Annotated in this window: 33 protein-coding genes and 2 pseudogenes; 17 read left to right on the top strand and 18 right to left on the bottom strand. The window is 45.5% G+C overall.

Features of this window, described 5'->3' with window-relative positions; all coding sequences use genetic code 11:
• Positions 1-101: 101 nt before the first annotated feature.
• A complete protein-coding gene (locus RIG66_RS03495) occupies positions 102-269 on the bottom strand; it encodes a hypothetical protein (protein ID WP_446375249.1) in 168 nt (55 codons plus the stop codon).
• Positions 270-412: 143 nt separating this feature from the next.
• Between RIG66_RS03495 and RIG66_RS03490 the strand changes: the two genes are divergently transcribed.
• From RIG66_RS03490 to RIG66_RS03475, 4 genes are all read left to right on the top strand, one after another.
• On the top strand, positions 413-1,534 hold the full coding sequence (locus tag RIG66_RS03490) for a T3SS effector HopA1 family protein (RefSeq protein WP_446375247.1): 1,122 nt from the start codon (positions 413-415) through the stop codon (positions 1,532-1,534).
• 385 nt (positions 1,535-1,919) lie between these two features.
• A complete protein-coding gene (locus RIG66_RS03485) occupies positions 1,920-2,120 on the top strand; it encodes a hypothetical protein (protein WP_446375246.1) in 201 nt (66 codons plus the stop codon).
• A gap of 123 nt (positions 2,121-2,243) precedes the next feature.
• Complete coding sequence (locus tag RIG66_RS03480; protein ID WP_446375244.1) at positions 2,244-3,404, top strand: aminoglycoside phosphotransferase family protein; 1,161 nt, start codon at positions 2,244-2,246, stop codon at positions 3,402-3,404.
• Positions 3,405-3,423: 19 nt separating this feature from the next.
• Entirely contained in the window at positions 3,424-4,479 is a 1,056-nt protein-coding gene (locus RIG66_RS03475; RefSeq protein ID WP_446375242.1) for a T3SS effector HopA1 family protein, read from the top strand.
• A gap of 53 nt (positions 4,480-4,532) precedes the next feature.
• Here RIG66_RS03475 and RIG66_RS03470 read toward each other — a convergent pair whose 3' ends face one another.
• The 4 genes from RIG66_RS03470 to RIG66_RS03455 all read right to left on the bottom strand — a co-directional run bounded on the left by RIG66_RS03470 (position 4,533) and on the right by RIG66_RS03455 (position 10,730).
• Positions 4,533-5,300 (bottom strand): foldase protein PrsA, encoded by a 768-nt coding sequence (locus tag RIG66_RS03470; protein WP_446375240.1) that lies wholly within the window; start codon positions 5,298-5,300, stop codon positions 4,533-4,535.
• Between the two features lie 258 nt (positions 5,301-5,558).
• Positions 5,559-7,160: an HlyD family efflux transporter periplasmic adaptor subunit gene (locus RIG66_RS03465; protein WP_446375238.1), complete on the bottom strand. Its 1,602-nt coding sequence runs from the start codon at positions 7,158-7,160 to the stop codon at positions 5,559-5,561.
• 240 nt (positions 7,161-7,400) lie between these two features.
• Positions 7,401-10,154, bottom strand: coding sequence for a peptidase domain-containing ABC transporter (locus tag RIG66_RS03460; RefSeq protein ID WP_446375236.1), 2,754 nt, complete (start codon positions 10,152-10,154; stop codon positions 7,401-7,403).
• A gap of 3 nt (positions 10,155-10,157) precedes the next feature.
• Complete coding sequence (locus RIG66_RS03455) at positions 10,158-10,730, bottom strand: helix-turn-helix domain-containing protein (RefSeq protein WP_446375234.1); 573 nt, start codon at positions 10,728-10,730, stop codon at positions 10,158-10,160.
• A 299-nt stretch (positions 10,731-11,029) separates the two neighbouring features.
• On the opposite strand from RIG66_RS03455, the gene RIG66_RS03450 reads away from it, so the two are divergent.
• The 5 genes and pseudogenes from RIG66_RS03450 to RIG66_RS03430 form a co-directional block, all read left to right on the top strand.
• Entirely contained in the window at positions 11,030-12,130 is a 1,101-nt protein-coding gene (locus RIG66_RS03450; protein ID WP_446375232.1) for a tetratricopeptide repeat protein, read from the top strand.
• 406 nt (positions 12,131-12,536) lie between these two features.
• On the top strand, positions 12,537-13,622 hold the full coding sequence (locus tag RIG66_RS03445) for a tetratricopeptide repeat protein (RefSeq protein ID WP_446375230.1): 1,086 nt from the start codon (positions 12,537-12,539) through the stop codon (positions 13,620-13,622).
• 47 nt (positions 13,623-13,669) lie between these two features.
• Positions 13,670-14,710 carry a tetratricopeptide repeat protein gene (locus RIG66_RS03440; RefSeq protein WP_446375228.1) on the top strand — a complete coding sequence of 347 codons (1,041 nt, stop codon included), beginning with the start codon at positions 13,670-13,672 and terminating at the stop codon, positions 14,708-14,710.
• A 19-nt stretch (positions 14,711-14,729) separates the two neighbouring features.
• Positions 14,730-17,759 carry a CHAT domain-containing protein gene (locus RIG66_RS03435; RefSeq protein ID WP_446375226.1) on the top strand — a complete coding sequence of 1,010 codons (3,030 nt, stop codon included), beginning with the start codon at positions 14,730-14,732 and terminating at the stop codon, positions 17,757-17,759.
• Positions 17,760-17,816: 57 nt separating this feature from the next.
• A pseudogene (locus RIG66_RS03430) lies at positions 17,817-17,981 on the top strand (HlyD family secretion protein); the annotation flags it as partial.
• 118 nt (positions 17,982-18,099) lie between these two features.
• Here the strand turns inward: RIG66_RS03430 and RIG66_RS03425 are convergent.
• The 5 genes from RIG66_RS03425 to RIG66_RS03405 form a co-directional block, all read right to left on the bottom strand.
• Positions 18,100-19,377, bottom strand: a complete 1,278-nt coding sequence (locus tag RIG66_RS03425; RefSeq protein ID WP_446375224.1) for a serine/threonine protein kinase — start codon at positions 19,375-19,377, stop codon at positions 18,100-18,102.
• Positions 19,364-20,830, bottom strand: a complete 1,467-nt coding sequence (locus RIG66_RS03420) for a serine/threonine protein kinase (RefSeq protein ID WP_446375222.1) — start codon at positions 20,828-20,830, stop codon at positions 19,364-19,366. Before RIG66_RS03420 ends, RIG66_RS03425 begins: the two co-directional genes overlap by 14 nt.
• A gap of 311 nt (positions 20,831-21,141) precedes the next feature.
• Positions 21,142-22,104 carry an ADP-ribosylglycohydrolase family protein gene (locus tag RIG66_RS03415; protein WP_446375220.1) on the bottom strand — a complete coding sequence of 321 codons (963 nt, stop codon included), beginning with the start codon at positions 22,102-22,104 and terminating at the stop codon, positions 21,142-21,144.
• Between the two features lie 90 nt (positions 22,105-22,194).
• Positions 22,195-23,190, bottom strand: coding sequence for an SPFH domain-containing protein (locus tag RIG66_RS03410; RefSeq protein ID WP_446375218.1), 996 nt, complete (start codon positions 23,188-23,190; stop codon positions 22,195-22,197).
• A gap of 71 nt (positions 23,191-23,261) precedes the next feature.
• A complete protein-coding gene (locus RIG66_RS03405; protein ID WP_446375216.1) occupies positions 23,262-23,690 on the bottom strand; it encodes an NfeD family protein in 429 nt (142 codons plus the stop codon).
• A gap of 313 nt (positions 23,691-24,003) precedes the next feature.
• On the opposite strand from RIG66_RS03405, the gene RIG66_RS03400 reads away from it, so the two are divergent.
• Positions 24,004-25,983 (top strand): PP2C family protein-serine/threonine phosphatase, encoded by a 1,980-nt coding sequence (locus RIG66_RS03400; RefSeq protein WP_446375214.1) that lies wholly within the window; start codon positions 24,004-24,006, stop codon positions 25,981-25,983.
• Positions 25,984-26,309: 326 nt separating this feature from the next.
• Here RIG66_RS03400 and RIG66_RS03395 read toward each other — a convergent pair whose 3' ends face one another.
• The 3 genes from RIG66_RS03395 to RIG66_RS03385 all read right to left on the bottom strand — a co-directional run bounded on the left by RIG66_RS03395 (position 26,310) and on the right by RIG66_RS03385 (position 30,493).
• Entirely contained in the window at positions 26,310-27,434 is a 1,125-nt protein-coding gene (locus RIG66_RS03395) for a substrate-binding domain-containing protein (protein WP_446365965.1), read from the bottom strand.
• 291 nt (positions 27,435-27,725) lie between these two features.
• The gene (locus RIG66_RS03390; RefSeq protein ID WP_446375212.1) at positions 27,726-28,448 is read right to left on the bottom strand and encodes a hypothetical protein; all 723 of its coding nucleotides are present in this window, start codon (positions 28,446-28,448) and stop codon (positions 27,726-27,728) included.
• A gap of 332 nt (positions 28,449-28,780) precedes the next feature.
• Positions 28,781-30,493, bottom strand: coding sequence for an extracellular solute-binding protein (locus tag RIG66_RS03385; RefSeq protein WP_446375210.1), 1,713 nt, complete (start codon positions 30,491-30,493; stop codon positions 28,781-28,783).
• A 444-nt stretch (positions 30,494-30,937) separates the two neighbouring features.
• Here RIG66_RS03385 and RIG66_RS03380 point away from each other — a divergent pair, with 444 nt between their 5' ends.
• The 4 genes from RIG66_RS03380 (at position 30,938) to RIG66_RS03365 (ending at position 34,950) form a co-directional block, all read left to right on the top strand.
• Positions 30,938-32,563, top strand: a complete 1,626-nt coding sequence (locus RIG66_RS03380; protein WP_446375208.1) for an NB-ARC domain-containing protein — start codon at positions 30,938-30,940, stop codon at positions 32,561-32,563.
• 90 nt (positions 32,564-32,653) lie between these two features.
• Positions 32,654-34,504: a protein kinase domain-containing protein gene (locus RIG66_RS03375; RefSeq protein ID WP_446375206.1), complete on the top strand. Its 1,851-nt coding sequence runs from the start codon at positions 32,654-32,656 to the stop codon at positions 34,502-34,504.
• Between the two features lie 103 nt (positions 34,505-34,607).
• On the top strand, positions 34,608-34,793 hold the full coding sequence (locus tag RIG66_RS03370; RefSeq protein ID WP_446375253.1) for a DUF6888 family protein: 186 nt from the start codon (positions 34,608-34,610) through the stop codon (positions 34,791-34,793).
• A complete protein-coding gene (locus tag RIG66_RS03365) occupies positions 34,777-34,950 on the top strand; it encodes a DUF6887 family protein (protein ID WP_446375204.1) in 174 nt (57 codons plus the stop codon). Before RIG66_RS03370 ends, RIG66_RS03365 begins: the two co-directional genes overlap by 17 nt.
• A gap of 99 nt (positions 34,951-35,049) precedes the next feature.
• On the opposite strand, the gene RIG66_RS03360 is transcribed toward RIG66_RS03365, so the two are convergent.
• Positions 35,050-35,592 (bottom strand): hypothetical protein, encoded by a 543-nt coding sequence (locus RIG66_RS03360; protein ID WP_446375202.1) that lies wholly within the window; start codon positions 35,590-35,592, stop codon positions 35,050-35,052.
• A 472-nt stretch (positions 35,593-36,064) separates the two neighbouring features.
• Between RIG66_RS03360 and RIG66_RS03355 the strand changes: the two genes are divergently transcribed.
• Together RIG66_RS03355 and RIG66_RS03350 are read left to right on the top strand one after the other, a co-directional pair.
• Positions 36,065-36,238, top strand: a complete 174-nt coding sequence (locus tag RIG66_RS03355; RefSeq protein WP_446375200.1) for a hypothetical protein — start codon at positions 36,065-36,067, stop codon at positions 36,236-36,238.
• A 627-nt stretch (positions 36,239-36,865) separates the two neighbouring features.
• Positions 36,866-37,465: a hypothetical protein gene (locus tag RIG66_RS03350; protein WP_446375198.1), complete on the top strand. Its 600-nt coding sequence runs from the start codon at positions 36,866-36,868 to the stop codon at positions 37,463-37,465.
• A gap of 164 nt (positions 37,466-37,629) precedes the next feature.
• On the opposite strand, the gene RIG66_RS03345 is transcribed toward RIG66_RS03350, so the two are convergent.
• The 4 genes from RIG66_RS03345 to RIG66_RS03330 all read right to left on the bottom strand — a co-directional run bounded on the left by RIG66_RS03345 (position 37,630) and on the right by RIG66_RS03330 (position 40,622).
• Entirely contained in the window at positions 37,630-38,823 is a 1,194-nt protein-coding gene (locus RIG66_RS03345; RefSeq protein ID WP_446375196.1) for a beta-ketoacyl-ACP synthase, read from the bottom strand.
• 79 nt (positions 38,824-38,902) lie between these two features.
• Positions 38,903-39,685 (bottom strand): peptidylprolyl isomerase, encoded by a 783-nt coding sequence (locus RIG66_RS03340; protein ID WP_446375194.1) that lies wholly within the window; start codon positions 39,683-39,685, stop codon positions 38,903-38,905.
• A gap of 111 nt (positions 39,686-39,796) precedes the next feature.
• On the bottom strand, positions 39,797-40,363 hold the full coding sequence (locus tag RIG66_RS03335) for a photosystem I assembly protein Ycf4 (protein ID WP_006100429.1): 567 nt from the start codon (positions 40,361-40,363) through the stop codon (positions 39,797-39,799).
• A gap of 61 nt (positions 40,364-40,424) precedes the next feature.
• Entirely contained in the window at positions 40,425-40,622 is a 198-nt protein-coding gene (locus RIG66_RS03330) for a zinc ribbon domain-containing protein (RefSeq protein WP_446375251.1), read from the bottom strand.
• Positions 40,623-41,536: 914 nt separating this feature from the next.
• On the opposite strand from RIG66_RS03330, the pseudogene RIG66_RS03325 reads away from it, so the two are divergent.
• Positions 41,537-41,869 (top strand): annotated as a pseudogene (locus tag RIG66_RS03325) (photosystem II D2 protein (photosystem q(a) protein)); the annotation flags it as partial.

Genomic DNA, 41,869 nt, shown 5'->3' with positions numbered 1-41,869 from the left:
CATTGGTGTCAACTTAAGCCACATTACCCACGATAGGATACTGGGTGTGGGGTATGGGGTGTGGGGTGTGGGGGGAGCGAGCAATTTTGGCTCACTATGTATTAAAGTTTCCTGTTTGGAAAAAACGTTGTGGATGAATAGGTGAGGTGAATGATGGTATGTGTTAGGTTTTTTAACCGACACCCGACACTCGACACCCGACACTCGACACCCGACACCCGACACCCGACACCCGACACCCGACACCCTTGCTCAACCGAGCTTTTCACCTTAAGTTGACACGGATGGGCACGGCAGTGCCCATCCGTGTCAACTTAAGCCACAACCCCCTCACCCCCAACCCCTCTCCCACCCTGGGGAGAGGGGAGTAAGAAGGAAGCGTAAGTTCCAATATATTTAGTGACAAACGATTATGCAATTACTCGATTCTCCTCAAACTCAGCGAACGACTGAGGCAACTGGGCGATTACTGGATGTTCTAGAGGATATTGTTAACAAGGTGGAGATTCAGTCGAATTTCTGCATTCGTCATCCTGATTACAAACCCTTTGAATTGCCTGCTGAGGTGGTTGCCCGTTTTCAGAAAATGCCTGGGGATATTCAGCAGAAATATCTGAGTCTGCAACTGCGGAGTTTTCTCTACGGGATTTATTACAATGGCTCAATGCGAACCGCCCTGGCACCAGAGGCAGATTCAAATCCTCTGCCACTAGACCTGGAGAATAACACCATGTTGGGGGTAGATTTGGGGTTTTATCAGCGATTGCATGACAGCAATAGCGGTACTGGCTATTTTGATAGAGGTTGGTATGTTCTCAGGCAGGAAAGTGATGGCAGTTTAGCGGTGACGAAGGGGAGTTTGAGGCTGCATATTCAGCGCGATAAGCATCTTCAACCATCGGAACAGGCTGCTGTTGTGGGTGATTCGGTAGCTATCCGGATGCCTAAGAATTTTGTGCAAAACGGCTTTTATATGGCGGTTGGCAATGTGGGGTCAAATCGTCTTGAGGATGCAAAGGGTGAGTCGGTGACGGTGCGTGTCTACTTCAATTTGACTCCTGAAGGTGCAGTTGCGGTGATGGGTAGCCTGACGCAACGGCTAAATGAGAAGGCGATTCCTTTTAATTTCAAGGTTTTGTACAATCCAAAGGATTATGGGCGGCATGATTCCGGGGTGCTGTACTTCGATAAGAGTGACTATGAGGTAGTTAGGGACGTTTTGCAGGCTGTGTATGGGGAGAATCAAGCGTATTTTCAGGATGAGGTTCCCTTATTTACGATGCAGTTAGCACCGGGGTTGGGGTTGGCAGAGGAACCTGACCAAAAGTTCGCTCAAAAGGAAAGCTTTGGCATGAATCGGTGTCAGATTGTGGCGAATGGGTTACTGGAGGCTTGGTATCAGGGGGATGAGTCGCCAGAGGGGCGGATGAAAGCTATTTTGCAACAATTCTCCCTCCTAGGGATTGACTGGCGGCGTTCGTACCTCAATGCCAATTCTGAGGATATATATCTACGCGCTGGTATACTTATGTAGCTGCTCTTCCCAAACCTCCAAAAAGGATTCTACATTCGTCGGTAATTTTTATAGTTCAGTCCAAGAGTGTTCTTGGGCTGATTTTTTGCGGATTTTGCTCTTCAAGATTTTTGGAGAAATAACTGCTTGACTTTTTCAACAATATATACTTCTGTAATAGTTTATTTTTGCTAATTATTACACAAAATTTATAAAAATATAACAGGTTATGTTTATTAAAAATTTATCATAAATAAAAAGATAGATAAAAATATAATTTTTATTTCTTTTGTATTAAAATAAAATTATAGACATATTCATTTTATCTAGATAAGATGTAATTAGGAATTAAAGATGACCAAGTAATTCCTATTCAAGAACACACATTCATTGGAGAAAAACTCAAATGGCTAATATAAGTGTTAATGACATCCAACCTACAGGTGCTGAATTGTTTAGCGATCTTGAAGGTTTCATGGATGAACTGAATGATGGTGAGTTCAATTCCCTAGTTGGCGGTGGTGACTGTACTGTTGCAGCTGGCTGCGTCTGTACAGATGCATATACCTGTAATGGCGACCTTCCAAAACCGGTTGCTGTTAAGTAGCATCCCAATGATCCTGGGTTAAATTTGAATTTGGGATGGGAGTTTAATACCTTAATGGTGCTATTCATCCCACCCCTTCAACTCAATAGACTGCGTAAAGACTAAATGTAAAACGAGTGATCTATGAAGATAAAGCTAAGCTCTAACAATGTAGTACACTACTTAATTGCTGCTGGTATTTTACAAGAAACAAATGTGGAATCGATAAAATTTTATCCAAAACCTAGTAATAATTTCATTTTTTTGACTCTCGATTTGCCAAATGGTAACAGACTGATAGTCAAACAGGATTGTTTTTACCAAGATGATGATATCAAAAATAGAATTAGACGGGAGTTGCAGTTTCATGACACTTTACAGTCTTGTCCAGATTTATGTTTCACTCCATCGTTAAACTTAGAAATACTTTATGTTGATAATAGCAATGCAATTTTAATATACCAATATCCGAAAGGTTATCTAAATTTAGTAAATTTTTACAAAAGTCAGAAAAATTTTCCAATGGCAATATCAAGGTGGGTAGGTGTTACTTTAGGAACCCTACATCGTGAGACTTTAAATTCTCGTAACTGCTACGATTTCATGAATGAGACTATTGAAGGTAAATATTTCTATCAATTTCCTTATCCTGGTCATCTGTTAGACAAACCTTCGCTTGAGAGCTTAGTTGAAGAGTTTCCCTTAGAAGGCTTTCCCTTTATGGCTGTTTATCAACGCTCTGAAAGCCTGAGAACAGCAGTTACAGAGCTTGTAGCTAAGCATAATCACTATTGCCTAACACACAATAAGATTCGGTTAGATAACATTTTAGTTCCCATCAATCTGGAGATACTTTTATCTAAAGTCGAGCCATCTGATGAGAGCATCATTAAGATAGTTAACTGGGAAACTTGTAGCTGGGGCGATCCAGCTTTTGATTTAGGAACAGTGATAGCTGGTTATTTGCTATTGTGGTTAAACAGCATAATTGTACATCCTGCTATTAATTTGGAGCAATCTTTACGGCTAGCCACAGTACCTTTAGAACTTATTCAACCTTCAGTTGTTACCTTGACCAGATCATATATTAGTAGCTTCCCAAAAATTTTAGAGGAATATCCCGACTTTATTAATCAAATCATCCGGTTTACTGGTCTGGCTTTAATATATGAGATTATAGAAAGACTCCAGTCTTTCAAGACTTTTAATAATCAATGTATATACATACTTCACTTGGCAAAAACCCTGCTTTGTAGACCAGAAGAATCATTTAAATCTGTTTTTGGAATAAAAAATCTTGAATAATACACTAGGAGCAGTATTTATGCAAGTCATTCAGCTCGTTCAAGAAATTGCTAGTCACGTACAAGTTAAATATTTGGATTTATCAGTAAGTCATCCTAACTATCAAATGCCAAAACAAGCTGATGATGTCGATGTCATAGCCGTGCTTAAAAAACTACCTCAAAAAATTCAAGATCAGCACCTTAGTTCACTCCTGCGTAACTTAATATTTTATATTTACTACAGCGGAGAAATTGCACTAACAAGAAACCAAGTAGTTAAGGCAGATTATGAAATTGAGTTAGATAATATTGCCGCCGAAGTAGATTGGGAATTCTGTGAACGACTAGACAAGAACAATCAAGGGAAAGGCTGGTGGAACCCAGGCTTTCGCATCCTGAAACAGGAAGTCAATGGCAGTCTATCAGTGCAAAAGAAAGGTGTTACCGTACATATCCAACGAGACCGTCATCTTCGGTTAGAAGAGCAATCGGCTGTGATAGGTGACTTTGTGTCAGTCTATTCACCATCTAGCCGAATTATAAATCAATATTATATGGCGTTTGGTGATTTAGTTAGTTTTTTTGACAATTTTCCTGTATTTATCTACTTTAACTTCAGCGCTGAAGGTGCAGTTGCAATTATGAAATATTTAACAACAAGATTAAATGAAATAAAGATTCCTTTCTGTTTAGAGGTGTTGTATAATCCTTCTAATTACGGGCGCTATGACTCAGGAAATCTACGAATTGATAAGGATAGCTACGAAGTAGTTAGGCAAGTTTTACAGACTGTTTACGCAGAAAATAAACCATGTTTTCAAACTCAAATTCCCATATTTACTAAGATGCTTGCTCCAGGGCTTGCTTTAGCAGAACATCCTGAACCTGAATACCGATCTCACTTCATGGAAACTTTTGGAATGAACCGCTGCCAAATTGTTGCCAATGCCTTACTAAAAGCTCATAAAAATGGTGATGAATCTCCAGGATCTCGAATGAAGTATATACTCCAACACTTTGAGTGCCTAGGAATTGACTTAGAGCGTCCCTACCTCAATCCTAACTCTGAAGATATCTACACACCATTAGATTGAACCCAATGGTGTGAGAGTAAATTTACTTCTTGTCAAGTGAATAAAACGCAAGGTTAGGATTTGGGATGAGAACTTAGGCTATTGGAGTCCAAGTACTTAACAACCTCAACTTGCTGAATTTGTTGCTTCAGCCATTCATACCACAAATCTGAACCAATTTCCTGGCGAAGCCTATCATCCAATTCCGGTTGAATAATCTCCTCTACCAAAATCAGGTGTACTCCCTTAGAAGTCACAATAGGTTTAAGAACCTGGGGAGGGTTCGCAGTAAAAATAGCAGCAGAAATCTCTGGTTTCAAATACTTACGGCTAACTATTCCCCGATATCCTCCTTTTCGGCGTAACTCTATATCTTGGATGTGTTGGTGAGCAACATCACAGAAGCTCATCTCACCTTCCTGAATTGTATAAAAGAGTTCCAGCGCTAAATCTTCATCATCTAAGACAACCTCATACATGACCACACCTGCATAATTTAACTGGTGTTCAAAAAAATAGGCATCAATTTTATCTGCAAATAAATTTTTTAAAACCTTATCAATGCTCAAGTTGTTGTAAATCAATTCTTCAAAATTGTCTAGAGACAAACCATGTTTTTTCAGCCATGCCCAAGTTTCGTCAGCACTCCGGAGTTTATTAACTAACCGGAATTGGTCTGCTGCTTTCTGAAGTTCCTCCGTCTCCACTTTAATCCCTGCCTCCGCTGCGGCATCCGCAATAACCTTGCGAGTAACAATTTGCTCCACTATCTCAGGAATCTGACAGGATAGCTTAACTTGATGCAGAATATCTTCATGGGAAATCGTAATTGCTTGGGACATGATATGCTCCTCAATTTTAATTTTTAACGGGAAGTCTATAAACTATTGTAGAGACGCGCCATGGCGCGTCTGGGCGGGTTTAGTCACATTTTGGTGAAACCGAAAAGTTGTAGAGACGTTGCATGCAACGTCTCTACTAACGTTGCGCCACATACTGCGAAAACTAAGCTTCTCAATTAGATTATTGACTGCCTATTTCAACCAGCCAATGTCACGGGGCTAATTTTCCGGCAAACCCGAATCCATTGCCTAAAACATTTAAAGTTCAAACCCCCCTTTTTGCAACTTCTTAAACGGATCAAGAATAAAATCAATAATCCGACGCTGCCGAACAATCACCTCAGCCGTTGCTGTCTGTCCCGCTGCCAACTCTGTACAACCTTGCGAACTTTTAATACAAGTCTGTTTCAACTCAATTTCCAGGTCAAAGGTAGCTATCTGACCCTGCTCAGTTTCCGTCACCTTAGACGTAGGTGAAATCTGACTCACCGTTCCTTCGACTACTCCGTAATCTTGAAACGGATAAGCATCAAACTTCATCTTGACCGACATCCCTTCACCCAGCGTTCCACTTTCAGATGTCGCCATCTGCGCCCGCAGGATAAGGGAAGCATTCTTGGGTGCAATTTCAGCAATTAACGTACTCGGTTGTACTACCGCCCCAGTTCGTTGAATCGGTAACTGAAAAACTGTCCCATTCACGGGGGCGCGTAACACTCGTTGTCCTAACTGAAATTCCCAAGCTTGAATCTGACTTTTACTCTGAGCAATTTCGGCTTTAAGCGTCGTAACTTGGGTTTGCAGTTCTTTGATCTGCTCTTCACTTTTAAGCATAGCAATATCCCCCGAATGACTCAAACTCTGATAGCTCTTTTGCTGCTCTTGTAAGCGAAGTTTGGCTTGCTCAATATCAGACTGAGCTTGATGAATAATCCTCTGATAGCTACTTTGTTGCTCTTCTTTCCTCAACTTAGATTGCTGAACATCCGACTTCGCTTGTTCCTGCAATCGTTGCCGTTCTTGAGCCAAATCTTCCTGTTCAACTACCTTAATTTCCGGAACCACACCTTGCTCCTGAATTTTGCGGTAACGTTGGACTTCTCGTTGTGCCTTAGCTAAACGAATTTCTGCTAAATTCAAGGCAGTTTTGCTATATTCAAGGTTTTTCTCTGCTTGATTGACTTGAGCCAGTTTCTCCTCCTTTTGTAAGTTGTAAGAATTCCTGAGAGACTCCAAATTCTGCCGTGCTTGCTCCACTTGAGCCTGTTTTTCCAATGCTTGAGCTTGGTTCTGTTGTTGTTGAGCGCGAACTCCTAAGAGTAATTGGTTTTTCATCAATTCCAACTGCGCCAGCCGATTTTGTTGCCCTTCTAATCTCGTCTGAGCTTGCTGGAGTTCGCTCTTAATCTCCTCGGATTCCAGTTCTAGTAACGGCTGTTTGTTGGTGACAAATTGACCTTCCTTAACTAAAACCTTAGCTACTGTCCCCGCCACGGGTGCATCGACTTTAAACACATTTCCCTGGGGCTCTAGTCGTCCTCTAGCACTCCCGGTTTCATCCACCTTAGCTAACATTGCCCAGGGTAAGGCAATCCCCGCAAACACGACTAAAAAATACAACAACCCCCGCGTCCAAACTCGCGGTACAGTATCAATCAGTTCCTTAGTCAACGATGACCAATCTTCACTAATCAGTTCAGATGAATTTACCTGATTGGGTAGTGCTGTTTGAGCCGGATTATTAGTCATAATCGCTTCAGACAGTTCTTTCTCACCACGATAGTAACCATTCCGACTCCCTGGTTCCTGTGTCGATAGGTTTGGCATATTAGTGTTGATTGTTAATTGTTCATTGTTCATTGGAATTTATAAGGAAAAGCCATCAGCTAACTGTGGGATAGATTTGTTTTGTAGTGAGGGCTTTAGCCCTCTCCAGTTATGCGTTAAAGCACTAAAGTGCTTACTACAAACAAAGCACTATTTTAGCTGTGCCACGCCACTACAAAGGTGATATGCTTCCTTTCTAATTAAAATGTCAGCGTTCAAAATGACAAAGTACACTAGACAGTCTCTAATTCCCATTAGCGATTAACCGTTAATTCAACCCGTCATCGTAAATTGCTGCTGATTCAGGTAGAAATACTGACCCCGTTTTGCCATTAATTCATCGTGAGTTCCACTTTCCACCAAAACCCCTCTATCCAACACCAAAATTCGGTCAGCATTGCGGACAGTTGACAGACGATGAGCAATCACTAATGTTGTCCGATTCGTCAGAATCGTATTCAGATTCGTCTGAATAATCCGTTCCGATTCAGCATCAAGATTACTCGTCGCTTCATCTAAAATCAACAATCGCGGATTTCCTAATAAAGCACGAGCAATCGCAAGGCGCTGTCGTTGTCCCCCCGATAACATTCCTCCCCCTTCACCAATTTGGGTTTCATAACCCATGGGCAATTCTTTAATAAACTGATGCGCTCCCGCCTGTTTAGCCGCTTCAATCACATCATCCAACGTAGCTTCGGGATGACCCACCGTAATATTGTCCCGTATTGTACCCCCAAATAGAAACGTATCCTGGTCAACCACACCAATTTGCTGACGGAGCGATCGCAGGGATAAACTGGTAACATCGTAGCCATCAATTAGAATCTTTCCTTCAGTAGCAGGATAAAGTCCCAAAACCAGCTTAGAAATCGTCGTCTTCCCCGAACCACTACGCCCAACCAGCGCCACCATTTGCCCTGGCTGCACCTCAAAACTGAGATTTTCTAAGGTATTCAGATCACTTTCGGGATGGTAACGAAACGTGACTTGCTCAAACCGAATATGTCCGCGAATCGGGGGTAAAAATTGACGAGATGACGAGTGTAAATCTTCCTCCGGTTCAGTATCAATCACATCATTAATCCGCTCCACCGCAATCACCACTTCCTGCAAATCATTCCACAACACAATCAGCCGCTGGAAGGGACGAATCACATTCCCCAGCAACATATTAAACGCGACTAATTGCCCAATCGTGAGTTCATTTTGAATCACCAGCCACGCCCCAAACCAGAGTAATGCCGTCGTGACTACGGCTTCAATGGTTAAGCTAAACGTCTGGAGTGTATTACCAATCACCTGCCCAGAAAACGACGTTTTAATCGACTTACCAAACAAATCCTCCCAATGCCAGCGCACCGTCTGCTCAACTGCCATAGATTTAACAGTACGAATACCCGTCAGGGATTGGATTAAGTACCCCGTTTCCTCCGTATAAGCCCCAAAAATCTCACGGGAAACTCGCTGTAAAAAGGGTGTCGCAATTAACGCCAGTAACACAAATGGTGGTACAATAACTAACGTTAACAGCGCCATCTTCCAACTGTACCAAAGCATCAATCCCACATAGATAAACACCGTCAGTAAATCCAGCAGAATAGATAGGGCTTCACCTGTAAGAAAACGCTGAATTTTGCGATTTTCCTGGACGCGGGAAATGATGTCTCCCACATAACGAGACTCAAAGAAACTCAAAGGAAGCCGGAAGGTATGGCTAATAAAACCGACAATCAGCGCTAAATCGACTCGGTTGGCAGTATGATCCAGAAGGTACTGCCGCAAGCCCGTCATGGCGACTCTAAACAAGCCAAAGATGAGTAACCCTAACCCGACGGCGGTTAACGTCAATGTGCTGCGCTGTACAACCACCCGATCCAACAGCAACTGAGTAAATAGGGGTGTGATCAGTCCAAAAATCTGAATCAAAACCGAAGCAATCAACACCTCCAGCAACACGAGTTGGTGGGGTTTCACCAGTTCAAAGAATTGCCAGAAGGGGGTGCTGGCTTCTTGAGCCTGCTTGAGCAGGGCTGTAGGTTGCAGTAATAAGGTATAGCCCGTCCAATCCGCTTTAAATTGGGCATAAGTTAGGCTACGCTGACCAATAGCTGGATCAGCCACAATCACGCGATCGCGTGTTACTTCATAAACGACAATATAGTGCTTCCCTTGCCAATGGACAATCGCCGGTAACCGTTGTTCAGCCAGTTTATTCAGACTGGCTTTTACCGGACGAGTCGTAAACCCAATGCTCTCAGCGGCGGCGGCTAACCCCCGCAGTGACGCCCCATTGCGGTCAACATTGGCAATATCCCGCAGGCGATTCACACTAAACCGCTTCCCCCAGTAGCGCCCCACCATCACCAAGCAAGCCGCACCGCAATCCGAGGCACTTTGCTGGGCAAAGAAGGGATAGCGTCGGGTGATTCGCCCCCACCACTGACCTACTTTTACGGTAGGGTTGGGGAAGTACGCTCGACTAATCTGGGACTGGGGTTTTTGTTCAACAGACAGTTGAGACAAGACAACCGCCTCAGAGTGACGGGGAAATGCTGTAACCGATGGGTTGTCCGTCGATTGGCTAGTGTTTGCCCCCCTCACCTGTGAATCTCGGCGTACTGCACTGGCGTACATATGCTCTTTTATCGAGGGATACTGGCGAATGAGCGATCGCAAAACATCACCGGGAATATAGCAAAGCCTCAATTTGACGGAAGCTCTAGCCGCATAGGGGTGGAATTCCTCCTCTGGAAACAGAGTGAGTTCACCAAATGATGCCCCTGTCTCTAGTGACGTGATTAAATCATCTGTACTATTGAGCAGTCTGACTTTACCCGCCAAAATGATATAGAGTCCCACCGTCGCCTCTGCTGTTTGCCAGAACCGTTTGCCTGCTTTTGGCTGGAGAATTTCAATCTGCTGAAAACAGTTTGAGAGTTCCGCATCGGAAAGAGCCTGTCCCAAGGTTTGGGCAAGCTGTTGACCGAACTGTTGCTGGGAAAAAGCTGATGACTTCTGAACCATGAGTTAGTTACTGGTCTTGATAAAATTGAGTGACCACGGGAGTTCGGACTCGCAAGCAGATTGCAAGTCCCCAATTCTGATGCGAGAGCCTTGAGGGGTTTCCAACTCCGTTACCTCTGGCGCTGAATCGGATTTGGGTCGAGTGGAGAGTCCCATTTTCTTGAGCAAAAGGTTAACATTGCGATCGCTCACCTCAATCCCCAACTCTTTCGCCAGATGCTTACTTAACCATTGCCCGGTCCAACGCCCAAATGAATAGCCATAATCACGAGGACTATGGCTCACCAGTTCTTTCAACCGCTCTAAATACTGATCATTCACTGTCTTCGGGCGACCAATCCGACTCTCTTGCCATTGGTGTGCCATTCCCGCACGGGCGATGTGTATCCAATGCCGTGCGGTTGCTGGACAACACCCCAAGGTTTGACAAATTTTGGCTTGCGATATCCCTTCATCTGCCAGCAACATGATTTCAATCCGCTGGCGGTACTTTTCCGGTAAATCCTCTTGCAGACTTTTTTGCAGTAGTTTGCGCTGAAACGGTGTTAGATACTGACCCGATGTTTTCACCGTCATCTCTCCTTCTGGAATTTCAGTTATGGCGAATCACTGAGCGTCAACCATCAAGGTGATGATTTCCCCTTGCCGATACAGTCACAAGTTGGTTAAAGTGGTCACAATAGTGACTTACAAGTCACTATTGTGACAATTATTTCGCTAGTTGTCAATCTAGTTGCGGCAATAGACGAATACCCCTAAAGACATAGGAAAGTATGTCGGCTAGAATTGTGGAGAATTAAAAGTCAAGTCACAGCCAACTTTGGAAGTAACAGTCACAAGTGTGGATGGGATGAGCTAGCCAGCGATGAAACAGAATGAATCAAGAGGAGTTCGAGCAAGCATTTAATCGGCTAACACCTCGACGCAAGCAGGTGTTACGACGAGTATTGGCGGGTGAAACCGATGGAGCGATCGCCAAGTCTCTGGAGATTGGAGAAGCAACAGTCAGAAAACATATTGAACGGACTTGTCAAACATTAGGCTTAGACAATAACCATGCCGATGAGCGCCGCTACAAACGCTTGGAAGTCGCTAAGCTCGTTGCCAAGTACAAACCTGAACTACTCACAGACTCCACCCCTGTCACTGCCAATGAGGTGACACCCGAAACAGCCAATGCCAAAGACACCAGTGATGCTGAGAGAGGGGATACCCAAACCCCTGAGTCAGCAAAATTAGCAGCAGACTCTCAAGATGAACCTGATGTCATCTGGCAGTTACCCGCCATGACTCAACCTGTTCGCGAGCAGCTCCTCAAAACCTTCAGCCAACTAATTGACGAGGAACCCAAACGGAAGCAAATTGCTAAAAATCTCAACAAAATTGGCTATGAACGCTACCTAGACGGGGACTTCCAAAGTGCTGCATTTTATTTACAGTGGGCAATTGAATTTAATCCCAACCTAGGCGGCGCTCACTACAACCTGGGTTCAACCTATGAAAAGCTGGAAGATAGTGAGCGTGCCTACCACCATTACCAAGTGGCAGCCAACCACAAGGGACGCGCCGCCGATGCTGCCCTGAGTAACCTGGCTCGTTTAGACATTTTGGCAGGAAACAGCGCTACAGCGATTGAGCGACTCTTACCAAGAATAAACCAGGTTAAGGATGCTTCGGTGAAATCCTCTGTCCACAAAAACTTGGGTTGGGCGTATCTGCTACAAAAACACTATTCTGACGCCCAATATCACCTGCAAAAGGCAATTGAATTAGATAGCGAACGTGCGGCTAGTTACTGTTTACTGGCACAAATGCAAGACATTCAAGGGGACGAGGAAAGCGCTCTGGTATCATGGGCAAACTGCCTTACCTATGACACCAGAGACAAGAGACGAAAAGAAGTCGCTTGGAGATCTCCGGAATTAGACTTCTGGCAGTTTCAGGCACGCGAACGCCTAAAACCTTCAGGCAATTAGGCAAAAACGTCTGGACAACGAGTGACGTTTTCCGTTCCAGGTAGCGGTACTAGAGTTCGACATCAAGTGACGTTTTCCGTTCCAGGTAGCGGTACTAGAGTTCGACATCAAGGATTAGGAACAATTGGCACATCCTCATCCTCATCCTCATCCTCATCCTCCTCCTGAATAGAGTGAGTAGACATAGAGTTACCGATGAGTGCAAAGTAATACATGGCTGTAGCCAACTAAAGTTCACAACAAATCAAGACTGCTGTTCACACTCACATCACAATCTTCATCATGCTGGCGGTGCTTGGCAGTCATTTGACCCTTGAACTTAGAATAATTGGGGGAATTGCCTTCAAACCAGCTACCCGCGCCGGACGCTAGAAACTTTCTACAATAAGCGATAGACAGTTAGGGAATGTTGCTAAAATTAGGAGAATCCCCCAACTTTCTGACAGGGTTTGACTTGGCGATGGCGAGACCACACTACGGACCAGAAGCGAAAAAGCAGGCAAAACGCCTCTTTGAGGCATTACTGGCTTACGCGAATGACGAATTGGAGAATGGAGAGCATCTAAAAATTCAGGTCAACTGGCAGAATGAGAACCAGTTGGTCGTCAGGACAAAGGTAAGATTTCTGGAACAACTGACAGCCCTAGACCCCTACGATGGCAAGTTAAATAGCAACCAAATCAAGCAAGCGCTCAAGCGGCTGGCAAATTTCTTGGGGATTTTGACAGATAACCGTCCTGGAACGAAGGGTTTACATGATTGGCACTTTACCCTGAAACTTTGGCATCACAGGTACGAAAAACAGGCAAACCTGCAACGGTTTGATGTAGAGTGGGAGAATCGCCGAGCGAAAAAATCGTTGCCCGCGAGTCGCTCCCAGACGCTTGGCAACCTAGGGACGGTTCATCGCTTTTCACCGAGCATCTACAACGAACGCGGCGTGGACAATTACCTCAACGATCAACTGCCACTGGCTATCAATAACTTTACCGAAGCCCTCAAATTGGAGCCAAACTTTGCAGAAACTCACTACAATTTGGGGGTATTCTACGAAGACCTCCAAGACTTTGACCGTGCCCGCTCTGAATACAGACTAGCGATGCAGGACGGTCTTGCTGCTGCTTATAATAACCAGGCACGTTTATCTATTCTAGAAAAAGACTATGCCGCTGCGGTTGACTTGCTACTGAAAGGACTGAAGTTAGCGAAACACAACGCCGAAAAATATGCGTTGTGGAAAAACCTGGGCTGGGTACGGCTAAAGCAGGGTCGCCATCGGGAGGCAAAAGACTGTCTGATTAGTGCGATTGAGCTGGAAACGGAACAGGCATCAGCTTACTGCTTATTAGCTCAGACTCTAGACAATCTGGGAGAAAAGACCGAAGCTTATGTAGCCTGGGAAAACTGCCTCAGATATGCTAGTAGTTACCGACCGGATGAGGATGCCTGGATTGATTTGGCACGCCAACATTTGGCACAAACAGATAGCTAGAGCTAACTGCATCTTAGTTTAACAAAAGGTATGGTAAAAAATCGGGAATGCACCTATCTGACTTAGACGTAACTCCCTTCTCTGATAATTCTATCGGTTGGATTATTGAATCGTCCGATGAAGTCCTGCTCAAGCGCAAGAATTGGTCAGACTATCAACCGACAGAGATTGGGACTGAGCTTTATCCGGGTGATTTATTACAACCAGCCGCAACAGCAAAAGTCTTGGTTCAATGTGCCAATGGAAGTACAATTTGGCGCGTACCCGCAGGTATGATTTCGGGTGCAGCCAATGGTTGTCCCCCAGCCGTTAAAGCTATACCGGGGCGTCAAAGTAAAATCATTTCCCCACGCGGCGGAACAAATTCACTCATTCCTTACATTATCAGTCCGCGTCGCACGTTCTTACTGAATGCCTTACCCATACTGCGCTGGAATGCTGTACCCGGTGCTACCCACTACAGGGTAAGCGTAATTGATGAGAGTGAGGACGATGTACTCTGGGAAACACAAGTGAATGCCAGCGAGGTAGTTTATCCGGGTGAACCCCTGCTGGCGATGGGAGTTGATTACTCATTCATAGTGGAGGCGGATACGGGAACATCTTCTTTGCAGGAAGAAATGCCAGATTTGGGATTTAGGCGGTTAGATAAAGCTCAAGCGAAGTCAGTGTTATCAGTCTTGGAGCAACCAGCACATCGGGAATTAACTCAAGAAGCACAAGCCTTAGCGAAAGCGTATCTCTATATAGGATATGAGTTAAGAACTGAGGCGATTGAGACGCTGGAGGCTTGGGTAAAGCAGGACAGTCAAACTGCCGCCGTTTATCGCACTCTAGGGGAACTTTATCAGGAGGTAGGACTGCATCGGTTGGCGGAAACTCACTACTTGAGAGCCTTTAAACTGGCATCTTTTGATATTGAGGGGCAAGCGGTGATTGCGGCTAGGTTAGGGGAAGTTTATCAGGCTCTGGGAAATTCTGAAGCTGCAAGGAGATGGTTTATTCAGGCACGAGATGGATATGTAGTTTTGGGGGATAGCCAATGGGTGAGTGAATTGGAGAAAAGACAGGTACAGTTGAATCTTTAAAAGCCAATACTTTAAAATTATGAGTGATAGCCTAGTATGTTTACCTACAACTCGATTCCAAAAACCAACTGAGTTAATTGAATCCTATCAGAAGAAACTAACTGTTCAAAAAGAAAGAGGCGATCGCTCTGGCGAAGCTACTTCTCTAAAAGCTCTGGGCATTATTTACCATTCTCTAGAGCAATACCAGCAGGCAATTAAGTACCTCCAGCAGTCGCTGATCATTGACCGGGAAATAGGTAATCAATCGGGTGAAGCGTCTTCTCTTCTTAATCTGGGCAATGTTTACTTGTCTCGCAGGCAATACCCGAAGGCAATTGAGTTCTATCAGTCGGCATTGACCCTTTTCCGGGAGGTAGGTGATCGATCTAGCGAAAGTGCTGCTCTGAAAAATATGGGTATGACTTATTTTCTTCTCAGGCAATACTCGCAGGCAATTGAGTTCCATCAGCAATCACTGACCATTAAGCAGAAAATTGGCGCTCAAAAAGGCGAAGCTGATGTTCTAGGTTGTCTAGGTGGTGCTTACAATTTTATAGCGGAATATGAGAAGGCGATTGAGTACTTTCAGCAGGCGTTGACTATTTTCCGGGAGTTAAGTAATCGCCCTAACGAAGCGGATTCTCTGACTAATTTGGGTGTAGTTTACTTTAATAGTTCACAATACAAGCAGGCGATTGAGTGCCATCAGCAAGCACTTACTCTTTTCCAGGAGATAGGCGATCGCTTTCGTGAAACTATAGCTCTTAATAATCTGGGCAATGCTTACAATTATACAGGGCAATACCCGCAGGCGATTGAGTGTTATCAGCAGGTACTGACTTTTTACCAAAAAATGGGTAATCGAATAGGCGAAAGTGCTGCTCTTGACCATCTAGGCAGTAATTACAATCATACAGGACAATACCAAAAAGCGATTGAGTTCTATCTGCGGGCATTGAACCTTGCCCAGGAGATAGGAGAGCAACAAATTGAAGCTGTTGCTCTACACAATTTAGGCGCGGCTTATAATTCTCTGGGGCAATACGAGCAGGCGATTGAGTACTTTCAGCAATCACTGACCATTGCGCGGGAAAGAGGTAATCGCACTGGCGAAGCGAGATCTCTAAACAATCTGGGTGCTACTTACGGTGCTCTAGGGCAACGTAAAAAGGAGTTTGAGTTCTATCTGGAAGCACTGACTATTTATCAGCAGATTGGCGATCGCAATGGCGAAGCGGGTTCTCTTCTAAATCTGGGCGGTGTTTGGCAACATGTAAAGGAATACCAGCTAGCGATTGACTCGTATCAGCAATCACTAACTATTCAGCAGGAAATCGGTGATCGCTCTGGCGAAGCTGGTTCTCTTCTAAATTTGGGTCTTGCTTACTCGACTTTAGAGCAATACCATCAGGCAATTGAGTTCTATCAACAGGCTTTAACCCTTTTCCGGGAGATCGGTGATCGAAAAGGCGAAGCAGCTTCTCTTCTAAAGCTGGGTGGTGTTCACCGTTCTCTAGAGCAATACCAGCAGGCAATTGAATATTATCAACTCAGCATTGAAGCCAGTGAATCCATTCAAGGCGAAATCAAAATTGAAGAATTGAAAACCAGTTTTGCTGAGAAGCAAGTAAACACCTATGAACTCCTGATCAACCAATTGTGGAGAAAAAACCGCATTGAGGAAGCCTTTAACTATGTCGAGCGATCGCGAGCTAGAGCCTTCCTTGACCAAATTGCCAATGGAGCGATTGATTTCCGCACAGGTGCTAATCCCAAACTCTTAAAACAGGAGGAGGCAGTCAAAGCACAAATTACAGCACTGCGGACTCAACTAAGCAATCTTTTAAAACAAGAGGCTTCACTGCAACATGAGATTAGGGCGCTACATACTCAGCTTGTCAAACTCCGCTCTCATCCTGGTAATCAGTTAAACACAGAAGCGATCGCAGCGGTGCAAAAGCAGCTTGATGGCTGTGAAAAAGAGCACACTCAACTCTTGACCCATCTCAAACTCACGAGTCCAGAAGTTGCTTCCTTAGTTAGCACAGACGTAGCTACTCTAGAGGAAATCCAGAGTTTACTTGAGCCAGACACCACCCTAGTCGAGTACTTTATCACAAAAGAAGTTACTCTTGCCTTTATCATTACCCGTGAAAGTTTTGACTGCGTTGGCTTAGACGTGAGTCGGCAAGACATAACCAAGAAAATCGAAGCCTTTCGCCGCTTCACCAACCTGAAAAATCCCCATCCGAAAAACCTGCAACACCTGTATGAGTGGCTACTTGCTCCACTGAAAAAATATTTAACCACTTCCCATCTAACTATTGTTTCCCACGGTATTCTCCACTATCTCCCCTTTGCTGCCCTCACCGACGGCACCCACTATCTGAGCGAAGATTACACCCTTACTTCCCTCCCTAGTGCCAGTGTGTTGCGCTTTCTACCAGAGAAACGCAAACCCAACAATGGTATCGTTCTCGCATTAGGCAATCCAACTACAGTTGAACCTCTGCCTGCCTTGCACTATGCAGAGAAAGAAGTCAATACCATCGCTCAACTTTATAATACCCAGGCACTCATCAGAACAGATGCGACGGAAACTACCGTCTTTTCCCAAGCCGGAAATGCCGGAATTTTGCACCTAGCTGCCCACGGCAAGTACAATCCCCATAACCCCCTATTCAGTACGCTTTATCTCGCCCCAGATGACCAACGGGATGGACGGCTAGAAGTTCATGAAATCTACGGATTAGATTTAAGCGCCGCCAATCTTGTCGTTCTCAGCGCCTGCCAAACACAACTCGGCAAGCTGAGCAAAGGAGATGAGCTAGTGGGACTCAACCGTGCCTTTCTCTATGCCGGAACGCCCAGCGTGATCGGCAGTCTTTGGAGTGTAAATGATCAAGCAACAGGAAGGTTTATGGAAAAATTCTACAGCTATTTACAAGCGGGAATGAGCAAAGCTGAAGCTCTGCGTCAAGCCCAGAATGACATACGTCAGGAGTATTCCCATCCTTACTATTGGGCAGCATTCGTTTTAACTGGAGATGGAACTTCCCCCATTTAGCCGCCAACTATAATGCTAATCTCGCTGTTGGTAAATCTCTGGACTTTAGACCATTCCGCCTTTTTTGAAGTCACGATTAAGCCAGAAACCCTGTCTTTACGTCAGGGCAATAACCATTGTCCTGTTCAATTGGGAATGGAGGGAACGGCTGATATTATTTCTCGGCAAGAAACGGTTATTCAATTCTTGCTCAGAAAAGCAAGATTGATGACAGATTTATAAGTCGGATGTTGATTTTCTAAGAAAATAGGGTCAAAAATTTAAGCTCAATGACCCTTCGACCGATGTGCCATAACACTATGGCGAGCTGGGGGAGCAAATGAATGACCAATGACGAGATTCAAGAACGCAACTGTTCCAAAAAACAATTCAATTCTTGCACCAGCCAATCCTTCTCGGTTAACTTGAGATATTTACCAAAACGATGAGTGCGAACCCCTTCGACAATAGCACAAGACCGAATGGGTTGACCGTTTGAATTGTAGCGAATGTCTATTTCCAGTCTGTCAATATCTGCCGTTCGTCCCTTGCGCCAGTAACTTAACCCTAGCAACTGCCACTGCAACTGGAAATTTTTTTTGTCAATTTTCAAGTAGATGTGACTGATAAACTTGTCCCGAATGACTACTAATAAGGGTAGGATGGCGATTATAAAAGGCCAAATACACATTAGTCCAATAAATACGATTAGGGAACCCACCACCACATACCATGCTAAGAATGGAATATCTACAACGATATAGTCCCCGTGTTTTTCTAAGAAGATAGTATTACTTATTGATACAGACGGCTCAATGAATGAATTTTGATCAGCGAGTTCACCTTGTAATGCAATTAAAGCGTCCTGAGCCGAAGCAAATCGGTCTTCAGCAACGGGTTCGAGCATTTTCTCTAACCAGTTCGCTAATTCTTCTGATTGTACCTGAGCGCGAAAATCAATCTTGAGGCGGCGTTGAGGTAAATCGCCTGGAGAACGACGAGTCACTAGAAACAATAAGGTTGCCCCTAAACCGTATAAGTCAGAAGCGATATACGCTTGCCCTCGAAACTGTTCGGGTGCCATGTATCCATAGGTTCCCACGACTGTACTTCCTTGAGTCAGAGTGTTCCGATAAACATTTTGGACTGCCCCAAAATCGACTAAAAATACATTTCCTTTTTGATCCAGAATAACATTTTGGGGGTTAAGATCTCGGTGAATAATGGGAGGGGTTAAATTATGGAGATAGTCGAGAATTTCCAAGATTTGTCGGGCAATTTTCCGAACTTTAGCCTCATCCGGTTGCCACCCTTGTTTGACTAATAGGGATAGAGACGTTCCAGACGCTAATTCTTGGACAAGATAGAACCAGCGGTTTTGGGGCATTTCGACCTGAAAATAATCCAAATACTTGGGAATTGCCGGATGATTTAAACAGGAGAGAACTTTGGCTTCACGTTCAAAGAGTTCCAAGACTTTCCAGTCCGTCATACCTACTAAGGACAAGGCTTTAATTGCCACCTTTTGACCCGTTTTTTGGTCTTGCGCGGCGTAGGTTGTCCCCGTTCCCCCACTACCCAGAATCCGGATAATTTGATAGCGATCAGCGATACAATCTCCTGGATTATGTCCGTTCATAATCATCCTCAGGTTTCAGGTGAGGATAACGCTGATGCAGGTGTTCCAGAAAGGCGGTTACTTCCTCAACCACCCACTCCCGTTCCCGTTGAGAGATGAACTGGGCAAATTCAATCCGTTGATGGGACATTTGAGTGAAAAGTCGGCATTTTCGTACAGGTATTTTATACCGTTCGGTTGTTTTGGTTAACTTCCTTTTTTCGGTATACTGGGTAATAATTTCGATCCACTTAATCTCTGCGGTTCGTCCCTGAATCGTTTTTTTGAACCCCAATAGCCTCCACTGTAACTGAAACTTTTTGGGGTTAATTTTGAGTTGAATGTGGCTGGCTGCACGCAATACAATATTTAACACCGATAGTTCATGTAGTATAAAGATAAGACTGATGTATGCCCCCACAAAGAGCCAGGGACTGATCATCAGGATTATCCGATAAACATGATTTGGGATAGCGATCGCTAAAAAGGCTAGTAATGTGGTTGGAATTAAGAGCAAACTCCATGCCACAGGATTCAAATACCCACCCGTTCCCTTAAACCCAGTCGGCGGAATGGTGATCTCTAACTGTTCGTTTGTGGCGGTCAATCTAATCTGACTTCCTGCAGGACGACGGCGATGTTCTACTACAGGTTGGATCAGGGTTTGGGGATTTTGCAAAGCATTTAACGCTGCCCGAGCCGAGAGAAATCGATCCTCCACCACGGGTTCTAACATTTTGTCCAGCCAGTCGGCAAACTCTGGCGACACATTCACACGAGAACGAAAGTCAAGTTTTAACCGTTTCTGGGGTAAATCGGCGGGGGAACGGTGAGTGAGTAGAAACAGTAAGGTAGCGGCTAAGCCATACAAATCCGAGGCGGGATAGGCTTGTCCTCGATCTTGTTCTGGTGCCATATAACCAAAGGTTCCAACCACAGTCATACCCTGGTTTCGGCGATTCCAATAGGCATGACGTACTGAACCAAAATCGACCAGAAACACCCGTCCATCCTCTCGGCGGATAATATTTTGGGGTTTGATATCGCGATGAATAATTGGGGGCGAAATGTGGTGAAGATAGATCAGGGTTTCTAGGATTTGGATGGCGATATCTTTGACTTCATCTTCTTGGGTACGCCAACCGCTTTGAACCCAATCAAACAGCGATCGCCCCGGGGCTAATTCCTGCACAATATAAAATAAGCGGGTTTGGGGAGTATCCACCTCAAAGTAATCCAGGTAATTGGGAATAGCGGGGTGATCGAGGTAGGATAGCACTTGGGCTTCCCGTTCAAATAAATCCAAGTCTTTCCAGTCCTTAATCCGGCGCAAGGACATTTCTTTGATCGCTACCCGTTGATTGTTTTTTGGGTCTTGCGCTTCGTAGGTTGTCCCCGTTCCTCCCTGCCCCAGGATAGTTATAATACGATACCGTTGAGCAATGATATCCCCAGGCTGATGCGATCGCTCCATACCAAACTGCCCGAATTGATATCTTTATTATAAAATCGTCATTGGTCATTGGTCATTGGTTATTGGTTATTAGTCTCAAATCTTAACGACAAGAGGGTGAGTTTTATTGATAAGTTATCGGTATACCCATCAATTAAACGGCTAAACCCGCCCCTACAATACGATATAACTTTTGCCTCCTTCTACCCTTTTACCTGCCATTGGTCATTTGTCCTTTGTTGAGTTTTCCGAGGCTAAGCTGTCATGCATTTAAATTGGGTATTAGTAGCGAGCAAGATGCTCGCACTACAAAGATTTCCCCATTATTGATATTAAGGTTTAAATGCCGAACAGCTTATAGCTGACGCTAAACGCTTGGCGAGGTCAAAAATATCGTCTTTCCGGGCAATTTTGTCGCGCCAGTCTTGAGGAATTTGTTCCACTCCGTAATATAGACCCGCTAATCCACCTGTAATTGCCGCCGTGGTATCTGTATCGCCACCTAAATTAACCGCTTTTAACACAGACTGGGGATAAGATGTACTGGTTAAAAAACACCAAAGCGCGGCTTCTAAGCTATGAACAACATAACCACTCGATTGAATCGCCTCCATAGTAAACTGGGCAATTTCTCCATCTAATACTCTGGCAAATTTATCGAGTTCTATGGTGTAGGGGGGTTGATTGTAGATTTCCTGAATCCGTTGAATTCCTTTAAAATAAGCCGTAGCTGGATCATCACCTTCTAGTAGTCGAATCGCTATACTGATATAAATACCACATGCCATCTGAGAACGGAGATGGGCATGAGTAATGCTAGAAACTTGATGGGTTTTTTGAATCAATTCGGGAAATTTTAGGGATTTATAATAAAAAGCCATGGGCAAAATTCGCATCAGTGACCCATTGCCATTACTCATTTCATCCGTACTCCCTGATTCTAAGGGTGACACCTGATCCCAACGCAGGCGACGAATGACTGTAGCTGTCGTCATCCCAATATCGAAAACTGTTCCGTGAGGCGTCCAATAGGCTTGATCATGCCAACGACAAAATGATTGGGCGATCGCGTCGAGGGAAAATCCCTGACAGAGGCTTTCGGCTAAACAGAAGGTGAGAGAACTGTCATCAGACCAAGTTCCTGGGGGCTGATTATAGGTTCCATAGCCCTGCATAGTCGTGACAGGCGATCGCAGGCGTTCCTCCCTAGTGGTAAATTCAACAGGTACACCCAACGCATCGCCCACACAGACTCCTAGGAGTCCGGCGAGGACTTGAGATTGGCGGGTTTCCATGAACAATTCCTCCCCACTTGAGACAATAAAAAAAAGGTGGGCATAGCCCACCCGAAAACGATGACAAATAACAAATGATCCTTTACCAGCTTAACGGTTATTGTGCGACTCAAAATTGAACGGTTCCGAATCCAACGATTCGCGATCGCCAACCATGGATCGAATCCCCTCAATCGTAGCCGGAATCGCACGGGGGTCCATAAACATCACCTTGCTACTATCGCTACTGCCAATCTCTTTACCCATATCCAGATAATTCTGTGCCAGTAAGAACTGCAGGGCATCACGGGCAACAGGATCACTCTTGAGTGTCTTCGCCACAATTTGCAGCGCCTCTGAGGTGGCTTGCGCCTTGAGAACGGACTGCTGGCGTTCGGCTTGGGCTTTGAGGACAATCGCCTTTTGTTGCGCCTCTGCGTCTAAAATCGCCGCCTTTTGTCGCGCTTCTGCATCCAGCACTTGGGCTTCCGCGTTCCCTCTGGCACTATTCACTGCCGATTCCCGTTCCCCTTCTGACGTGAGAATTGCCGCCCGTTTGCGCCGTTCGGCTGACATCTGCAACTCCATCGAGTCTTGTACCGCCTTAGATGGCACAATATCCCGCAATTCCACCCGTGTTACTTTCACGCCCCAAGGATCAGTAGCAATATCCAATTCCCGCAGCAAGGTTTCATTCACTTCAGAACGCGCCGTAAAGGTTTGATCCAGTTCCAGTTTGCCCATTTCTGAACGAATCTGTGTCAGCACTAAATTCACCATTGCTGCTTGCAGATCTTCTACCTTGTAGTAAGCTTTTTCCATATCCATGATCCGCCAATAGACCACGGCGTCCACGCTGATGGAAACATTATCGCAAGTGATGCACTTTTGGGGAGGAATGTCAAGCACTTTTTCCCGAATTGTTTCCTTAAATACGACGCGATCCAGAACCGGAACCATAATATTCAAGCCAGGTTCCAGCTTTTTGCCGCTGTATTTCCCCAATCGCTCAACCAACGCTTCATTCCCTTGATTGACAATCTTAATGGAGCTAGCAATTCCGGAACCGCCAAGCACCACAACAATGAGCCAAGTGAATAGTTCCATGTTATTTTACCTCCTAAAAGTTTGATAATATGCCACCGACAAAGAATAGCCAGAGTTTTCAAACGGAAAATTTAATGTAAGAGATCCTGGGGAACCACAATGAGTGTGTTACCTTGACGGCGGACAACATAAACCTTTTGGTTGGGTGCGATCGCCGCCATTTCATCATCACAACGCGCTTGCCAAGAATTGCCTTCATAGAGGATGCGTCCCGTTTCTCCTGGGGGAATTTCGGTCAGGGTGCGAGCTTCCACCGCATCGAAACGTTTAGCGATCTTGGCGGCTGGGAGAATGCGACGAGATGCGATAACCAGCGCTGTGGATAGCGCCAACCATAGCACAACTTGTACCGGAAACAGGGGAATCATTAACGCCACCAGCGCCACGACTAAAGCGCTAATTCCCATGGTAAAGGCAACAAACGCCGTCGGCACGAATAGCTCCACCAGACAAAGCATTGATCCTGCCAGGAGCCAAAGTAGGGAAGGATTGAGTGACATATAAAAATCCAGCGTATCCTGGGTTGAAAGGATTTTATTCTTCTAGTTTAGTTTGCCACTGTGCCATTCTTGGGAAGCTGGGAGAGCTGGGGGAGCTGGGGAAGCTGGGGAAGCTGGGGAAGCTGGGGAAGCTGGGGAAGCAATAACCAATGAAAAATGACCAAGAATGAGGGACAAACTATAGACACAGCGCCGTGTTTTGATTATGCTTATTAATTCTAGGGGAATGACAGGGAATTAAACTCTGAATCGGGACGCTTGGTATTAAAACACTCCAGTTGCCAATTCATTCCCAAATTATTATTTAAGATTTATGAGTACTGATCAGCCGCAAACTAATCATTATCTGTGGGCAGTAGGTGCAACGGCTGCATCGATCCCAGCGGGGGAAATGGTTGCCGAACGGTATCAAGTCGTTGCCCCTCAAATTTGGCTGGATCTGCACCCAGAGGAGTTACCTCAGGCTCCCGATCGCATCGGTGGCATGTTTCTCCCCTATCTACGCCTCTATCCCCATCGTCTCCACGTTCCAGAGGTTTATGGCGTTTGTTCCGGGGCAGACTCTCAATCGGATACGCCGATTATTTTGCTGGAAAATGTCCCCATTGACAACAACGGTGAACTCTATCCGGCGATTACTTCACAATGGTCAAAAGCCTCCCCTGTGCGTCAGATTTATTGGTTATGGCAAATTTTAGAGTTATGGCAACCGTTAGTTGAATTAGGCGTAGCTGCCACCCTGGTTGATCCCGAACAGGTGCGAGTCGAAGGCTGGCGGGTGCGACTGCGGGAACTGGTTAGGAATGGAACGACGGATTCTGATCCCGCACCTGTCCCCCTGTCAGTCAGAGGTAAAAAAACCGACTCATCAACCAGTGCGTCTAGAGGTACAACAACCCTACCCCACTCCCGAACTCAGGCGAGTCTGCAACAGCTAGGAAAATGTTGGGAATCTTGGTGTCGCACAGCATCCGTGGCGGTGGCGGATCAACTGCGAGATATCGCCCAGCAAATGCAAACGCCTAACCCCTCTTTTGAGGCAATTGCCGTTCAGCTTAATCAGCTTCTGTTGGCTCAATCGTCGCGACAACCCTTACGTTTAGAAGTCGCTGGACTCACGGATACGGGTCCTTTACATGACCACAATGAGGATAGCTGCTATCCTTTGCGATCGGATTTGACCGCAGAACCTGATCCCCTGATTTCTCATCTCTCCCTCGTCTGTGATGGGATTGGCGGACATGAAGGCGGCGAAGTCGCTAGCCATATCGCCATGCAGTCGGTGAAAATTCAGGTGCGGGCGTTGCTAGCTGAGTTACTCGAAGATCCGGAACTGATGAGTCCGGATTTAGTGGCACAACAACTATCGGCAATTGTTCGAGTTGTCAATAATCTTATTGCTTCTAAGAACGACCAACAAGAACGAGAATCGCGGCGGCGTATGGGTACAACTTTAACCCTAGCCCTACAATTGCCGCAAACGGTGATTCAATCGGATAGCGAAGGCAATAGTCACGAACTCTACATTGCCAGTGTCGGGGATAGTCGTGCCTACTGGATCACTCCCGACTACTGCCAACAGCTTACTGTCGATGATGATGTGGCAACGCGGGAAGTCAGGATGGGTCGAAGTTTGTACCGTCATGCCTTACAGCGCCCAGATGCTGGCGCATTAACCCAAGCCGTAGGAACCAAGGATGCGGAGTCTCTTTATCCCCATGTACGCCGCTTGATTTTAGAGGAAGATGGTTTATTGTTGCTCTGTTCCGATGGGGTAAGTGATAACAATTTGATCGAGTCTGTTTATGCGGATTTTGCCAAAGATGTGTTCAGTGGCAAGCTATCCCTAGAAGCAGCAGTACAGTTTCTGGTTGATCAGGCAAATCAACGGAATGGTTATGATAATGCTTCCGTTGTTCTCACCTATTGTGGTGTTTCTCCACAATATCCAGTGGTGTTGAATCTGGAAGGATTACAACTGGAAAAGAATGCCCAGACTATCGAGTTAGAGACTCAATTGCCAACCACAGAGGAACCTGTTGGTGAGGAGGACGAGGAAATGTCCGAACCCATAGACGTTGAAGTCGCATCCTCTAGTCAGGATTGGTTCAAGATCATCTTAGGAGTTTTTGGCATACTGGTGATTATCCTCTCGGCGGGCGCTGCTGTGTTTATTGCCCAGTGGCTACTCAATCCCCAAGCATTCAAACAAATGCGCGATCGCTTTTCGCCTCCCCAATCGATAGAACAGCCTGAGTCTATCCCTGATTCACCACCTGAATTAGAGGATTAAGAGACAGGGCGTAGCGGCAATGGTGCGTTACGCTACGCTAACGCACCCTACAGATAGATCCTATGCATCAGTCCTATGAACAATGAACAATGAACGGTAAACAATCAACACAAATAACTTTTTCTAACATCTCGTTACCAAAATGGTTACGGGGACATGTTAAAGAGTGAGGGGTTTTAGAATCGAAGGTAAAGCTAAAACTCCTCATGCCAAATATCGTGGGACTTAGAGAGTTCCACGGTTTTTTATGACGGCTTACTGAAATGGTACGTTATGGTTCCTAGGACAAATGACGAATGACAAATGACAAATGACGAATGACTTCATTAATTTGCCCTCTCCCATAACCGTTGAATTTCAGTTAACACTTGCTTATCCGGGGGTGGAATCACGTTTCCAGGGGGATTTATCTCAGCACCTGGAATAGTCTGAGACCAAGGACTATTGGCAACGGTTTGTAAATCAACGGTATTATTAACGGGACGGAAACCGTACTGCACAAACACTTCCTGTTGGGGTGGTTGAGTCAGAAACTCTAAAAATTGTTGGGCAGCTTTTGCCTCTCCTTCATTCACATTGCGTCGTACAATGGCGGCGGTCGATACCGTTTCAATTGTCGGATCAAGGTAATAAATTTGGTAGGGTTTGCCTTGATTCGCGGCTGATTGCTGCCAACGATAAAGGGCAATACTTTCATACACGGTAGCCACATCTGCATCATTGGGACCCCGACTGATAAATTCTTGTAGTAATATATCAGTTGAACGGGGCGGCTGATAGACGGAACGCTTAATTAAACTAAATAAGGAATTAATTTCAGGATTGTTTAATGTAGCGCTGCTGAGTGGACGTCCGCCTAATTTAGACTGCGCCCATAGTCCTAACGTTACCTGACCACTATTAGAACGGGTAGGATCGGTAATTACAAAATCAAAACTGCCCCAATCGTTATTCCCGCCAATTTCTTCCCAGTTTCCTGCTTGCATGGCTTGTTCAACCCGTTGCCATTGGAAACGCCCGTTGGGAAACAGAATATTGCCACGTTGAGTCCAAGCCACACCCACAAGGATCGTTTTGGCAATAGGTTGAGGCGTATTGTAGAAAGGTTCACCATTCTGTTGCGCCTGAATGCGATCGCGTAATTCCTGTACAATCTCGCTACTGGCAGGAATGAGTACCGTAGGCTGGAAGTCGTTCTGGTTATCAATATAGTTATTGACCATATCCTGGGAACCTTGAAACTTGAGTTCTAAGTCAATTCCCGGATTTTCTTCCTCAAACTTGGCTTCTAGACTTTGCAGGGGTTCAGCCAGTTCAGTTCCACTAACCACAATAACAGTCTGGTTGAATCCAGGTAAGGGGGTGTAAGTTAAGCCTAAAGATACCAGGATAATGCCAATGGAGGTTAACAGCCGGGTTGGGTTTTGAGATTGACGAGTTTGGGTTGCCATTGTTCTGGGGAGAAGAAATTGCTAGTACCACTACGCGGATGTAAAAAGTCAAAAGTCAAACGTTTGTTTTCATACCACGTCTATGATTAATCAATTGTAGGGGCGGGTTTAGCTTCTCAGGTAAGCTTGTCACTAATAACTGATCAGCAAAACCCGCCCTTATTCTGTCGGGAGAATTTTGGTCGCTAAGGTGGCGATTTACCCGATCAATCGGACTACTGTATCGGTTTTCTAAGCAATGCATGGTTTGAGTATTATGTCAAATATGTCTACTGGACTGGTGTACTTGGATTATTTTGTTACCAATAGATCGAAACTCTCTTCTAAACTATGAAGTTCTTCACTCAAGGAACGGAGTTCTCTGGCTTGTTCGGAGTCATTTAAATCGGCAGTTCTTAGCTTATTTTGGAGTTGCTGCAACACCCCGGCTGCATCAGCAATCATAGTCGAAAGACTGGTAACTTGTGCTTGACGCGCATCTTGTCCCTGACGCGCTAACTGAAGATTACGCTGCAAGCTTTCTGTAAGTTTGTTAAGTTGGTCTTTAGCAACACCACTGGCTTGGGTTTGTTTTTGATTGACCTGTTCGAGTTGTTGTTGTAAATCACTGACGGATAATAGGGAATCAGCCCCTTGGAAGCGTTGAGTCAACTGGTCAACTTTAGCAGGCAATTCAGAGGCGCGATCGCACGTATACTGAACGGCGGCGAGTAACTCGACTTCTAAGCCATCGCTTAAGAGTTGAGTCGCCTGTGATCGCAATATCTCCGCTTTCCCTGCTAACGTCTGGGCTTGCTGTTTGACCAATTGCAGTTCCCGCGCCAGTTCCGGGTTCTCTAGATTCAGTGTTTCCGGTTCTTTAGATTTGAGTGCGATCGCGCCGCCTGTAGCAATAACGGCGGCAAATGGTAACATTGCCACACTGGGTAAGTTAGCCAGACGAACGCCGACAACAAGGACAATTCCGCCAGCGAGTACAGCTAAAGGGTAGTTAAGTGGATTTGCCAGTTTCATCGGTTTTGTATTGTGTATTTTGTGTAGGGGCGGGTTTCACTATTATCGTTTCTTGCCTAACCCAGATGCGACTAAACCCGCCCTGACTGAATGCAATAGTTTTTATATTGATCCTTCGTTTCTGTCGAGGGAACCTATTTGTAGGGGCGGGTTTAGGGACTAATGTTGATTGTTTTTCCTAGCTTGGCTACAAAACCCGCCCTTTACTTACGTTTGTCGGGACAGGTTTTACTAATAACGTTTAGGAGAAAACCCCTAACTTAACTCGGCGCATCTGTATTAAAGCCGAGAACGACTTGAAGAATGACCAATGACATAATACCAATGACCAACTAAAATTCAACCTGCAAATCATTCATAACCGTAGCAATCGTTTCTGGATCTCCTTTACGGTAATAGCCTGCATTCAGGTCAGCAATTGCCTTCAGCGCTTGAGGATCAAACTCACCTTCCCTGCCATAACCAATGGTAAAAAAGGCAATTCGCTGATCACTATTAAACCCACTTTTTTGCAATTCTTGTTCCAGTTGATTCAGATTAATCTGAGAACCAGAATCTTCACCATCGGTGAGAATTAGCACAGCATTAATCGCATCCGGGCGCGGATTTTCTTGCAACCAGTTACGGGCATAAAGCGCTGCATCATAAAGTTTAGTCCCTCCATCAGCTTTGAGACCACTAATAAACTCCAAACCGCGATTCCGTCCGGCATCAGTTCCTTCGACTAACACAGGTTCGCGAATTTCCTCATCAAAATCAATCAGGGCAATCTTATCTTTAGACCCTAAACTATTAATATATTTCTGCAATGTATTCTGTACAGCAGGTAACTTATTACCCGTCATCGAACCTGATGTATCCACAACCACAACCACTTGGGACGGTTTCTTTGCCACCTCTTGCCAGGAGGTTAACATTGCCTCAACAACTTCAGGTTGAGGGGGGCGATAGGAATCGTATTTCGCCTGGGGGTTAACGCCAAATTCTGGGATAAACTTAGGTCCTAAAGCCACGCCTGGGGTTCCTGGGCGCAAACCGAGTTCCGTGGCAATTTGTTGGGCTTCAGGCGATTGTAAATAAGTAACAACCTTCTCGGCGGCGGCTTTTTCTTCCTCACTCACCCAAGGCGCATTGGGGATAATCGCCCGCATATTTGATGTAAAAGTGGCGTTAGGATAAACGGCTTGGTAACGAGGTTGATTAGGTTGAGGGTTCGCATTCGCCGCAATCACCGAAGACTCATAAACTGAACCCACAGACGCCCAAAACGGTCCATTTTGCACCATGGCTTCCGCTAGAGAATCGGTGGAAACGCCATACCGAGTAATTTTGCTTTGGATTTGCTGAACTTGGGATTCATAGTTCTTAACATCTTCCACCGTTAAATCTTCCGGGCGCTTCCCCGAAACCGCCGCATATTGGGCGACTAAGGTTTGTAAGCCAGAATTAGAACGGGTGGGGGCGGTATGGACATAGTGAACGGCTAAGGGGGGACTGGCGGGGTCAATATCTTGATGGGTTTCGGCTGTGACTAAGGCTTTGAAGGGATCAGCCGTGTTCTTCAATCCTGTAGCTACATCCTCCTGTGCCATAAATACCATCGGACTATTTGCCAGCAGGGGGGAGTCGGTAATCTCCGGGATGTAGTTTTGTCCGGGAAATAGCTGATTCATCCGGTAGATTAGCTGACTTTGGTAAATTTCGCCATCCACGGAAATCAATGTGGGCAATTCCGCAGATTCTGCTTCCAGGGTGCCATTTTTGAGTTGTGAGCCTTGAGAAACCAGGCTAGTAACAATATCGCCACTCCCCATTGATTCACAGGTTAGGCGGATGGCGATGCCATTATCAAGTTGGGGTTGTTGTTGATTAAATTGTTCCGCCGCTTGGTTGCAGAAGTCTCCCAAGGCGCTACCTGCGAGGAATTTAACTGTGAGACCACTGAAATTGTCTGGATTCGTGTTACTCCCGTTACAAGCGCTGAGGAGTAGAAGGCTGAGGACAGCCGTAAGGCGAGTGATGAATGGGCGAGGTTGCAGATGCATAGAAGCCTCTACATTAATGACTAGGTATTATAACTCTAGTGTAGGAGCGATCGCGCCTGTTTGAGGAGTTCGTTCGTAGTCAGGGCTTTAGCCCTAGATTGTTAAGAGGAAGTGTGCTACGCCATTACCTTTGAATAAGGGCGGGTTTTGTTGCTCAGTTATTAATAAAAAGCTAGCTTGAATGGCTAAACCCGCCCCTACAATTAACTGGCTTTGCCCGTTTTGGTATTGGACAGTACCAGGTAATTGCCCTTTAGCTCAACAGTATATATGATACAATTGTCACAATAAACACCAGCCTTCTGGAAGATTACTTTAGTTCAGGGCATAATGAGCGTGACTCCATTATTTGGGTCATGACCTCTTTGAATGTGTGCTTTTATCCATAACGTTAGAAATTGCTCTAAAATCGATCTTGACAAATGGCAAAACTAAGGTGAGACAGTGCCGACTCTTAAAGCCTCTCAATGGGGACTCGCTAAAATCAAGCAAGCCAGAAACGAAAAGGGGTGGAGTTGGAGTCTTGACGATGACGACACCTGCTTGCTTGAGGCTAGTCGCATACTGGAACCGGATAAACCGTGGTATACTGGGGGACCTTATGCTACTGGACTCTCTCAAGGAACATGGAAGCGGTTTTTAGCCGGAAGACAACCCATTAGCGCTCATGCCTTTAAAGCATATTGTCACGTTTTAGGACTCAACTGGGAAGAAATTGTCGATCAAGGCAAGACGACACCCTCCAATAGTCGTAGCCGCCAAGATTGGGGAGAAACCATTGACATCTCCATCTTTTACGGTCGCACGTCAGAACTGAAACAGCTAGACCAATGGATTGGCAAAGAACGCTGTCGTATCGTAGCACTCCTGGGAATGGGGGGAATCGGTAAAACCGCCCTGGCAGCGAAGGTAGCTGAACAGGTACAATCTTCCTTTGAATATGTGATCTGGCGATCGCTACGTCATGCTTCACCCCTGGGTGATCTCCTCACTGAGATCATCGACTTTTTATCGGAGGGTAAGGAACAAGAGTCACCCAATACCACTAACGGTCAAATTTCGCAACTGATGGACTACTGCCAACGCCATCGCTGTTTGTTGCTCCTCGATGATGTGGAAACTATCATGAGTAGTGGCAGGTTAGCCGGACATTATCGAGACGGGTATCAAGACTACGGGGAACTGATTCGGCGCATGGCTGAAGAACGCCATCAAAGTTGCTTACTGCTGATTAGTCGGGAAAAACCGATAGAAATTGCCTCATTAGCGGGTACAAAACTCCCTGTTCGAGAACTCAAACTCAAAGGCTTAAGTGCGGAGGATGCCAAACGCATTTTAGAAACGAAAGGATTTTCTTCCTTAAAGTCAAGTGCTGATGCCTTGATTCAGCTTTATCGCGGCAATCCGTTAGCCCTAAAAATTATGGCGACAACTATCCAAGAAATATTTGACGGAAATATTTCGGAATTTTTAGAGCAAAGTACATTAATTATTGGTGATATTTTACCGAATGTTTTTAATCAACAATTCCAACGTTTATCTCCTTTAGAACAGGAAATCATTTATTGGTTGGCACTGGAAAATCAGCCGCTTTCAATTTCGGAACTAAAAGAGGCAATGAAGTTTTCGGTGACATCCTTATCGAAACTCCTGGCAGCGTTGGAATCCCTCAAACGCCGATCGCTGTTGGAAAAAGAACCCAATGCTGAAGCTAATGAAGCGATTTTCACCATTCAGCCGGCTCTGTTGAAGTATGCCACCAATCAATTTATTGACCAGGTGTGTCAGCAAATTTCAACTGTTTGTAAAACCAAATCCGTAAGTCAACTGGGGCTGCTCAGGAGTCATGCCCTAGTCAAAGAACAGGTATCCGATGATTTGAAGACGCTACAAATTCGCCTAATTCTTACTCGCGTCAGGGATCGATTGTATGTGTTAAAAGACACAGATCGCCTAGATGATCAACTTAAAGCGATTCTTTCTATACTAGAAGGAACATCTGACCAAATGGTGGGATATGCACGACTTAACACGATCAACTTATTGGATGCGATTGAAGGCAGATTGTAAGCAGACCCTAGAGGTTTGGCATAAGTGGCGAAGCAAAAAGAGATAAGTGATACTGCGACGTAGCCAAGATTACTGTTTCTAACCCCCCTCATGATATACCCCAACCTGTTGCTTCAAAATCGTTATCGAGTCCTGCGAACACTCGGTAAAGGTGGGTTTAGTCAAACCTTTGAAGTCGATGATCAGGGAATTGCCAAAGTCCTGAAAGTTCTGAATCTGGATCGGTTTTACAGCTATGACGCTAAAGAAAAAGCTGTATCCTTATTCCAGCGTGAAGCTATGGTCTTGAGTCGGCTTCAACATCCTGGTATTCCCAGAGTTAAGTCAGATGGCTATTTTGTCTGGTCGCAGGGGACAGAAGTCTCCTTGCACTGCTTAATCATGGAGAAAATTGAGGGGATCACGTTGAAGCAGTGGCGATCCGGTCGCAAAAAACCTGTCCTCAATCAAGACCAAGCGATCGCGTGGTTGAAACAACTTTTAGATATTTTAGAACAACTGCACCAACAAGAGCTAATCCATCGAGATATCAAGCCCTCCAATATTATCCTGCGACCGAATGGGCAACTGGCATTAATTGACTTTGGGGCAGTGCGGGAGATCACCGAAACCTACTTACAACGGCAAAAACAAGATGAAACCGGCACCGTGATTATTTCTAGTGGGTATACCCCACCGGAACAAATGGAAGGTAAAGCCGTAGCGCAATCGGATTTCTTTGCCCTAGGTCGCACCTTTGTCTATTTATTCACAGGCAAATCTCCCAACGATTTTGAGTCTCACCCCCGGACGGGCAAATTGCAATGGCGAGAGAGTGCGCCGCAAGTTAGCAAAGAATTAGCCGATTTAGTCGATTATCTGATGGCGACGTTTCCCGGTCAGCGCCCGCAAACCCCAGCCATGATTCGCCGTTGTATTGAAGACATTATTGCTCCCACCCCTTCCTTACCGCCACCAGCACCGATTCCGATCAAGAAGCGATCGCCAATTCAGTCCAAAGCCAAAGGACTGATGTCTCTAATTACTCAGTTATTGCCCATTTCCACCTCACCCAATCCCTGGGAAAAGGTGAAACTGCGTCGGACTCTTTCTGGACATACAGATGAGATTCGTGCCATTGCTATCAGTCCAGATGGTAAGACGTTAGTCAGTGGCAGTTATGACAAAAGCATTAAACTGTGGGCATTACGCCTCGGCAAACCTTTGCATAACGTAACTGGACATAGCCACCGTGTAACCTGTGTGGCAATTAGTCCAAATGGTCAGATTTTAGCCAGTGGCAGTTTTGATAAAACTATCAAACTGTGGTCACTCAGCACCGGAAAACTGATTAATACTTTGGTGAGTCGTGCGGATCGGGTGCGAGATATTATATTTAGTCCTAATGGTCAGATCTTAATTAGTAGCGGGGATTGGGAAATTAAACTTTGGGCAGTACGAACAGGTAAATTGCTGCGTATTTTAGCCGGAAATTCAGATTCAGCCCGACATATTGCCTTTAACCCGAATGGTCATAGTTGTGCCGTGGGCAGTTTAAATGGCACTCTAAAACTTTGGAATCCTCATAATGGTAAACCGCTAATGACGTTTACCAATCAGTCTACAAACATTACCTGTCTAGAATTTAGCCCAGATGGTCTGATGCTTGCCAGTGGTAGCAGTCGGGCCATAACCCTCTGGAATCCCCAAACGGGTAAATTATTACGGACGTTTGCCCCCGAGTCACCTGGCGTGGCGGCTTTGGCATTTAGTCCCGATAGTCAAGTTCTCGCCAGTGGAAGTGGTGCGCTAATTGAATTGTGGGATGTTCAAAATGGTCAACGATTAACCAAGCTGTCAGGACATGCCCAACCCGTTCGTTCTCTAGCCTTTAGTCCCCATGGGGATATTCTCGTCAGCGCGGGAAGCGATCGCAAAATTAAGCTTTGGCAGTCAGTTTAACGTTCTGTCCGTGCGATCGTTGTTCAGCTATAGGGTAAGCATTAAAGTCTCAAGGGCTGGAAAAATGTAAACTAGATAGACTGAAATGGATGGAGGATGAAAAATTTTTCCAACGGCAGTCCAGGCATCGAAGTGTTACTTAGTTTGTTATGCTTTAACCAGGATGTACCAGCTTATTTTCCTCGTTCGCATCGATGAACGCACAGGCAATTTGTTTATTCTGGCTGGGGATGATATAAAAATATTAATTGACCCTGATGGTGAGTTAATTTATGACGATGCAACCTAATTTTCAGACAATGAGCAAAAAGGAATTACGCTCCTATTTGCTAGCTCATCGAGATGACGATAGCGCTTTCTATGCTTATGCAGATAGAGTCTATGATTCGGTAGCAACAGTAGAAGCAGCCGTTTTTGAGTTGATAAAATCTATTCCACAATTTTAGCTGTGTCAGTCCACTACGATGGCGGCGTGGCACACCTAAAATGGTTGAATAAGGCTAAAACTCTTACTACGAACTTGTATGCCAAACCACAAAACCGCTTTAAGCAAGTTTGTATTTAATGGTTTGTTGGTCTAGATATTGACGTACCCCTTCACTCATCTGTAGCAGGTTAGGTTCAACTTTTTTGCTCAGAAAATCCTCAACCACGGATGCAACCTTGTTTTTTAACAACGGTGGGACTCCCTGAATCCGCTTAGGATCAATCCTGATTTCGCCGCGACTTTCAATCAACGTCTGACCATGATCATTCAAAAAGCGATTCTTGCCAGCGCAGTGAACAGCTTCGGTAAAGGCGTGAGTCTTTATACTCCATACCAGAGTATAATCTGACTCATTCCAGGTGTTATATTCTGTCCACTTCAGCATATCTTTGCTCAACAGTGTTCTAACCGGAGCTGGAATCTCGCCACCACCATGCCACTCATTGACGGCGTGAATACATGCATTGTCTTGATGACGGGACTTCACGTCGATGCTCCGAACATTCGTCATATAGGGGATTAACTCCATTAACCTATCACGGTAGGTCGCAAAAACAATGGAGCGAGAAAAGGGAATCTGGATATCAGTAGAGAGAATCATATATAGCTTTGTGGGTTAATTCTTCATAAATTGTAAGAGTAAGTAGCTAGAGCCAACCTCTCCTATAGGACTTATTTCCATGCGTCAGTTCAAAAACATCTCTTAGGTAATCGCGCAACTAACCTAGGGATGAAACTCGATGTGATTTAGCCAAGTGTGGCAATTCGAGGTTGGCTACCCCTAATCCTATTATTAAGCCTTCATGAGGTCTTCATGAAGCTTTGATGAAGCTTGTGTGAAACCCTGGATACCTCTTGACACTCCCATCTAAAAATTTGTAGTCGTTAAGAGAGGAGGTTTGATTGTTCCTCGCATCACAACCCAGTCGCCAGTCAAAATGAGAGTGGAGAGACAGGCATAAGTCTTATCAGTCCCAGGAACACAAACCATCGCTCAATCGAATCTACCCTGGTGAGTTATTATGCTTTTGGTTTTATTGATAACCTTAACAATCACCTTCGCAGCAGTTTGTGTGGTTGTTAACACGACAGAAGAAATTGTCCAACTTGCCGCCGCGTTTACTGCCATGATTTGCCTATTGGTTAGCCTGGTGCTTGCCCCTGTGTGGCTTAAGGTGTTAATTGTACTCGCACCAATGGCGATCAAAAAACTCGCGATCGCGGGTATCAGCTTCACACATTTATAAGCCTGATGCCTTAGGAATAAGCCTGTTGGCAGAGAGGCTACGATCTTTCAAAAGGATACTCCGTAAGGAATACCTGCTGCCATTATTCTTAAGTAGAACTTGCTGCAAAAACTGGAAACCCTTAAAAAGAAAGGGTTTCAGGACAATTAAAGGTTCATAAAGTGCAATAAATAAGCCTCAATAGATAAAAACTCCGACAAAATAGCGAGCCAGACGCTTGCACGACAACCGCTTTCCGTTCCCTATCCTTACCCCAACCCTTATTCAGCAACTCCCCAGTATGCAGAAGATTGAAGAAATTAGTCTAAGATCTTATATATCTTCAATAAAAAATTAAACTATGGAAACTTTAAGATATATTTAAGCCCCAAAAACATTTAAGAGTTTGCTTTGAAAATAGGATTATAAGATAGTCCTGTCAACTTAATGAGCACGGATAGATTAACACCAAAATCAAATCCCCATAAGGCTCAAACATAATGTTAAGATTGAGCCACCAGGCTTTCCTGCTTTAGTCTCACGATTAAAACTCGTTTCCTTAAAATGGCTTTGGTGATTTTTGGCTAGTGACTTGGGAATAATAAACTCAAGCGGGCGGCTAATCCATTTATTTTAATAGTTTGACAGATGCAATTTAAGAAATTAGCGCTGATCTTCATGACAGTTACCCTACTCGTAAGCTGTGTGCTGAGTATACTATCCGTGCGTTCGGAAAGTACGGATGCCAATCGTTCGGACGAAATCGCCAATAAAACCTCACCCCCTGTAATTCCACCCCCTCTGGAAACAGCGCTTGAGGAATTGCGTGTGATCCAAATCAAAATTGAAGGTGATATTCATCCCAAAGAATATGGCGAAGATATAAGTGATCTGACACCTATCGTCGAAAATGCCTACGGGGATGCTGAGATTCTAGCCACTGTTAAGTCAGCGTTAGCCGGACACCAATTAGCGGTTCAATTCTGGGAGTGCGATCGCGTTTTTGGCTATGACGAACTTTTCCAATGCCGAGATCAAGTTCTTCAAGCCGTCTTCCAAAAATATCCCGATATCGCCGCCCAAGCCCAGGCAATCGTGGCTAGCGAAAATACCACTTACATTAGTGCTGAACTGGATGAAAATTCTGTGTTAGAGGCAATTTGGGAAAAGACAGGTATGGATACGAAAACGGCACTGCAAATGAGTAACCCAACGTCCTTGACTGCAGATAATCACACTCAAAACTAATAAGCTGTCATGGATTTAAATTTAAGTAGTCGGACACAATTAACGTTGAGTATGATGAGAAGGGAACAGGGAACAGGGAACAGGGAACAGGGAACAGGGAACAGGGAACAGGGAACAGGGAACAGGGAACAGGGAACAGGGAATAGGGAACAGTAAAGAATGTCCTAACCTGCCTTGGGACTGCTATACTTCCCCAGAGCCAGGATTGCATTTTGACCCCCAAAACCAAAACTCCAACATAATACTTGGCGAACCTTGTGCCGACGGGCTTGGGTCACCAAATCTAAATCAAACGCGGGTTTGCCCAAGCCTACACAAGGCGGTAATATCTGATGCTTGAGTGCCATCAAACAAAACGCGACACCGATCGCGCCCGATGCACCTAAGGTATGACCCGTGGCTCCCTTGGTTGAACTTACCGCTACTCTATGGGTAAACAAATCATCCATTAACTGGGCTTCATTCTCGTCGTTTAATCGAGTCCCTGTGCCATGAGCGTGAATATAGTCAATCTCAGTGGGGGAAAGATGACTTCGGTCTAAACATTGCTGAATTGCGGTTATCGCACTCTTGCTACTTGACTTGGGCGTAGTAAAATGGTATGCATCACAACTTAATCCCATGCCTAAGATTTGTCCATAAATTGGCACACCGCGACTCAACGCTAATTCTGCTGACTCCAACACCAAAACCGCTCCCCCTTCACCCAACACTAAACCCTCTCGTCGTTGGTCAAAGGGATAAGCCCCTGTTTTTGCCAAAGCCCCCATTTTGTCAAATCCTGCCAAGGTTAACCGGGTAATCGGGGCTTCCACCGCACCGACAATAACCCGTTGACATTGACCGATTTGGATCAGTTCAACCCCCCGTGCGATCGCCCAAATTCCCGTGGCACAAGCTGCCATGGGTGCTAACACAGGTGCCATCGAGCCAATTTGACGAGCTGTTGCGATCGCGGCTTGATGTGGCAATGTTTCTAACCAAGTCTCTTGCTTCAGCCGGGAGGAATGGCGACTGGAGAATAGCTCCCCTACGCCACCACTTCCCTGCTCAAGAGCGGCTCTGATCAACTCTTCCCAAGACGCCTGACAGCCACGACTAGAGCCAACCACCACACCACAATTAGGCATCGGTGTCTGAAGATTGGCATCAGCCAGAGCATCGGCGACGATGACCTGAGTCAACCTCGTTAATGAACTTGGCACGGAATTGATTAGCGCCAAGGGTCGAACAGGTAATTCTGGAAAGGGTTGATAAGAGCGAATCCCTGACTCACCATTAAGCAGTCGTTGCCAACTCTGTTCTAAACCCCCTAATGCTGAGATTAGACCAATTCCTGTAACAACAACCGAATGCAAACCCAAATTTTGACTATTGACTTTCTTCTCCCAGCTCCCCCAGCTCCCCCAGCTCCCTCTGCTCCCCCAGCTCCCCCGACTAGGGAGATTCTTCTGCCTCAGACTCAGGTCGTTTCAGATTTTCCAGTCCCTGGGTGACTTCGGCTGACTCGATGCGATCGCCCACTTGGATAGTATCTACCACATCCATGCCATTTTTAACATAGCCGAACACCGCATAATTTCCATCTAGAAAAGACAGATCCGATAGTGCGATATAAAACTGCGATGAGGCTGAATCTGGCATCGATGAGCGTGCCATCGCCACAGCACCACGAGTATGCTGCAACTCCGGAGGAGCAGAAATTCCAGCTTGCTCCAACGTTTTGCTATAGATGGGAGCCTCGGCATCCTTTGGCTTTATTTCTAAAGGAATGTAACGAGGCTGCCCTGTTTTCGGGTCAGTAAAACTCCCGGTTCCCAGACGTTCTACCGGAACATTGGGGTCTTTCCCTTGGGGATCACCTCCCTGAACCACAAAAGGTTGGGGTTCACGCACAACTCGGTGAAACACTAAGTCGTCATAAAAACCCCGCTCGACCAAATCGACAAAATTCCCGGCTGTAATTGGGGCATTTGTGCCATCGACCTCAATGGTAATCGGAGAATCTTTAACCGTTAAAACAACGGTCGCTTTTCCCTCTAATCGGGGTAAGTTGCTAATTTGAGGATTAGTGACCTGAGCTACCGACGTTTCTGTTGTTGCGGCTGTTGAGGAATCCGTCGTGTTTTGGGATGCCACCTTTGACGAACTACAAGCTCCGAGACTTAAGCCAACAATTACTACCACAACCAGGAACCAGCGCCGGACGATTACTTGCATATTTATTAACCTACCTTCTTGTAGCTTATGCTACTTAATCATTCTGCCTTAGAGTCTTCCCCCCTCTGCCTTTTCTCTACCAAAAAGGAGATAGTTAACCTGAATTTCCGATTACATGCCTTCTAGGGGGACAGCGAGGAAACGAGCCAGTTCTGCACCTTGGTTTTCCAGTTCCGATAGGGACAAAGGCTGTCCTACACGAGTGAGTGGAACCTCCCGGCGATCTTTGACGCGCAGGTAGAGAGTGCGGTTGGGATTAAGCCCTTCTTTGATCTCAACTTTAATCGATTGCACATCTTGAAGGCGACAGCTAAACTCGACTTTGCGGTTTTTGCCTGGAAAGCCCCAACGAAAAACTTTTACCATTCCGGTTTCCTTGTTGAACTCATTGTATCCGCCGCCAACATCCCAAAGGATAACCAGCCAGAGATAGAGGGCAAAGAGCAAGCCAGCAATCCCGTAAAAGCTCATGGCGATGCCTTGAGGGATAAACTGTAAACCTCTGGTATCGCCCACAGGCAAGAGATCCCGTTGAAAATAACTGGAAAGTCCGGCTAAAAGAAATCCTGTACCACCGATTGAGGCGACTACCGCCCACCAGTAGTTGCTCAATCGCCGAGAGCCTAAAACAGATTGACGCAGTATTTTGTTCTCTTGTTGGGTTGGGGTGGCTGTCATACTATCCTGTTCCTTCACTCTCTACAATACGCTCCGCCTATTACTATGGTTATCCAAAACTTTAACTTTTTGAACTTAAGTAGGAACGGAGACCATAAACTCCCGCCACGCCTAAAAGCTCCAGGTTGTGTGCCGCGTTGTGGTCAGCATGGGCAAGGTAGCCACAATGAACACACCTAAACCTGTCACCTTTTCGGTTTCGTCTATCCCATCTGTTGCAGCTTGAGCAGAACTGCGAGGTTTTGAAGGGGTCTTTCACCACTAGCTGAATCCCCTCCTCCGGGCTTCGCCCCGCTTCGCTAACACACTTCCTTTGCAACAACTGCACCAAAGTTCTATACAGCCAATGAGACAGCCGCCTGTTAGACAGGCGAGAGAACGTCCCTCGTTTTCCCTGTTTAACCTTTATTCCGTTGTGATGTATGGGTAATGGTCTTTGTACACCTGAGGGAGAGATTGTTCAAGGGTTCACCCCCCAAGAGCCGCTTCGGTTATTTTATGTCATCTTAGCTAGACCCAATAGAAAATAATAGCAAATAAAGTCACGTAGATTGGAGAATTATTTACAATGCCATTTTTGGTTCCGTCCTGGATAGGGTCACAGACTTGGGCTGAAAGCCAACAGGTAGCCGCTCATAAGTCTTAAGCCAACCGATGACCCCCTGTGCTGCTCAAGGGCAATTCTGAGTCAGATGTATCAATTTGTAAATTTCCCAACCTTGACTATTATGGTATTGAAGCACTGAATCCCCTACTCTCCCTAGCGAAAATCGAGGATTCGTGTAAAAATATGATAGTTTAAGAAAAATTAAGTCCACGCCAGTTAAATTATAAGCTGGTAACGCTAGGGTGCTTGGCACACCCGGTATTCAGGCAAAGTTAGTCAAGTCGGCTGACTTTCTCACAGTTAAGGTACGCCGGGACTCGGCGAAACCCAAACCGCGAAGGTTTGAAACGCCCAACCCTGAATTAACAGGGGTTAGGAGATAACACGATGCCCTTATGGCTTTCCGTCGTGTGCCTGGGAACCCGTTGATCGGGATATATGGAACGAAATTTCCATAGAATCTCCTTTCTAGAAGAAGGGAGAGTGTCAAAAATTCCCAGTCTATCGCTGTGGAACTGTCAAGGGAAAAATCCTTGTAAACCCTTAATGTAAGAGGATTTGAAACGATGACCATAGCTGTCGGACGCGCTCCCAGCCAAAGAGGATGGTTTGACGCACTCGATGACTGGCTAAAGCGCGATCGCTTTGTATTCATCGGTTGGTCAGGTATACTCCTGCTCCCCTGCGCCTACTTGGCGGTTGGAGCTTGGCTAACCGGTACAACTTTTGTTACCTCGTGGTATACCCACGGTTTAGCGTCTTCCTACTTGGAAGGCTGTAACTTCCTAACTGTGGCGGTTTCCACCCCCGCCGATACCTTCGGTCATTCCCTACTGCTACTGTGGGGACCTGAAGCCCAAGGCGACTTCACCCGTTGGTGTCAAATCGGTGGGCTTTGG

The sequence above is a fragment of the Coleofasciculus sp. E2-BRE-01 genome, from assembly GCF_040221695.1.
Taxonomy (GTDB): domain Bacteria; phylum Cyanobacteriota; class Cyanobacteriia; order Cyanobacteriales; family Coleofasciculaceae; genus Coleofasciculus.
This window is presented reverse-complemented; position numbering and strand designations above follow the sequence as displayed.

What these genes read in the sequence shown, in the direction of transcription:
- RIG66_RS03490 (WP_446375247.1), top strand. Translation starts at nt 413, where the DNA reads ATGCAATTACTCGATTCTCCTCAAACTCAGCGAACGACTGAGGCAACT.
- RIG66_RS03485 (WP_446375246.1), top strand. Translation starts at nt 1,920, where the DNA reads ATGGCTAATATAAGTGTTAATGACATCCAACCTACAGGTGCTGAATTG.
- RIG66_RS03480 (WP_446375244.1), top strand. Translation starts at nt 2,244, where the DNA reads ATGAAGATAAAGCTAAGCTCTAACAATGTAGTACACTACTTAATTGCT.
- RIG66_RS03475 (WP_446375242.1), top strand. Translation starts at nt 3,424, where the DNA reads ATGCAAGTCATTCAGCTCGTTCAAGAAATTGCTAGTCACGTACAAGTT.
- RIG66_RS03470 (WP_446375240.1), bottom strand. Translation starts at nt 5,300, where the DNA reads ATGTCCCAAGCAATTACGATTTCCCATGAAGATATTCTGCATCAAGTT.
- RIG66_RS03465 (WP_446375238.1), bottom strand. Translation starts at nt 7,160, where the DNA reads ATGAACAATGAACAATTAACAATCAACACTAATATGCCAAACCTATCG.
- RIG66_RS03460 (WP_446375236.1), bottom strand. Translation starts at nt 10,154, where the DNA reads ATGGTTCAGAAGTCATCAGCTTTTTCCCAGCAACAGTTCGGTCAACAG.
- RIG66_RS03455 (WP_446375234.1), bottom strand. Translation starts at nt 10,730, where the DNA reads ATGACGGTGAAAACATCGGGTCAGTATCTAACACCGTTTCAGCGCAAA.
- RIG66_RS03450 (WP_446375232.1), top strand. Translation starts at nt 11,030, where the DNA reads ATGAATCAAGAGGAGTTCGAGCAAGCATTTAATCGGCTAACACCTCGA.
- RIG66_RS03445 (WP_446375230.1), top strand. Translation starts at nt 12,537, where the DNA reads ATGTTGCTAAAATTAGGAGAATCCCCCAACTTTCTGACAGGGTTTGAC.
- RIG66_RS03440 (WP_446375228.1), top strand. Translation starts at nt 13,670, where the DNA reads ATGCACCTATCTGACTTAGACGTAACTCCCTTCTCTGATAATTCTATC.
- RIG66_RS03435 (WP_446375226.1), top strand. Translation starts at nt 14,730, where the DNA reads ATGAGTGATAGCCTAGTATGTTTACCTACAACTCGATTCCAAAAACCA.
- RIG66_RS03425 (WP_446375224.1), bottom strand. Translation starts at nt 19,377, where the DNA reads ATGAACGGACATAATCCAGGAGATTGTATCGCTGATCGCTATCAAATT.
- RIG66_RS03420 (WP_446375222.1), bottom strand. Translation starts at nt 20,830, where the DNA reads ATGGAGCGATCGCATCAGCCTGGGGATATCATTGCTCAACGGTATCGT.
- RIG66_RS03415 (WP_446375220.1), bottom strand. Translation starts at nt 22,104, where the DNA reads ATGGAAACCCGCCAATCTCAAGTCCTCGCCGGACTCCTAGGAGTCTGT.
- RIG66_RS03410 (WP_446375218.1), bottom strand. Translation starts at nt 23,190, where the DNA reads ATGGAACTATTCACTTGGCTCATTGTTGTGGTGCTTGGCGGTTCCGGA.
- RIG66_RS03405 (WP_446375216.1), bottom strand. Translation starts at nt 23,690, where the DNA reads ATGTCACTCAATCCTTCCCTACTTTGGCTCCTGGCAGGATCAATGCTT.
- RIG66_RS03400 (WP_446375214.1), top strand. Translation starts at nt 24,004, where the DNA reads ATGAGTACTGATCAGCCGCAAACTAATCATTATCTGTGGGCAGTAGGT.
- RIG66_RS03395 (WP_446365965.1), bottom strand. Translation starts at nt 27,434, where the DNA reads ATGGCAACCCAAACTCGTCAATCTCAAAACCCAACCCGGCTGTTAACC.
- RIG66_RS03390 (WP_446375212.1), bottom strand. Translation starts at nt 28,448, where the DNA reads ATGAAACTGGCAAATCCACTTAACTACCCTTTAGCTGTACTCGCTGGC.
- RIG66_RS03385 (WP_446375210.1), bottom strand. Translation starts at nt 30,493, where the DNA reads ATGCATCTGCAACCTCGCCCATTCATCACTCGCCTTACGGCTGTCCTC.
- RIG66_RS03375 (WP_446375206.1), top strand. Translation starts at nt 32,654, where the DNA reads ATGATATACCCCAACCTGTTGCTTCAAAATCGTTATCGAGTCCTGCGA.
- RIG66_RS03365 (WP_446375204.1), top strand. Translation starts at nt 34,777, where the DNA reads ATGACGATGCAACCTAATTTTCAGACAATGAGCAAAAAGGAATTACGC.
- RIG66_RS03360 (WP_446375202.1), bottom strand. Translation starts at nt 35,592, where the DNA reads ATGATTCTCTCTACTGATATCCAGATTCCCTTTTCTCGCTCCATTGTT.
- RIG66_RS03350 (WP_446375198.1), top strand. Translation starts at nt 36,866, where the DNA reads ATGCAATTTAAGAAATTAGCGCTGATCTTCATGACAGTTACCCTACTC.
- RIG66_RS03340 (WP_446375194.1), bottom strand. Translation starts at nt 39,685, where the DNA reads ATGCAAGTAATCGTCCGGCGCTGGTTCCTGGTTGTGGTAGTAATTGTT.
- RIG66_RS03335 (WP_006100429.1), bottom strand. Translation starts at nt 40,363, where the DNA reads ATGACAGCCACCCCAACCCAACAAGAGAACAAAATACTGCGTCAATCT.